Source organism: Streptomyces sp. NPDC005774 (genome assembly GCF_042871645.1).
Classification (GTDB): domain Bacteria; phylum Actinomycetota; class Actinomycetes; order Streptomycetales; family Streptomycetaceae; genus Streptomyces; species Streptomyces pratens.
Genome location: NZ_JBIAIV010000053.1, coordinates 1 through 47875, shown reverse-complemented (window position 1 = coordinate 47875; position 47875 = coordinate 1). Strand labels below are relative to the sequence as shown.

At 70.8% G+C, this 47875-nt stretch carries 40 protein-coding genes and 2 pseudogenes; 23 read left to right on the top strand and 19 right to left on the bottom strand.

Going from position 1 to position 47875, the window contains the following annotated elements; all coding sequences use genetic code 11:
- Window positions 1–122 (top strand): annotated as a pseudogene (locus ACFYQA_RS32670) (methylmalonyl Co-A mutase-associated GTPase MeaB); the annotation flags it as partial.
- Window positions 123–146: 24 nt separating this feature from the next.
- Here the strand turns inward: ACFYQA_RS32670 and ACFYQA_RS32665 are convergent.
- Window positions 147–908, bottom strand: coding sequence for a PepSY domain-containing protein (locus ACFYQA_RS32665; protein ID WP_388925754.1), 762 nt, complete (start codon window positions 906–908; stop codon window positions 147–149).
- A 116-nt stretch (window positions 909–1024) separates the two neighbouring features.
- On the opposite strand from ACFYQA_RS32665, the gene ACFYQA_RS32660 reads away from it, so the two are divergent.
- Entirely contained in the window at window positions 1025–1747 is a 723-nt protein-coding gene (locus tag ACFYQA_RS32660; RefSeq protein WP_388925751.1) for a response regulator transcription factor, read from the top strand.
- Entirely contained in the window at window positions 1744–3288 is a 1545-nt protein-coding gene (locus ACFYQA_RS32655; RefSeq protein WP_388925748.1) for a sensor histidine kinase, read from the top strand. The genes ACFYQA_RS32660 and ACFYQA_RS32655 overlap by 4 nt, the downstream gene beginning before the upstream one ends.
- A gap of 73 nt (window positions 3289–3361) precedes the next feature.
- Here ACFYQA_RS32655 and ACFYQA_RS32650 read toward each other — a convergent pair whose 3' ends face one another.
- The 4 genes from ACFYQA_RS32650 to ACFYQA_RS32635 form a co-directional block, all read right to left on the bottom strand.
- Window positions 3362–3838, bottom strand: coding sequence for a MarR family winged helix-turn-helix transcriptional regulator (locus tag ACFYQA_RS32650; RefSeq protein ID WP_388925745.1), 477 nt, complete (start codon window positions 3836–3838; stop codon window positions 3362–3364).
- A 101-nt stretch (window positions 3839–3939) separates the two neighbouring features.
- The gene (locus tag ACFYQA_RS32645; RefSeq protein ID WP_388925742.1) at window positions 3940–4752 is read right to left on the bottom strand and encodes an AIM24 family protein; all 813 of its coding nucleotides are present in this window, start codon (window positions 4750–4752) and stop codon (window positions 3940–3942) included.
- The gene (locus ACFYQA_RS32640) at window positions 4749–5399 is read right to left on the bottom strand and encodes an AIM24 family protein (RefSeq protein ID WP_388925739.1); all 651 of its coding nucleotides are present in this window, start codon (window positions 5397–5399) and stop codon (window positions 4749–4751) included. The genes ACFYQA_RS32645 and ACFYQA_RS32640 overlap by 4 nt, the downstream gene beginning before the upstream one ends.
- A gap of 1 nt (window position 5400) precedes the next feature.
- Window positions 5401–6033 (bottom strand): AIM24 family protein, encoded by a 633-nt coding sequence (locus ACFYQA_RS32635; RefSeq protein WP_388925769.1) that lies wholly within the window; start codon window positions 6031–6033, stop codon window positions 5401–5403.
- A 342-nt stretch (window positions 6034–6375) separates the two neighbouring features.
- On the opposite strand from ACFYQA_RS32635, the gene ACFYQA_RS32630 reads away from it, so the two are divergent.
- Together ACFYQA_RS32630 and ACFYQA_RS32625 are read left to right on the top strand one after the other, a co-directional pair.
- Window positions 6376–6720, top strand: a complete 345-nt coding sequence (locus ACFYQA_RS32630; protein ID WP_388925736.1) for a DUF3817 domain-containing protein — start codon at window positions 6376–6378, stop codon at window positions 6718–6720.
- Window positions 6717–7028, top strand: a complete 312-nt coding sequence (locus tag ACFYQA_RS32625; RefSeq protein ID WP_388925733.1) for an MTH1187 family thiamine-binding protein — start codon at window positions 6717–6719, stop codon at window positions 7026–7028. The genes ACFYQA_RS32630 and ACFYQA_RS32625 overlap by 4 nt, the downstream gene beginning before the upstream one ends.
- 69 nt (window positions 7029–7097) lie before the next feature.
- Here the strand turns inward: ACFYQA_RS32625 and ACFYQA_RS32620 are convergent, their stop codons facing one another.
- The 3 genes from ACFYQA_RS32620 to ACFYQA_RS32610 are packed head-to-tail and all read right to left on the bottom strand — an operon-like array spanning window position 7098 to window position 9195.
- Complete coding sequence (locus tag ACFYQA_RS32620; RefSeq protein ID WP_388925730.1) at window positions 7098–7757, bottom strand: TetR/AcrR family transcriptional regulator; 660 nt, start codon at window positions 7755–7757, stop codon at window positions 7098–7100.
- Window positions 7754–8434 carry a DUF4166 domain-containing protein gene (locus ACFYQA_RS32615; protein WP_388925727.1) on the bottom strand — a complete coding sequence of 227 codons (681 nt, stop codon included), beginning with the start codon at window positions 8432–8434 and terminating at the stop codon, window positions 7754–7756. The genes ACFYQA_RS32620 and ACFYQA_RS32615 overlap by 4 nt, the downstream gene beginning before the upstream one ends.
- Window positions 8431–9195 carry a hypothetical protein gene (locus ACFYQA_RS32610; protein WP_388925725.1) on the bottom strand — a complete coding sequence of 255 codons (765 nt, stop codon included), beginning with the start codon at window positions 9193–9195 and terminating at the stop codon, window positions 8431–8433. Before ACFYQA_RS32610 ends, ACFYQA_RS32615 begins: the two co-directional genes overlap by 4 nt.
- Window positions 9196–9357: 162 nt before the next feature.
- Between ACFYQA_RS32610 and ACFYQA_RS32605 the strand changes: the two genes are divergently transcribed.
- Entirely contained in the window at window positions 9358–9867 is a 510-nt protein-coding gene (locus ACFYQA_RS32605; RefSeq protein WP_388925722.1) for a MarR family winged helix-turn-helix transcriptional regulator, read from the top strand.
- 58 nt (window positions 9868–9925) lie between these two features.
- Here ACFYQA_RS32605 and ACFYQA_RS32600 read toward each other — a convergent pair whose 3' ends face one another.
- Window positions 9926–11098 carry a helix-turn-helix domain-containing protein gene (locus tag ACFYQA_RS32600; protein WP_388925719.1) on the bottom strand — a complete coding sequence of 391 codons (1173 nt, stop codon included), beginning with the start codon at window positions 11096–11098 and terminating at the stop codon, window positions 9926–9928.
- 753 nt (window positions 11099–11851) lie between these two features.
- Between ACFYQA_RS32600 and fxlM the strand changes: the two genes are divergently transcribed.
- The 8 genes from fxlM to ACFYQA_RS32560 all read left to right on the top strand — a co-directional run bounded on the left by fxlM (window position 11852) and on the right by ACFYQA_RS32560 (window position 21886).
- Window positions 11852–13087 (top strand): methyltransferase, FxLD system, encoded by a 1236-nt coding sequence (gene fxlM / locus ACFYQA_RS32595; RefSeq protein ID WP_388925716.1) that lies wholly within the window; start codon window positions 11852–11854, stop codon window positions 13085–13087.
- 52 nt (window positions 13088–13139) lie between these two features.
- Window positions 13140–13331 (top strand): FxLD family lanthipeptide, encoded by a 192-nt coding sequence (locus tag ACFYQA_RS32590; RefSeq protein ID WP_388925713.1) that lies wholly within the window; start codon window positions 13140–13142, stop codon window positions 13329–13331.
- Between the two features lie 92 nt (window positions 13332–13423).
- The gene (locus tag ACFYQA_RS32585; RefSeq protein ID WP_388925710.1) at window positions 13424–16495 is read left to right on the top strand and encodes a lantibiotic dehydratase; all 3072 of its coding nucleotides are present in this window, start codon (window positions 13424–13426) and stop codon (window positions 16493–16495) included.
- The gene (locus tag ACFYQA_RS32580; protein WP_388925708.1) at window positions 16492–17724 is read left to right on the top strand and encodes a lanthionine synthetase C family protein; all 1233 of its coding nucleotides are present in this window, start codon (window positions 16492–16494) and stop codon (window positions 17722–17724) included. The genes ACFYQA_RS32585 and ACFYQA_RS32580 overlap by 4 nt, the downstream gene beginning before the upstream one ends.
- The gene (locus ACFYQA_RS32575) at window positions 17706–18851 is read left to right on the top strand and encodes a thiopeptide-type bacteriocin biosynthesis protein (RefSeq protein ID WP_388925705.1); all 1146 of its coding nucleotides are present in this window, start codon (window positions 17706–17708) and stop codon (window positions 18849–18851) included. The genes ACFYQA_RS32580 and ACFYQA_RS32575 overlap by 19 nt, the downstream gene beginning before the upstream one ends.
- A gap of 191 nt (window positions 18852–19042) precedes the next feature.
- Window positions 19043–19516, top strand: coding sequence for a hypothetical protein (locus ACFYQA_RS32570; RefSeq protein ID WP_388925703.1), 474 nt, complete (start codon window positions 19043–19045; stop codon window positions 19514–19516).
- Between the two features lie 203 nt (window positions 19517–19719).
- Window positions 19720–20058 (top strand): DUF3817 domain-containing protein, encoded by a 339-nt coding sequence (locus ACFYQA_RS32565; RefSeq protein WP_388925700.1) that lies wholly within the window; start codon window positions 19720–19722, stop codon window positions 20056–20058.
- Window positions 20059–20185: 127 nt separating this feature from the next.
- The gene (locus ACFYQA_RS32560) at window positions 20186–21886 is read left to right on the top strand and encodes a methylmalonyl-CoA mutase (protein ID WP_388925697.1); all 1701 of its coding nucleotides are present in this window, start codon (window positions 20186–20188) and stop codon (window positions 21884–21886) included.
- Between the two features lie 75 nt (window positions 21887–21961).
- Here ACFYQA_RS32560 and ACFYQA_RS32555 read toward each other — a convergent pair whose 3' ends face one another.
- Window positions 21962–22597 carry a TetR/AcrR family transcriptional regulator gene (locus ACFYQA_RS32555; RefSeq protein WP_388925694.1) on the bottom strand — a complete coding sequence of 212 codons (636 nt, stop codon included), beginning with the start codon at window positions 22595–22597 and terminating at the stop codon, window positions 21962–21964.
- 327 nt (window positions 22598–22924) lie between these two features.
- On the opposite strand from ACFYQA_RS32555, the gene ACFYQA_RS32550 reads away from it, so the two are divergent.
- The 4 genes from ACFYQA_RS32550 to ACFYQA_RS32535 all read left to right on the top strand — a co-directional run bounded on the left by ACFYQA_RS32550 (window position 22925) and on the right by ACFYQA_RS32535 (window position 27364).
- A complete protein-coding gene (locus ACFYQA_RS32550) occupies window positions 22925–23911 on the top strand; it encodes a tetratricopeptide repeat protein (RefSeq protein WP_388925691.1) in 987 nt (328 codons plus the stop codon).
- Between the two features lie 646 nt (window positions 23912–24557).
- Window positions 24558–25199, top strand: coding sequence for a DUF6230 family protein (locus ACFYQA_RS32545; protein ID WP_388925688.1), 642 nt, complete (start codon window positions 24558–24560; stop codon window positions 25197–25199).
- Window positions 25200–25389: 190 nt separating this feature from the next.
- On the top strand, window positions 25390–25986 hold the full coding sequence (locus tag ACFYQA_RS32540) for a DUF6114 domain-containing protein (RefSeq protein WP_388925685.1): 597 nt from the start codon (window positions 25390–25392) through the stop codon (window positions 25984–25986).
- Window positions 25976–27364, top strand: coding sequence for a hypothetical protein (locus ACFYQA_RS32535; RefSeq protein ID WP_388925682.1), 1389 nt, complete (start codon window positions 25976–25978; stop codon window positions 27362–27364). The genes ACFYQA_RS32540 and ACFYQA_RS32535 overlap by 11 nt, the downstream gene beginning before the upstream one ends.
- A 120-nt stretch (window positions 27365–27484) precedes the next feature.
- Here ACFYQA_RS32535 and pyk read toward each other — a convergent pair whose 3' ends face one another.
- The 3 genes from pyk to pta form a co-directional block, all read right to left on the bottom strand.
- Complete coding sequence (pyk, locus tag ACFYQA_RS32530; protein WP_388925679.1) at window positions 27485–28912, bottom strand: pyruvate kinase; 1428 nt, start codon at window positions 28910–28912, stop codon at window positions 27485–27487.
- Between the two features lie 73 nt (window positions 28913–28985).
- Window positions 28986–30206 carry an acetate kinase gene (locus ACFYQA_RS32525; protein WP_388925766.1) on the bottom strand — a complete coding sequence of 407 codons (1221 nt, stop codon included), beginning with the start codon at window positions 30204–30206 and terminating at the stop codon, window positions 28986–28988.
- 92 nt (window positions 30207–30298) lie between these two features.
- Window positions 30299–32404, bottom strand: a complete 2106-nt coding sequence (pta, locus tag ACFYQA_RS32520; protein ID WP_388925676.1) for a phosphate acetyltransferase — start codon at window positions 32402–32404, stop codon at window positions 30299–30301.
- A 372-nt stretch (window positions 32405–32776) separates the two neighbouring features.
- On the opposite strand from pta, the gene ACFYQA_RS32515 reads away from it, so the two are divergent.
- Window positions 32777–33802 carry an ATP-dependent 6-phosphofructokinase gene (locus tag ACFYQA_RS32515; RefSeq protein WP_388925673.1) on the top strand — a complete coding sequence of 342 codons (1026 nt, stop codon included), beginning with the start codon at window positions 32777–32779 and terminating at the stop codon, window positions 33800–33802.
- Window positions 33803–34174: 372 nt separating this feature from the next.
- Here the strand turns inward: ACFYQA_RS32515 and ACFYQA_RS32510 are convergent, their stop codons facing one another.
- On the bottom strand, window positions 34175–34861 hold the full coding sequence (locus ACFYQA_RS32510) for a response regulator (protein ID WP_386402020.1): 687 nt from the start codon (window positions 34859–34861) through the stop codon (window positions 34175–34177).
- Entirely contained in the window at window positions 34858–36522 is a 1665-nt protein-coding gene (locus tag ACFYQA_RS32505; protein ID WP_388925763.1) for an ATP-binding protein, read from the bottom strand. The genes ACFYQA_RS32510 and ACFYQA_RS32505 overlap by 4 nt, the downstream gene beginning before the upstream one ends.
- A gap of 154 nt (window positions 36523–36676) precedes the next feature.
- Between ACFYQA_RS32505 and ACFYQA_RS32500 the strand changes: the two genes are divergently transcribed.
- The 4 genes from ACFYQA_RS32500 (at window position 36677) to ACFYQA_RS32485 (ending at window position 41477) form a co-directional block, all read left to right on the top strand.
- Window positions 36677–38065, top strand: a complete 1389-nt coding sequence (locus ACFYQA_RS32500; RefSeq protein ID WP_388925670.1) for a cation:dicarboxylate symporter family transporter — start codon at window positions 36677–36679, stop codon at window positions 38063–38065.
- A 185-nt stretch (window positions 38066–38250) separates the two neighbouring features.
- Window positions 38251–38679, top strand: a complete 429-nt coding sequence (locus ACFYQA_RS32495) for a MerR family transcriptional regulator (protein WP_388925667.1) — start codon at window positions 38251–38253, stop codon at window positions 38677–38679.
- A gap of 23 nt (window positions 38680–38702) precedes the next feature.
- Complete coding sequence (locus ACFYQA_RS32490; protein WP_388925760.1) at window positions 38703–39017, top strand: thioredoxin family protein; 315 nt, start codon at window positions 38703–38705, stop codon at window positions 39015–39017.
- Between the two features lie 138 nt (window positions 39018–39155).
- Window positions 39156–41477: a HelD family protein gene (locus tag ACFYQA_RS32485; protein ID WP_388925757.1), complete on the top strand. Its 2322-nt coding sequence runs from the start codon at window positions 39156–39158 to the stop codon at window positions 41475–41477.
- Window positions 41478–41519: 42 nt separating this feature from the next.
- Here ACFYQA_RS32485 and glgB read toward each other — a convergent pair whose 3' ends face one another.
- The 4 genes and pseudogenes from glgB to ACFYQA_RS32465 all read right to left on the bottom strand — a co-directional run.
- Complete coding sequence (glgB, locus tag ACFYQA_RS32480) at window positions 41520–44021, bottom strand: 1,4-alpha-glucan branching enzyme (protein ID WP_388925664.1); 2502 nt, start codon at window positions 44019–44021, stop codon at window positions 41520–41522.
- A gap of 36 nt (window positions 44022–44057) precedes the next feature.
- Entirely contained in the window at window positions 44058–45524 is a 1467-nt protein-coding gene (locus ACFYQA_RS32475; protein WP_388925661.1) for a maltokinase, read from the bottom strand.
- Between the two features lie 84 nt (window positions 45525–45608).
- Window positions 45609–47309, bottom strand: coding sequence for a maltose alpha-D-glucosyltransferase (gene treS / locus ACFYQA_RS32470; RefSeq protein ID WP_388925658.1), 1701 nt, complete (start codon window positions 47307–47309; stop codon window positions 45609–45611).
- Window positions 47306–47875 (bottom strand): annotated as a pseudogene (locus tag ACFYQA_RS32465) (hypothetical protein); the annotation flags it as partial. The gene treS and the pseudogene ACFYQA_RS32465, both read right to left, overlap by 4 nt.

The window sequence follows — 47875 nt, the reverse complement described above, 5'->3', positions numbered from 1 at the left end:
GCGGGGAGGGCGTCGACGAGGTCGTCGAAGCCCTGGAGAAGCACCACGCGTGGATGGAGGAGCACGGAGTCCTGGCGGAGCGCCGGCTGGCCCGCACCGCCCTCCCGGTTCACGTGGTCGCTTCGGAGATCCGCCCGGATCTCCGCTCAGCGGTCGTCGCGGTCGTCGTCACCGTCGTGGTCGTTCCGGTCATCGGCGTCGTCGTCACGCCCGTCGTCACCCCGGTCGTCGCGGTCGTCCGAGTCGTCGTCGTCCGCGGTGACCTTGCCGCTGTTCGGACCGACCAGCCACTCCCGGTCGTCCCCGCCGGCGGTGACCGTCTCGACCTCCCAGCCCTTGGTGTCGTCGTCGTCCAGGTCCACCGACGTCACGGTGCCCTTGGCGGCCGCCGCCTTCGCGGCCTCCTCGGCCGTCACCGACATGCCCTTCAGGGCGGCGCGCACCTTGGCGGCGTCGTCGTCATCGTCGTCCCGTTCCGAGCCCAGGACCTTACCGCTGCTCGGGTCGATCCACACGCTGTACCAGGTGTCGCCGCCGCCGAGGATGTCGACCTCCCAGGCCGCCTTGCCGCGGTGCTCGTCGTCATCGTCGTCGTCCATCTCGACGGAGACCGCGGTGCCCGACCGGTGCTTCAGCGCGGCGGAGACGGCCTCGGCGGCGGTCACGTCCGCGGAGAGCGCCCGAGCGTCGTCGTCGTCCAGGTCGTCCAGGTCGTCGCGGTCGTCGTCACCGTCGTCGCCACGCCGGTCGTCGCGGTCGCCGGCGCGGTCGTCGTCGTCCGATGCCCACGTGTCCACCTGGTTCGTGCTCGTCGGCTCGTCGTCCCCCGAGACCGCGATGGCCGTCGCGGTGCCTCCGCCGACCAGTGCCGCGGCGGTGACGACGGCGATCACGATGTTGCGCTTCATGTGGATTCCTCCCCAGTCGCTGCGTTTTCGACGTCCTCAATCTCGCTGATCAATGCTGAGAGGAACCTGAAATCGCCTGAAGTGATCTTCAGGTTGGCTCTGCGACCCTTGTGCGCATGCGCCCACCCGTCGCCCACCACCACCCTGCCGGAGGCGCTTCGCGCCACACCTTCCGACTTCTGATAGTCGAGGACGAAAAGCGGCTGGCCCTGTCACTCGCCAAGGGTCTGACCGCTGAGGGGTACGCCGTGGATGTCGTCCACGACGGCCGGGAGGGCCTGCACCGGGCCACCGAGGGCACTTACGACCTCGTGATCCTCGACATCATGCTGCCGGGCCTCAACGGCTACCGCGTCTGCGCCGCCCTGCGCGCCGCCGGACACGACGTGCCGATCCTGATGCTCACAGCCAAGGACGGCGAGTACGACGAGGCCGAGGGCCTGGACACCGGCGCCGACGACTACCTCACCAAGCCGTTCTCCTACGTAGTCCTCGTCGCCCGGGTCAAGGCGCTCCTGCGCCGCCGGGGGCAGGGCGCCGGGTCCTCGCCGGTGCATGTGCTCGGGGACCTGAGAATGGACACCGCCGCCCGCCGGGTCTTCCTGGCCGAGGACGAGGTGACGCTCACCGCCAAGGAGTTCTCCGTGCTCGAGCAGCTGGTGCTGCGGGCCGGCGAGGTGGTGTCCAAGCCGGAGATCCTGGAGCACGTCTGGGACTTCGCCTACGAGGGCGACCCGAACATCGTCGAGGTCTACGTCAGCGCCCTGCGCCGCAAGCTGCGCGCCGGGCTGATCCGGACGGTGCGCGGCGCCGGGTACCGGCTGGAGACGGCGCCGTGAACCGCCTGTTCGGCTCGGTCCGCTCCCGCGCGACGCTCGGCGCCACGCTCGTGGTCGTGGTGGCCCTCGTCGTCACGGGCGCCGCGGTCCTGCAGGCGCTGCGCTCCAACCTGACCGCCGAGGCGGCCACCGAGGCGGAGCACAAGGCGCGGTCGGTCGCCTCCGAGCTCGCCGAGCGGACCCCGTACGACGAGCTGTCGGGGCTGGACGGCGAGGCCGGGCCGGTGCAGATCGTCGACGAGGACGGGAACCTGGTCAAGGCCGCCGAGGGCTTGCAGTGGATCAACGGCACGGCCACCGACGAGGTGAGTCCCCGGCCGTCGCCCATGCCCTCCGCCTCGGCCTCACTCTCGCCCCCGGCCCGCGATGACGAAGACGACGAAGACGAAGAGGACGAAGACGAAGAGGACGAAGACGAGGACGAAACGGAGGGCCCCGACGGCTCGGACGAAGCGGAGGAGTCGCAGGACGCCGCTGACGCCGCCCCGTCCCTCGCCCCCGGCGAGACCAGCCGGCAGGCCACCTACGGCAGCGGCGCCGCGACGATCGGCGACGACACCGCCGACTACCGCTTCGCGGCCGTCGACGTGCGGACCCACGACCGGGGCCTGCTCACCGTCTACGCGGGCGCCCCGCTGGCCGCCGAGCACAGCGCCGTACGCACCGCGCTGACCGTGATGCTGATCGGCTTCCCGCTGCTGGCGGCGCTGGTCGCCGGGATGACCTGGGTGGTCACCGGGCGTGCCCTGCGCCCGGTCGCCGGCATCCGTGAGGAGATGGCCGCGATCACCGCGTCCGAGGACCTCACGCGCCGGGTTCCGGAACCGGGCACCCACGACGAGATCGCCCGGCTCGCCCGCACCACCAACGAGACGCTCGCCGCCCTGGAGACGTCCGTGGAGCGGCAGCGGCGGTTCGTCGCCGACGCCTCGCACGAACTGCGCAGCCCGATCGCCTCCCTGCGCACCCAGCTGGAGGTGGCCGCCGCCCACCCCGACCTCCTCGACCTGGACGGCGCCGTCCAGGACACCGTGCGGCTCCAGCACCTCGCCGCCGACCTGCTGCTGCTCGCCCGGCTGGACGCGGGGGAGCGGCCCGTGGACGCGCGGGTCGACCTGGCCGCGCTGGCCCGCGAGGAGGCGGCGGGACGGACGGGGGTGACCGTGGACGCGGAGTCGGCGGAATCGGCGGAGGTGGCCGGGTCGCGGGGGCAGCTGGGCCGGGTGCTCGGCAACCTGCTCGACAACGGACGCCGGCACGCCCGCGAGACGGTCTCGGTGAGCGTGCGGCGGGAGGGCGACAGGGTGGTGCTCGCGGTCGCCGATGACGGCGACGGGGTGGCCGAGGCCGACCGGGAGCGGATCTTCGAGCGGTTCGTCCGGCTGGACGCCGCCCGCAGCCGCGACGACGGCGGGGCCGGTCTGGGCCTCGCCATCGCGCGGGACGTCGCGGTACGGCACGGTGGGACGCTCACGGCCGGTGCGGCACCCTCGGGCGGAGCCCTGTTCGAACTCCGGCTGCCGCTTGCCCGAGGGACCTGACCTGACCCGGTGGAACACCACCACCGGGCCGGGTCACCGACTCGGACGGTCCCCGTTTCGGACGGTCCCCGGTTCAGAAACGCCCGCGCTGGTCGCGCAGATGCTCCGCGATGGGCTTCAGGGCCTTGTCCAGTTCGCCGAGGGTCTCGGGGGAGAGCAGGTCGATGAAGTGTCGGCGCACCGACGCCACGTGATGGGGCGAGACCTTCTGCATGGTCTCCATGCCGTGGTCGGTGAGGACGGCGAAGAGGCCGCGCCGGTCTGATTCGCAGTGCTCCCGCCGGACCAGGTCCGCGTTCTCCAAGCGGGTGACCTGGTGCGAGAGACGGCTCTTGGACTGGAGGGTGGCGGCGGCGAGATCGCTCATCCGCATCCGGCGGTCCTCCGCCTCGGAGAGGTTCACCAGAATCTCGTAGTCGTTCATTGTCAGGCCGAAGGGCTGCAGGTCCTTCTCGAGCTGGTACGTCAGCAGCCTGTTGACCTCCAGGTGGGTGCGCCAGGCGCACTGCTCCGCATTGGTCAGCCAGCGCGTGGCCGTCTCGGTCTCCATGAATGAAGTCTACCTAAGAAGTTGAAAGGCGAACTAGTGAGGGATTTTCTGTGACGGTAACGGCGTGCACGCGTTCGATGTCACACTCCGCAGACTACCGCTCACAGCCCGAAGCGACGCTGGAGGTCCCCCAGCTGTCCGGGAAGGCGCGGTGCCCCCGCGCCCTGCCCGTGCGCTCCGGTACCTCCGCCGCCGGGCACTCCCGCCTGCTGCGGAGTGGCCCCCGTGGCCTGCTCCGGCATCAGCGACTCGGACGACTGCAGCAGTACGGTGCCGGCTCCGACGAACTCGAACTGGTGCTCCTCGCCGGAGGCCCCGCCGAGGCCCGTCAGTGCACGTAGACCGCCCATCACGCCGGTCATGTACCCGTGGTCGTAGTGGTGGCACGGGGAGGGGCAGTCCGCCCACCCGACCAGCGCCTGCGGGTCCACCCGGAGCGGGGGTTCCATGAGCACCACGGGGCCGTTCGAGACGGCCACGAACTTTCCGGTTCCGATGAGTGTCAGGAAACCCGGCACGATCGACTGCTTCAGCGACAGGCTTGGCTGAAAAGCGAGCAGATTGCCCGAGCGAACGGTCAGATTGCCGTCCTCGAGGTCGTACGCATTCACATCGAACGCCCGGTCGGCGAGGAGCATCTTGCCCGAGCCCTCCGCCACGACCCAGTCACTGGCGTGCAGAGGCGAATGGAACGACGTACGGACAAGTCGGTCGAGCCGGCCGTGCCCGATGCCGTTGAACTCGATCGTGCCGTAGTAGGCGATCATCTTCCCCTTCTGCAGGAACCACTGGCTCCCGGCGAGTTCCACGCAGAAGGTGTAGGGATCGACATTGTCGTCGGACGGCAGCGTCGTCGGGTCGAAGACCGTGACGCCGGGCTGCGGGCCCGCGCCCGGGGTTCCGTAGGTGCTCAAAGCTTCTCCTCCGACGCCTGGACGAACACCGCGCCGCTGCCGCTGAGCTCCAGCTGGAACGCCTCGCCGGAGCCGCGCCCCACCATGTCCCGCCAGCCGAGCGCGGTGGACAACTTGTTGCGGACGTCGCCGTGATGGGCGACGTAGGCCTGCGGGTCGACGTGGATCGGGCGCTGCGGCGTGACCGGGATCTCGATCACGCCGCCGTGCGCCATGACCGCCACGGAGCCGTGACCCTTGAGCGTGGTGGTGAACAGGCCCTGCCCGGAGACCTGGCCCCGGACCATCCCCATCACCCCGCCCTGCGAGCCCAGGAACATCGTGCCCTGCTCCAGCGTGCCCTCGAACGCCAGCAGGCGGTCCGCCTCCACGTACAGGGTGTCCCCGGAGAGGTTGATCACCTGGATGTGGTGGCCGCCGTGCCCGAACAGGACCGTGCCGCTGCCCTCGACGGTCATCAGGGGCGTGTCCTCGCCCGCCACCCGCCGGCCGATCATCGACCGGAGCCCGCCCTGGCCGCCCATCGTGTTGGGGGTGAAGGCGACCTCGCCCCGGTAGGCGAGCATCGCACCGCGCTGGCTGAACAGCCGCTGACCGGGCACCAAGGTCGCCTCGACGACCTTCGAGTTGATCTCCTGGAAGGGCATGTCAGACGTCTCCCGCGATCGTGTTCCGCTCACTGGGCTGGACGTACACCAGCCCGTCGCCCTCGAACCGCATCTGGAAGGCCTCGCCGCCGCCCTCCCCGAGCAGCGTGCGGAACGTCACCCCGGACTGGAGGGACTGGCGAAGATTTCCCCGGTGGGCCACATAGGCGCCGGGGTCGACGGTCAGCGGGTACTGCGGAGCGACCCGCAGCAGTACCGCGGGCCCGTCCGACATGATCGCCGCCTGACCGTGTCCCTCGACGGTGGTCGTGAACAGCCCGTTGCCCTGGGAGGCGCCGCGCAGACCGGTGAAGCTGGTCCCCGTGCGCAGGCCGCCGTCGGTCGCCAGCAGGTTGCTCGACTCCACGTAGAGCGTGTCCCCCTGGAGTCCGACCAGATTGATCTCGGCGGCCCGGTCCGCGAACCAGCAGACCCCGCGCCCCTTCACCTCCATCACCGTCATCTGCTCACCGGTCAGCCGCCGGGTCACCATCCCCCGGATGCCGTCCCCGCCGCCCGTGAGCTTCTTGAACGCCATGTCACCGTCGTACGCGACCATCGAGCCGTTCTTCGCCTTCACGGCGTCCCCGGTCATCTCGACGGCGAGCACCTTGCTGCCCTGAAGTCGGAACATCGCCACGTGTGTGACGGTAACCGCAGCCCCGTCGCCGGAACAGGCCCTGTCGGGGGAGACACTCCCTGAAAATCCCCCTAGGGGCCGCGTCGACCGCGGCGACCGCGTCGACCGCGCCGACCGCGTCGCCGCCGGGGAGGGTCCCGGGCGTGCGGGCGTGCGTGCGAGCGGGTGGCCGACCGTGTCGCACACGGGCCCCCTCCGGTGATCGCGAACGCCGTTTGCCACAATGGGGGACGCTTGTGCGTGCGTTCACAAAGCGTCAGGCACAGGACAACGGATCGGGCCGCCGGGCCCGGTACGACTCGTAGACACCGCTGTCTCTCCCACCGAAGGTGATCCGTGGACCTCAAGACCGCCAGTGCCCTCCGCCGCCTCCGCCTGGTATCGGGCCCCGAGGCGATCTCGTTCCTGCTCCTCCTCGTCGCCTCGGTCCTGAAGCGGACCACGGAGTTCAACGCCGTCCCGGCGCTGGGCGCGATCCACGGGTTCCTCTTCGTCGTGTACGTGCTCTTCTGGGCCGACGCCTGGAACCGCGCCAAGTGGCCGCTGAAGACCGCCGTCTTCTACTTCCTGATGTCGGTCCTGCCCACCGGCGGCTTCTTCGCCGAGCGCCGGCTCAAGCGGGAGACCGAGGACGCGGTGATCGCGTCCCGCGCGGGCAAGGAAGGGGTCGTGAGCGCGTGATCGTCGCCTTTTCCGTGACGCCGCTCGGTGTCGGCGAGGACGTGGGGGAGTACGTCGCCGACGCCGTGCGGGTGGTCCGTGAGTCCGGGCTGCCGAACCGCACCGACGCCATGTTCACCTCGGTCGAGGGCGACTGGGACGAGGTGATGGACGTCGTGAAGCGCGCCGTGGCGGCGGTCGAGGCGCGCGCCCCGCGGGTGTCCCTGGTCCTCAAGGCGGACATCCGGCCCGGGATCGAGGACGGACTCGCCTCCAAGGTCGAGACCGTCGAGCGGTACCTGGGCCGGGGCGCGGACGAGAGCGCGTAGTACGGCGAGGGGCGCGGGGCGCCACTGGCACCCCGCGCCCCTCGCCGTGTCCCGTGCCTCCCCCGCCCCTCAGCCGCGCCCGGCCGTGCGGCGCAGGTGATGGCGTACCGCGCGGTGGGCGACCGGGCCGAGACCGTCCAGGGCGGCGATGAGCACCCCGAGCTGCTCCAGGGCGTCCAGCGCCGCTCCCGCCCCCGCCGGATCCACCCCCTCGTACAGTTCGAGGCCCACGAAGGACGCCGCCACCGCGCGGGCGAGCCCGCCGGCGTCGGTGAACTCACCGAACGGGGTGCCGGGCAGGACCCGTTCGAGGACCTTCTCGATCTCCACGATCCACAGGTCGAGCCCCGCCGACGTCGCCGCCCTCAGGCTGTCGTGGGTCTGGGCGCCGGCCAGCAGCTGCCCGAGCAGGGCCACCTGACCCGCGGCGCGCTCCTCGTCGTGCATCTCCCGCCCGAAGGCGAGGAGCTCCGTGAGGGAGCCGACCTCCGCGAGGCGGGTGCGGTAGCGGGCGACCCGCTGCTCGGCCCCGTGGCGACAGGCGGCGGAGAGCAGCTCGTCCACCGAGCCGAAATGGTAGAAGACCAGTGCCTGGTTGACCCCGGCCGTCGTCGCGATCGTCCGTGCCGAGGCCTTGGCGATGCCCTGTTCGGCGAGCGTGCGCAGGGCGCCCTCCAGCAGCTTCGTCCTGGTGCTGTCTGCGGTTCGGGTGCCGTCGGCGGGGCTCACGCGCGCGGCTCCTCACGGACCGGACGCAGACCGGGGCGCACCCCGCACGCGCGGATGTCGCTGTAGACGGCGGTGAAGGAACCCTCGTAGCCGAAGAGCGGCCCGAAGCGGCGGTTGGTGACGTCGACCCGGATCCGGAAGCGGCCGGCGCGTTCGTCGTAGGACTCGCGCACCTCGGCCCTCGCGCCGACGGTCTCGGGCACGCGCACGTCCACCGGGCCTTCCCGGAAGCGGTGCTCGCCCGAGCGGATCAGCAGGGAACCATCGGGTTCCGCGTGGAAGCGGAGCTCGGTGGCGAGGTGCTGGTGGGTGCCGAGGTAGTCGACGATGCGGTCGCCCCGGGGCCCGAGCACCATCTGGGCGTCGAAGCGGCGGGGGCGGCCGGGCAGCTGGAAGGTGCGCACGAAGGTCACCGTCTCACGGCCGAAGCCGTCGGAGTACGGCTCGTTCTCGATGGTGAAGGGGATGTGCCGGCCCTGCCGGGGGAGCAGGATGTTCCGGGTCGCGCCGAGCGCCAGGAACGGCTTCACGAAGGCGCCGCCGTGCCAGACGCGGTCCATCACGCCGTGGCCCGTACATGCCTCGCCACTCGTCAGGCCGACGGAGAAGCGGCGCCGCAGTTCGGGGTGGAGGCGATCGAAGCCGGCGCCCATCACGGTGCGGAAGATCGAGGTCATCGCGGAGTCTCCAGGGTGCGCAGCAGCCGGGGCGGGCGGACCGGGTCCGGTGGGGTGCGCAGACAGCGGCGGGCGGCCGGGGTGCGGGGCAGCGGCGGGGCGAGGAGCGCGGCGGCGATCGCCGCCACGAGGAGCAGCGGGGACAGGAAGGCTCCCGCGGGTCCGAGCAGGGCGACCGGCTTCAGGGCGAGGGCGGTGCCGGCGACGGCGGTCACCGCCGTCCGGAGCGCCAGTTCCGTCAGCCAGTTGCGGCGGGCGCGCTCGGGGGTGACACCGTGCTCCAGCCAGATCCGGAGCCGGTCGAAGGACCAGGCCGTCGCCCAGCCCATCAGGGGGCGCAGCACCAGCCGGTCCGCGAGCGCCCCGACGGCACCCCAGCGGGGTCGGTAGTCGTACCCGGTCAGGAAACGCACCCCGCCCCCGTCCCCCTCCCCGGTCCCGTCGGGGAGGTAGCGCCAGTAGCCGCTGCCGTCCGCGAGCAGGGAGAGCGGGTGCGGGCAGGAGAAGCGGAGCGCGGAGGTGCGGGTGCCGTCCGGGCGCTCCTTCTCACCGGCCGAGACGCCGGTGCCGGCGATGGTGAGGAACGGCAGCACTCGGGTGGCGTAGCGAAAGTGCCGCGGCTCGTCCTCACCCCCGGCACGCGGGAGATGACGGATCTCGGTGAAGCGCAGGTCCCAGCGCTGGTGCTCGGCCGGGTCCTGGGTGCGCGCCCACAGCTCGTCGAGCTCCGCGCGGACCCGCGTCTCTATGTACAGCCTCACGCCGACCCCCTGTCAACAGCGTGTTTGAGCGATCGCTCAAACTCTGCGATGGGGAGCGTACGTTGTTTTGAGCGATCGCTCAACGGGAGGGTGGCGCACCGGCTCCGATCGAAGGGCGAGACAGGGCTGACCAAGATATGACCGGCCGGTAGGGTCGGGGCCGTGCCGAAGCCGCTCAGTCTCTCGTTCGATCCCATCGCCCGCGCCGACGAACTCTGGAAGCAGCGCTGGGGGAGCGTGCCGTCCATGGCCGCGATCACCTCGGTCATGCGCGCCCACCAGATCCTGCTGGCCGAGGTCGACGCGGTCGTCAAGCCGTACGGGCTCACCTTCGCGCGCTACGAGGCGCTGGTGCTGCTGACCTTCTCGAAGGCCGGCGAGCTGCCGATGTCCAAGATCGGCGAGCGGCTCATGGTGCACCCCACGTCCGTGACGAACACCGTGGACCGGCTGGTGCGGTCGGGCCTGGTCGACAAGCGCCCCAACCCCAACGACGGCCGCGGCACCCTCGCGAGCATCACCGACAAGGGCCGCGAGGTCGTCGAGGCGGCCACCCGCGACCTGATGGCGATGGACTTCGGCCTCGGCGCCTATGACGCCGCGGGATGCACCGAACTGTTCGCGATGCTCCGGCCGCTGCGTCTCGCGGCGGGGGACTTCGAGGAGAGGTGAGGGGTGCCGCAGCGGGAGTGGCAGCGCTCAGCCACCGCCTCGGCGGCTACTGACCCTCCTACAAGGCGATCCCCGCCCGCCTCGCCAACACGGACACCTTCGGGTTGCTCCGCTTGTGCAGCGACACCAGCACCCGGCTCAGTTCCTGGAAGGTCGGGTGCACTTTCGCCATCTGAGGCGTCGCCTTCCACGCATCGGCGAGGGAGTCCACCGCCCCATCGCGGTCCCCGAGCGCCAGCTTCGACCGAGCCACGTTCATGTGCAGCGGTCCGATGCGCGTCGCGGGCAGCGTGGGGCTTTCCCGTAGGTACCTCTCCCCGGCTTCCAGAGCGTCCGCGTGCCTGTTCAGGTCCGCGTTGGTCGCCACCACATGCGTTGCGGTGTTCTCCGGTCCGAACTGCATGCCGTTGACGTCCACGTCGGTGTCGATGACCTCGGCCGCCTTCAGTGCCGCCGCGATGTGTCGTTGCGCGGTCTTCTTGTCCTTCAGCCGGCCGGCGAGCGTCATCCCCCGCAGATGCAGCAGCCCCAGCCCCAGGCTGCGGGCCCGGCCCGACATCGTCGACTCGGCCGCAACCACCGCCTGGTCGACCACGGCAAGACCGCCGGCGAAGTCTCCACCGTTGAGGAACGTGCCGGCCTCGTCCCGGGCCGCGACAGCGCGAGCCAACGCGTTCGCCCGCTCTGCTGCCTGCTGCTGCTTGACCACCGCCAATTCCGCCAGCGTCATCCAGCGGTGCCGCGCGGCAAGCCAGTAGATCGCGCTGTAAACGTCAGCCACACGCGCCCAGTGCTCCGGCAGGCCCGTCGCGTGCGCGTGACCCTGCACCCGACGCAGCAGACCGGGCAACCGCTGTGTCACCCCGGCCAGGTCGGCGTTGCTGCGGAGCTGGAAGAGCTCCGCCAGGCCCTGCTCCAGAAGTTCGGCGCGCACCGGCTCATCCGTGGGCAGACCGAAGCGCCGCATGGCACTCCGCAGTTCCTTCAGCCGGTCCTCCTCACCCGGGGCGACAGGGCTCTGGCCGAGCAACTCGTCAAGCGTGATCCCGAAAGCATTCGACAATGCCGCGCCCATGCTCTGCGTCAGCGGGCGCTCACCCCGCTCGATCTTGCCGAGCATGGACTTCGACATTCCTGATCTGGCGGCCAGGTGGTCTTGCAGCCAGCCGCGCTGCACGCGCAGAACTTTGACGTTGGCGCCCGGCCCAGGGGTGGTGCTCTCTGCGCTCATACGTGATGTCTTCCCGGTCGGATGCTCCTGCTTTTCATGCTCTCAGCCCACGACTACCCACGCGATGCTCTGTGTACTTTCTGTGCACCTTCGCTCATCCAGTGTGTCGTTGACTAGTTACAGACAGCGAACAACGGCACGTCCGCGAGCTGAGGACTGACATGATGACCGTGGCGGTGTACCGGGTGACTCCAGACGGCAAGAGAGTCGTGATCCGCGAGGAGCACGAGGTGACGCCGATCAAGACGATCCCGCTCACCGACGGCTGGCCGCCCTGCAGGTGCCCTCGGCACCGTCTCCGCGGCCTTGCCGACGCACCCCGATGAGCACTGCCGGACGCATGGCGTGTGACGCCTCCGACTCCGAGAACCGTCGGCTGTAGGACAGCCCCTGAGGCACCGGCACGTGCCGGCTGCACTGCCGGCGCCCGAACGTCACCGTGGCCTGGGTCGGTCCCGTCGTCTCCTCCGGGTTACAGGCCCCGCTCTATGGCTGCGCGACACGAATCGCCGAGCTGGACCACATGGTGTGGCAGTACTGCGCCGCGAGGGACCGTATCTGAACGCCAAGCTCCCGCCTTCTTGCACAACCGATCCGATGGCTCCCCAACGGAAGATCGCGGCAGGGAGGCGGGGCACCACCCCGCCCCGGCACCGGGGCGGGCAGCACAGTTGAGGCTCCTGGCAGGGAGGCCGCGCGGCTCACCACGCACCCCCCGGACCTACCCCCAACACGTACGACCGAAGGAAGTTCATGACTAAAACGACCGTCGAGCCCGACGAGGCGACCCGCCTGCGGAACCTCGTGGTGGACGAGCTGTGCGCGGACGGCACGATCTCTTCTCCGGAGATCGAAGCAGCGATGCGCAAGATCCCCCGCCACGAGTTCACCCCCGACACGCCGCTGAACAAGGCGTACGGAACATACGCCGCCGTGATCACCAAGACGGACGAGCACGGGGTGCAGCTCAGTTCCGTCTCCGCTCCGCAGATCCAGGCCATGATGCTGGACCAGGCCCAGGTGCGTTCCGGCATGAGGGTGCTGGAGATCGGCTCGGGCGGGCTGAACGCGGTCTACCTTGCCGAACTCGTCGGTGAGGGCGGCGAAGTCGTCACGGCGGACATCGACGCCGATGTCACCGAGCGCGCTCGGCGGCTCCTGGACGAGCACGGCTACGACAGGGTTCGCGTCGTCACCGCGGACGCGGCCGAACCGATCCTGGACCTCGGTGAGGTCGATGTCGTCATGGTGACCGCCGGAGCCTGGGACATCTCCCCGGCCTGGACCGCGCAGCTCAAGGACGGCGGCCGGCTCGTGGTGCCGCTGCGGATGCGGGGCCTGACCCGGTCGGTGGCCTTCACTCAGGTTACGGGCGAGCACGGCACCTACCTGGAGAGCGAGTCGGCGCGGATCTGCGGCTTTGTTCCCATGCAGGGCTCGACCGCCCACCGGGAAGAACTTCTGCTGGTCAACGGTACCCCGGAGATCGGACTGCGGTTCGACGACGGCCTGCCGGCCGACCCGCAACGGCTGGACAACGCCATCACGACACCACGCCACGAGCAGTGGACCGGCGTCACCATCGGCCTCCAAGAACTCCTTGACACCCTTCAGATGGCAATGGCGATCAGCCTGCCGGGCTTCTGCACGATGGCCGTCGACGACGACCTGGACACCGGCGTGGTCGCCCCCTCGAACAAGCGGTTCGCCCTTGCTGCCGTCGAGGACGACACCTTCGCCTACCTCGTCACCCGCCGCACCGAGGACAACAAGCACGTCGAGTACGGCGTACATGCCCTTGGCCCGAATGCGAAGCAGCTCGCCGACAAGACCGCTGACGTGCTCCGTGACTGGGAGACCAACCGGCGCGGCGGCCCCGGCCCGGTCATCCGTGTCCATCCGGCCGGCACCCCCGACGACCAGATCACGGCCGACCGGGTCATCGACAAGGCGCACAGCCGGATCTCGCTCTCCTGGCCCTCGGCGTAACGCCGGGAGCCAGGCCGTCCCGCACCACCCGAAGAAGAGAAAGGGCACCACCATGACGAGCGCCACCCTGACCCCGCCCGCCGCGTTGGCGGACATGGACGACGACTTCGCGCCCCTGGACGTGAAGGTCGTCGTCGCGGAGTACCCGCACGGCAAGCTCATGTGCACCACCGGCGACGGCTGCGGCACCACCTGCGCGACCGGCTCCTCCGCCTGCAACTCCTTCGTGGAGGACCCGGCCTGATCCAGGCCGTCTGTCTGGTGGGCCGGACGAAGCGCTGCGTCCGGCCCACCAGCACCTCTTTCCTCCCGCGCCCCGCCTGAAGGAAGGGCCTCATGGCTTCCCGAGCAGTCGCCGATTACCAGTGGCAAGGCGCCGCGATGCTGCGCGCCACCACCAGCCACGGACCGGCAGACGTACCCCGCACCCTCGACCTCGACGACGTGGCCTGCACCCGTGCTTGGCTGAACCGCGTCTGGCAGCGCGAAGACTTCCGCAGCGCGCTGGAGCCGGCCACCCCCGCGCTTTCCCACGCCATCGAGACCGTCGTCCGCGGCCGGCAGACCGAGCCCCGGCATGTTCGCCGCACCGCGCTGTCGACGGTCTGCTACCTCCTGCGGTGGCAGCACCGGCCGACTCCGCTCGGCCTGTTCGCCGGTACCGCCCCCGTGTCCGTCGGGCCGCGGGCCGGCGTGCGATGGCGCGGCAAGCACCACGCGACGATCCGGCCGGACGCCGAATGGGTCACCGACATGGTCCTGCGCCTCCAGCGCAGCCCAGCGTTACTGATGCGGTTACCGCTCCTAGCCAACAACGCCGCATATCCGCGCGGTGACCGGCTTGTGGCGCCGGGCCCGCCCTCCGACGGCCATGCCCTCTTCCTGGCGCCGGTCGAGGTATCAGTCCGCAACACCCGGCCGGTGGCCGCCGCGATGGATGCGACCCGAGAACCCATCTCCTACGGCGACCTCCACGCCCACCTGCGCGACAACTTCCCGCAGGCCACCACGGAGAGGATCGACGCTCTCCTCATGGGCCTGGTCGAGCAGCAGTTCCTCATCAGCAGCCTGTGGGCGCCCGCGACCACCGTGGATGCCTTTCAACACCTGTGCCGCGAACTGGACCGGTGCCAGGCGGACAGCATCCCGGAGGTGCGGGATCTGGTCCACGCGCTGTACACGGTGCGCGAGGACGTGTCCTCCCCTCAGCCGACGCTTTCCGGCACCACCAACATGAACACGGTCACCGCGCGGATGCGCGCCCTCACCACCGTCACCCCGACACCGCTGCTCATCGACACCGCCCTCGACTGCGAAGTACAGCTCCCGCAGGCCGTGATCGCGGAAGTGCAAGCAGCCGTTTCGGCCCTGTACCGGGCCACGCCGCAGCCCTATGGCTACCGGCACTGGCAGGACTACCACCGCCGGTTCCGGGCCCGATACGGCGTCAGCGCCCTGGTGCCGGTGATGGACCTGGTCTCCGACAGCGGCCTGGGCCTGCCTGCCGGGTACGTCGGCTCCGAGCGCGGCGCCGCCCCGAAGCCGCTCACCGACCGCGACGAACTGCTGCTTGCCCTGGTGCAGGAAGTCCTCATGGACGGCCGCGAGGAACTCCGGCTGACGGACGCGACAGTCAATGCCCTGGAGAAGGCCGCCGGAAGTGACGAGCGCCTGTTCGTGCCCCGGGTGGAGGCCGCCTTCGAAGTCCACTCCCGCACCACCACGGCTCTGGCACGAGGCTCCTTCGACGTGCTGCTGACCGCGGCGCCGCGGCCGGGCAGCAGCATGGCCGGCCGGTTCGCCCATGTCTTGCCGCCCGAACAACAGGACGCCCTCGCCGCCACCTACCAAGGCGCCCCGGGCGTCCTCCCCGCACAGTTGGTGTTTCCGCCGCGGCGCCGCCGAAATGAGAACGTCACCCGTACACAGCGGTTGCTGCCGAACGTCATCGAGCTGTCAGGCCATCGCGAGGCGGACGAGACGACGATCCAACTCGCCGACATCGCCGTCACCGCGGACTCACGCAGCTTTCACCTGGTGCGGCTCACCACCGGCCAACGCATCGACGTGCGGGTCCTGCACGCTCTGGAGGGCGGGACCCAAACCCCGCCGCTGGCCCGCTTTCTCGCCGAGGTGGCCAACGCGCGGTCCGCCGCCTACAAGCCGTTCGACTTCGGCGCCGGATCGCGGCTCCCGTACCTGCCACGGGTGCGCTACCGCCGCACCATCCTCACCCAGGCCCGGTGGCTGCTGATGGCCGACGACCTGCCCGGCCGCAAAGCCCTCACTGAGCAGTGGGAACACGCCTTCGGTGTCTGGCGGGACCGGCTCCGGGTACCGATGCAGGTCGCCATGATCGAGCACGACCAGCGCCTTCCCCTCGACCTGTCCCACCCGGTCCACCGCCGGGTGCTGCGCGCACGCCTCGACAACACCCGGCGCCTGGAGCTGCGCGAAGTCCCGGACGGCGACGCCCACGGCTGGATCGGGCGAACGCACGAGATCTGGCTCTCCCTCGGCCGGTCCCAGCCTGAGACCGCCGGCAAGCCCCGGCTACGAGCCGCCGCACCGGCCGCCGACGGGCGTCGTCTTCCCGGTGCCGGCGATGTCCTCCACGCGCAGCTCCACGCCCACCCACACCGCTACGACGAGATCCTGAGCCGGCACCTGCCCCGCCTTTTTGCCGCATTGGGAGAGATCTTGCCGACCTGGTGGTTCACCCGGCACCGGGAGATGGCCCGCCCGGACGCCGACCAGCACCTCGACCTCACGCTGCAGCTGCCGCCGGGCGCGTACGGGACCGCGGCTCATCACATCGGTACCTGGGCGGACAGTCTGCACGGGCTCGGCCTGGCGTCCGGGCTCGTCCTGGCTCCCTACCAGCCGCAGACCGGGCGCTTCGGTGGTCCAGCGGCCATGGACGCCGCGCACCAGGTTTTCGCGGCGGACTCGGCCGCTGCCCTCGCACAGATCCGGCTCGCCGAGCGCACCGACGCCTTCGCCCCACAGGCCCTCGCCGCAGCCAGCGTCCTGAACCTGATCACCCACCTCGCACCCAGCGTGACCGAGGCCGAGGAGTGGCTGGTGGACAATCTCCCCCAGGGCACCGGGCGGCTGGACCGGGATCTGCGTAACCAGGTGCTCGAACTCTCCGCAGCCGAAGGCGCCTCCGGGGTGTTCGCCACTCTTCCCGGCGGCTCCTCGGTCACCGAATCATGGCAGGCCCGTGCTGCTGTCCTTGACACTTACCGAGAGGCCCTGGCCGGGGAGCGCGCCCCGCTCACCGTCGCCCGGACCCTGCTGCACCAGCATCATGTCCGGGCGCTGGGCGTCAGCCCGAGCGCCGAGGCGGCCACGCTGCGGCTCGTACGCATGGGGGCCCTTGAGCACCGGATGGCGAGCCGATGACCGCGCGGGCCGTCACTGCCCCGGCGATCCTGGAGCAGTGCACCGCCCATCTGGCAGAACCCGCTCAGCCACTCCCGGACGAGCCCTGGGAGGTGCAGTCCCTCGCCGACGGCGCCGCCGGGATCGGCCTGCTGCACGTCGAGATGGCCAGCCGATACGGCGGCTCCTGGAGGCCCGCCCACCGGTGGATCACTGCCGCAGCCTCCGGTCACATCAGCGCGGCCGACACTACCGGGCTGTTCCTCGGCGCCCCGGCTGTCGGCTTCCTCCTCACCACCGTTCCGCCGCCCTTCCAGCACCTGTACGACCCGGCGCGCAAGACCCTCCACCAGCACATCACCGAGCTCACCCACCGCCGTGTCGACACCGCGCTCACCCGCATAAGCAGCCGCAACCTGCCCACGTTCGCCGAGTACGACCTCCTCTACGGCCTCACCGGAATCGGTGCCTACCTCCTGCGCACCGCACCCGAAGGGACCGCTCTGGAACGGGTCCTGCGGTACCTCGTTGCTCTGACCCGCCCGCTGGCCTCCGGCGGTCGCGGCCTGCCCGGCTGGTGGGTCCGCCACGACCCCGCCCGCGGTGAATCCCCCCGCTTCCCTGGCGGACACGGCAACTTCGGTGCCGCGCACGGCATCACCGGCCCGCTCCTCCTCCTGACCCAGACCCTGCGCCGCGGCATCACCGTCAGCGGCCACCGAGAAGCCGTGTGGACCATCTGTGAGCACCTCGACACCTGGTGCCGGCACGGCCCCGGCGGCCCCTGGTGGCCCGAGCACATCTCGCGCCGCGACCTCGACCGCGGACGCCCCCACCACGACGCACCCGCCCGGCCGAGCTGGTGCTATGGAACGGCGGGCATCGCACGGGCCGGGCAACTCGCCGGGCTCGCCCTGCGGGCCCTCGACGTCCAGGCGTTCTACGAGGATGCCTTGTACCGGGCTTTGACCGACCCCGAACAGTGTGCCCGGGTCACCGACGCCGGCCTCTGCCATGGATGGGCGGGCATCTACCAGACGGCCGTCCGCGCTGCCGCCGATGCCCTCGACCCCCGCCTTCAGGCCCTGCCGGATCGCCTCGGCGACATCCTCGCCGCGCAGGCCCGGCCCGGTGGCCTTCCGGCGGCCGGGCTGATCAACGGTGACGCAGGCACCGCACTCGCCCTCACCACCTACGCCTCTCAGCAGGCCCCGACCACCGGATGGGACGCATGTCTCCTGATCGACTGACCCGGACGAAGCCGAGCCCGATCCAGTGCGCGGTCCGTGCTGTCCTCACCGGCCAGCCGGTCGCCGAGGCCGCACGCCGGTATCGGATCGACGCCGCGATCCTGTCCGACGCCATGGCCGTCTACGACCAGGCCGGCCGAGAAGCCCTGGACCTCCACGCCTCCACCACCGACTGGTGGCAGGCATACCTGCACTTCACCGACTGGGCGAACGCTGACACGACCTTCACCACGCATGTCCTGCCTGTGCTGCGCGAGGCAGAGAGCACCGGCGCCGTCGACGGCTGGTGGTACACCAGAAAGCACCCCTGCTGGCGCCTGCGGCTCCGCCGACGCCCTGAGATCCGGGCTGAGACGACCGTCGGCAGCGGCTTCGACCGCCTTGTCGCAGAGGGGCACCTTCAAAGGTGGTGGCCGGGCATCTACGAGCCGGAAACCGCGGCTTTCGGGGGTGCGGCCGTCATGCCGGCTGTGCACGCCCTGTTCATCACCGACAGCCGCGAGGCGCAGCAGTTGAAGCACCGTCGAGACCTGGCCGTGGGGCCTCGGGAGCTGTCCGTCCTCCTCTGCACGATCATGATGCGCGCCGCCGGACTTGAGTGGTACGAGCAGGCGGATGTCTGGCACCGCGTGATCACGGACGAACATCGATCGGCCCTCGGCGATGTCCCGGAAGACCGTCTGAACGCCCGCGCCCAGGAAATCCTGCCCCTGCTCCGAGCCGACACCGACATCCTGCTGCGTGCGGGCGGATCGTTGGAGCCCGTCGCCAGGTGGGCCGCCGCCTTCCGGAGCGCGGGTGAGGAACTCGGCTGCGCGGTCGGAGCGGGCACGCTCGACCGAGGGCTGAGGCAGGTGCTCGGCTACCACGTGATCTTCCACTGGAACCGGCTAGGTCTGTCCATGCGGGGACAGAGCGTTCTGGCGTGGGCCGCGAAGGCGGCGATTCTGCACAGAAGCACGGGTGACGAATCGCCTGTAACGCCCGGCGCGGTGATTCCGTCCCTGGAGCGAAAGAAGCCGTTGAAGGTTGGCCACGATCTGCGAGACGACGGCCCGACCGGTACTCGGAGCGGTGAAGTCACATATGCGGCTGATCCAGAGCATCACCGGCACGGTGACCGGTGACGGCGGCCGGAACCGACTCGCGGCAGTCGGCGGCGAGGCCGAGAGCCTCGCCGGGTGGTTGACGTACAAGTCCGGGCACATCGTGGAACGGGCCCGCGCCGTGCGCCGTACCCTCACGACCGACGCGCCGCTCAAGGTGGTGCGCGACTTCGACGAACGCCTGCACGGCGTCTATCTCCAGGAGGACGGGCATGCGGGTGGGAATCACCGGTCACCGCGGACTCGGCGCGGACGTGGAGCGGCGCGTGCGGGAGATGCTCGACGAGGCGGTGAGCGCCTACGACGACGCCGATCTGGTCGGCGTTTCGTGCATCGCGGACGGCCCCGACGCGTGGTTCGCCGAAGCCGTGGTGAAGCACGGCGGCCGTCTTGAGGTGGTCATTCCAGCGGCTGGGTACCGAGATGCTCTCCCGGAGTGGCACCATGCCACCTATGACGCCCTGCTGGGGCAGGCATCCGACGTCCACGAGACCGGCATGGACGAGTCGACGTCCGAGGCGCACATGGCGGGCTCGGAGGTCCTCGTGGGTCTGTCCGACGAACTCCTCGCGGTGTGGGACGGCAAGCCCGCCCGGGGCTTCGGCGGTACCGCGGACGTGGTCTCGTACGCGGAGCGGAGCGGCACCCCGGTACGGGTCCTGTGGCCGGAGGGCGCCACCCGCTGATCACCGCCGCAATGCGATGGCCTGCACTTCCCGAGGAGTAAGCCGCCGAGCCGCCGACGATCTCGGAAACAGTGCCGGGGAAGTGTGCCGGCGTTCGCTCCCCTCGGCCCGCTGCCTCGGGCAGCGGGGCTTCGAGGAGAAGTGACCGACGGCACCGGGGGTCGGGCCGGGACCCGCCGGAACGGACCGTTACGCTCGGCTCCATGAAACGAAGCGTGCTGACCCGCTACCGGGTCATGGCCTACGTCACCGGTGTCCTGCTGGTTCTGCTGACCTTCGGCATGATCGGCAAGTACCTGCTCGGCATGGGCGGCGCGGCCGACTTCACACAGGTGGTCAGCATCGCCCACGGGTGGCTGTACGTCCTGTACCTGATCTTCGCCTTCGACCTCGGCTCCAAGCTGAAGTGGCCGGTCAAGAAGCAGATCTGGGTGCTGCTGGCCGGAACCGTCCCGACGGCCGCGTTCTTCGTCGAGCGCAGGATCTCCCGCGAGCTGGGGTCGGCATTCGCCGCCGAGACGCCCGCGACCGCCAAGGCGTAACCACCGGGCGTCGGCGTCACCGCGGGGCCTCACGGCCCCGCGCCGTCGCCGGACCCACCGCCGTACGGAGCAACGTGCGGCGGTGGGCCATCGACATTTACTAGGACGTCCAAGTAAATTCGAGGGTATGGACGCTGACGCCATCGAGGAGGGCCGCCGTCGCTGGCAGGCCCGGTACGACGCCGCGCGCAAGCGCGACGCAGACTTCACCACGCTCTCCGGCGACCCCGTGGAGCCGGTGTACGGGCCACGGCCCGGTGACGCCTATGAGGGGTTCGAGCGGATCGGCTGGCCGGGGGAGTACCCCTTCACCCGCGGCCTGTATCCGACCGGCTACCGGGGGCGTACCTGGACGATCCGGCAGTTCGCCGGGTTCGGGAACGCCGAGCAGACCAACGAGCGCTACAAGATGATCCTCCGTAACGGCGGCGGCGGACTGTCCGTCGCCTTCGACATGCCCACGCTCATGGGACACGACTCCGACGACCCCCGCTCCTTGGGCGAGGTCGGACACTGCGGGGTGGCCATCGACTCGGCCGCCGACATGGAGGTCCTGTTCAAGGACATCCCGCTCGGGGACGTGACGACCTCGATGACGATCAGCGGGCCGGCCGTGCCCGTCTTCTGCATGTACCTCGTCGCCGCCGAGCGCCAGGGCGTGGACCCCGCCGTGCTCAACGGCACGCTGCAGACGGACATCTTCAAGGAGTACATCGCCCAGAAGGAGTGGCTCTTCACGCCCGAGCCGCATCTGCGCCTCATCGGCGACCTGATGGAGCACTGCGCGGCCGGCATCCCCGCCTACAAGCCGCTCTCCGTCTCCGGCTACCACATCCGCGAGGCCGGATCGACGGCCGCCCAGGAGTTGGCGTACACGCTCGCGGACGGCTTCGGGTACGTGGAACTGGGGCTCAGCCGCGGACTCGACGTGGACGTGTTCGCCCCCGGTCTGTCCTTCTTCTTCGACGCACACCTCGACTTCTTCGAAGAGATCGCCAAGTTCCGCGCCGCGCGCCGCATCTGGGCCCGCTGGATGCGGGACGTGTACGGCGCGCAGAGCGAGAAGGCGCAGTGGCTGCGGTTCCACACCCAGACCGCGGGCGTCTCGCTGACCGCCCAGCAGCCGTACAACAACGTCGTGCGCACCGCCGTCGAGGCGCTCGCCGCCGTCCTCGGCGGGACCAACTCCCTGCACACCAACGCCCTGGACGAGACGCTCGCGCTGCCCAGCGAGCAGGCCGCCGAGATCGCCCTGCGCACCCAGCAGGTGCTCATGGAGGAGACCGGCGTCGCCAACGTGGCCGACCCGCTCGGCGGTTCCTGGTTCGTCGAACAGCTGACGGACCGGATCGAGGCGGACGCGGAGAGGATCTTCGAGCAGATCAAGGAACGCGGCCTGCGCGCCCACCCCGACGGGCGGCACCCGATCGGCCCCATCACCTCCGGCATCCTGCGCGGCATCGAGGACGGCTGGTTCACCGGCGAGATCGCCGAGGCGGCGTTCCGCTACCAGCAGTCCCTGGAGAAGGGCGACAAGAACGTCGTCGGCGTCAACGTCCACACCGGCTCGGTCACCGGCGACCTGGAGATCCTGCGGGTCAGCCACGAGGTGGAACGCGAGCAGGTACGCACCCTCGGCGAGCGCAAGGCCGCCCGCGACGACGCGGCGGTCCGCACGGCCCTGGCCGGCATGCTCGACGCGGCCCGCTCCGGCGCCAACATGATCGAGCCGATGCTGGACGCCGTACGCGCCGAGGCCACCCTGGGCGAGATCTGCGACGCGCTGCGGGACGAGTGGGGGGTGTACACGGAGCCCGCGGGCTTCTGACCGAACGGACGGATGGCCGGACGGACGGATGACCGGACGGCGCACGGACCCGACCCGGCAGCGGGGCGTCTCCCGCTACGGGCCGGTGCCGGCCGCGACGAGGCCCGACAGCAGGACCCGGGTGAAGCCGCGCACCCACTCCTCGTCCACCGGCTGCCCGCTGACCAGCGTGCGGTGCACCACCGCGCCGGCCACCATGTCGAAGATCAGGCCCACGGTGCGGGCCGTCTCGTCCGGGTCCGGTTCGGGCGGCAGCTCGCCCCGCTCCTGGGCGCGCGCCCGGCCGGTGAGGACCAGGCGCTTCTGCCGCTCGACGATCGATACGCGGATGCGCTCGCGCAGCGCCTCGTCGAGGGTGGACTCCGCGATCACCGCCATCAGCCCGCTTCTGGCCTCCGGACGGGAGAGCAGCGCCGCGAACTGCAGGACCACGCACTCGACGTCCGCGGCGAGACTGCCACGGTCGGGGAGTTCGAGTTCGTCGAAGAGCTCGGCGACCGCGTCCACGACCAGTTCGTTCTTGCCCGCCCAGCGCCGGTAGAGGGTCGTCTTGGCGACCCCCGCGCGGCTCGCGACGTCGCCCAGGGTGAGCTTGGACCACCCCAGTTCGACCAGTGCCTCCCGGGTCGCGGCCAGGATCGCGGCGTCGGCGGCGGCACTGCGCGGGCGTCCGGGGCGGCCGGGAAGGCCGGCGGTCGTGCGGCTCTGCATCGCACGACCATAACCGCTCCCCTGTGCGCGCCCCCGGGACCGTGTGCCCATGCGTTCCCGTGTGCCCATGCGTTCCCGTGTGCCCGCGCCCGCCCTGGCGCCCGTGAGGGAGATCACCGGGGCGGGCTGCCCCGTACTCCCTGTCCCGTATTACGCTACGGCTCGTAGCGAAAGCGTGGGGTCGCTCGGCGGCCGACGCGCTCGAGCGACGACCACCGGCGTGGGGTGGGGACCCGGCGCCCGGCAGTACGGCGACCAACAACGCCCGGACATCCGGGTTTTCGGGTGCTTTTCACAGACGCGTGGGGTACGGGGGAGGATAGACGCATGCAGCCACGGAACATGTCCATGAGCGGAGTCGTCGACCTCGCCGCGGTGAAGGCGGCCCAAGAGGCCAAGACGAAGGCGGAGCAGACCCGCGCGGAAGCGGTCCGGCAGGGTGGCGGGGGCGCCGTCTCCCCGGCCGACCTCGTCATCGACGTCGACGAGGCCGGCTTCGAGAGTGAGATCCTGCAGCGGTCCGCCGAGGTCCCGGTCGTCATCGACTTCTGGGCCGAGTGGTGCGAGCCCTGCAAGCAGCTGAGCCCTGTCCTGGAGCGGCTCGCCGTCGAGTACAACGGGCGCTTCCTCCTCGCCAAGATCGACGTCGACGCCAACCAGATGCTGATGCAGCAGTTCGGGATCCAGGGGATCCCGGCGGTGTTCGCGGTGGTGGCCGGACAGGCGCTGCCGCTCTTCCAGGGGGCCGCGGGCGAGGCGCAGATCCGCCAGACCCTGGACCAGCTGGTGCAGGTCGCCGAGGAGCGTTTCGGCCTGACCGGACTCACCGTCGACCCCGACGCCGTGCCCGGGGGCGGGGGTGGCGGTGCCGCCTCGGAGGCCGAGGAGCCCGTCGGTCCGTACGACGCCCTGCTGGAGGCCGCGGTGCGGGCACTGGACGCCGGTGACCTGGGCGGTGCGATCCAGGCCTACAGGAACGTGCTCACCGACGACCCGGGCAACCCGGAGGCCCAGCTGGGTCTCGCCCAGGCCGAGCTGCTCCAGCGGGTGCAGGGCCTGGACCCGCAGCAGGTGCGTGCGGACGCCGCCGGCAACCCCAAGGACATCGGGGCGCAGATCACCGCCGCCGACCTGGACCTGGTGGGCGGTCATGTCGAGGACGCCTTCGGCCGGCTCATCGAGACGGTGGGGCGTACGGCGGGCGACGACCGCGATGCCGTACGGGTACGGCTGCTGGAACTGTTCGAGGTGGTCGGTGCCGAGGACCCGCGGGTCGTCGCGGCGCGCAGGTCGCTGGCGCGCGCTCTGTTCTGAGCGGGGCGGGCACCTGGTTTCCGGTCCCCGAAGGGTGGTTTCCGGACGAGCGATGCCCGAGTGAAGGAATGGCCGACGGAGGCCGGTGCGGCCGCGTTTTGCCAAAACTTGGCGATCGCGGCCGCTATTACTGCGAGTAAGTCAACCGCGTTGATCTGTCGGATTCTGTCCATCGATCAACTGTTTTGTGGGCCCCCTCCGGGATACCCAGGGTCGCTGTCCGGTACCGGGGGGTCGCCCCTCGGTCGTCCGGTCGTTACTGGCAAGTAATGAACCCCCTTGTGCGGGCGACGAGAATGCACCACGATCGGCGACGCTCGGTCCATTGCCCGTACCCCGACATCCGGTCGGGACGCGGGTGCTCCTGGGTCCCCACCGAGCAGAACCGGCGGCAGTGGAGCCGGTTCTTGGACAGGGGGGTCTTCGCCCGCCCGGCGAAGCCTGTCCAGCAGGTTGTGCGTGATGTGTGTCAGGCGCGACCAGTGGTTGTCGCTCGGGGGTGATCGCCGGTGATTCGGGCGCTTCGCGCGCTGCCGAGCGCGGCGCTCTCCTTCCCGAGGACGTAGTGCTTCTCCCATCCCTGCCCGGCAGTACGCCGACTGGCGACGCGTCAGAGCAGGAGATGTACGTCCGAGAAGGAGGAAATATGGAGTCCCAGGTGCGTGGCGGGACCAGATGGAAGCGGTTCGCCGTGGTCATGGTGCCCAGCGTGGTCGCCACGGCCGCGGTGGGCATCGGCCTGGCGCAGGGCGCCCTCGCGGCGTCGTTCAGCGTCTCCGGCCAGGATTTCAAGGTGACGGCCCAGCATCTTGAGGGATGGGGCTTCGCCCAGTACGGCGGTATCGACACCGGTTACTCGTCGACCGCGGGTGACGAGAAGACCCAGCACCCGGTGGCGATCTCGTCGTTCGACCGTGCCGAGATCACCAAGATGTGTCAGTCCGTCAAGACGAAGATTCCCGGCATAGGGACGATCTACCTTCGTCTGGACGCGGGTCCGAACGAGAAGAACAAGGTCGAGGCCAAGAACCTCTACATCGACGTCGCTCAGCTCGAGGCCGATGCGACCTTCACCAACATCGACATCGGTGTTGCGGTCAAGGACAAGACCCGCGGGCCCGCGGTGAAGCAGGGCGAGAACGTACTGCCGGGTGGCTTCGCCCAGCAGGCGGAGAAGGTCGACCTCTACGGGGTCAAGCAGACCGCGTGGGCGACCACGGCCGGGACGTTCAAGCTCAGCGGCCTGAAGATGCGTCTGGGCGCGGACCCCAAGATGGAGTGCTACTGACGGTCTCCGCTCCGGAGACGTCCTCGGCCGGCTGAGCGGCCGAGCAGGGGCGGGGAGGCTTTGCTTCTCCGCCCCGCACACCCAGCCCGGTGCTTCGTACCCGGGCGTTTGCACAGACTCAGACTTTCCGGCTTCTCCACCCCCAGGCCGAGCCGGTATGTAACTTCACCGGACCAGGGAGCTGTATTCCATGAGTGCCGAGACTCCGGTCCAGAGCGCCGGGACTTTCACCCGGCTGCGTCTGCGATTCCGTGACTGGCGGGGCCACCGGCCGTTCTGGGCGGGCCTGCTCACCCTGCTCGGCGGGGTGCCCATCGCCTACTTGCCCTACGCCACGCTGAAGCTGGGCCATATGTCGATCGCCATGGCGACGACCGCCGGCGCGGGCTCTCTGATCATCGGTGTCCTGTTGATCACGCTGGGTCTGACCATGTGGTTCCAGCAGGCCACCCGGATCTTCGCCGGTGTGGCGGCGATCCTTCTGGCCCTGGTGTCCCTCGTGGTCTCCAACATAGGTGGCTTCGTCTTCGGCTACCTGCTCGCGATGGTCGGCGGTGCGCTGTCCCTGGCCTGGGTGCCGGACAAGCCGCAGAGCGAGGCGGGCGGGCGCTGGAGTTTCTTCGGCGGACCGTCCGGCAACGGTGCTCGCAAGGACGTCCCCCGGGGCACACCCGAGGGCACCGCGGGCGAGGCGGGACAACCACACCCTCCGTACGAGGCCGGCGACCTCGGGGAGGCGGACGACGCCCGGATCGAGGACCGTGACAGGGGACACCGTGTCGGCTGACGAGATGCGTGACCGGAGCGCTGCCGCGGCCCTGGCCCCGGTGAGGAGAGGGCCGCGCCACGCGGCCCCCCGGAAGCCGCTGTTCACCAGGTTCCACATGCCGGCCGGGAAGGCGATCGCCCTCGCGGCGATGCCGACCGCGGTCCTGATGGGCATGGGGTTCACGCCGACACTGGCCCAGGCCGACGAGCAGCCGAAGTCCAGGAGCCTGACCGCCGACGAGTACAAGGACTGCCTGGCGGCCCTGGAGGACTTCGAGGACGGCGCGACCGCCTCGGCCGGCCCGTCCGCGTCGGCGAGTGACACGGCCTCCCCGGACGAGGAGGCCCCCGCCACGGAGCCCAGCCCCTCGGCCTCCGCCGGCGACGACACGGCCGAGGACTCCGGCACGGACTCCGGCACGGACGCGGGCACGGACGCGGGCAAGGGCACGGACAAGAGCTCGTCCTCTTCGTCGGATTCAGGTTCCGACGACAAGGACGGCGGGAACGAGGCCGCGCCCGCCGACTCCGAGGCCTCCGACGAGCAGACCGAGGAGCCCGAGCCGTCGCCCTCGGAGACCGAGCGCAATGCCCTGGAGGAGTTCGGCGACGCCGTCAAGGACTTCTTCACCCCGAAGGACAAGAAGACCGACGAGGCGGCCGCGAGCCCCATCCCGTCGGCCTCCGCGTCCGCCGCGGGCAGCACCGCCGAGGGCGAGGCGGACACGGCCGAGGAAACCGCCGGGAAGGCCGGCGAGAAGAGCACCGAAGCCGCCGAAGCCGCCGAGGACGCCGCCGACACCGCGGACGAGGCAGCCGAGGAGGCGGAGGAACCCGCTGCGGAGGCCGACCGGGCCACCGCGACCCCGGAGGCCACCGCCTCGCCGAGCCCGAGCCCTTCCGTGAGCGCCACGACCGACGTCGAAGACTGCCCGGTCGCCACCGACGCCGAGGGCGGGGTCGACAACGAGATCCTGCTGCCCGAGGACCCGTGGTTCCTGAACGCCAGCTCGCTGCTGCTGACGGGCGCCGACTACCAGGGCATCGTCGAGGTGCGCACCGCGAGCGGCAAGATCAAGAAGGTCCTGAAGTACGTCGTCTCCCACGGCACCGACATCGGCGACCTGCACCAGACGGTCGAGGACAAGATGTCCGGCAGGATCCACCATGTGCAGGCGGCCAAGGGATCGACGTCCACCATCCGCGACGGCGAGACCGTGATGTACACGGAGAGCATCTCCGGCAAGCTGCTCGGCCTGATCCAGGTCACCTTCGACCCGGAGAACCCGCCGCCGCTCAACATCCCCCTGATCTACTTCACGGATGTGACGGTCCAGCAGGCCGGCCAGTTCGGCGGAACGTTGCACATCCCCGGGCTGCGCCAGTACATCGACTGAGTACCGGCCGGGGCATCCGGCCGAGCACCCGCCGCAGCCCTTCCGGGAGTCGCGGAAAACACCGAGGGCGCCCCTGTTCTCCCAGGGGCGCCCTCGGCGTCCGTGCACGCGCGGTCCGGGTCAGCTGGTGGGGCCGCCCATGTGGTGGACGCGGACCATGTTGGTGGTGCCGGGGACGCCGGGCGGGGAGCCGGCGGTGATCACCACGACGTCGCCCTCGTCGAAGCGGTGCAGGCGGACCAGTTCCTGCTGGACCAGGTCGACCATCTCGTCGGTGCTGTTCACGAACGGCACGACGTGCGGCTCCACGCCCCAGCTGAGCGTGAGCTGGTTGCGGGTGGATTCGTCGGTGGTGAACGCCAGGATCGGCTGGCTCGCGCGGTAGCGGGACAGCCGGCGGGCGGTGTCGCCGGACTGGGTGAAGGCCACCAGGCCCTTGCCGCCGAGGAAGTCGGCGATCTCGGCGGCGGCACGGGCCACCGAACCGCCCTGCGTACGGGGCTTCTTGCCGGGCACCAGCGGCTGCAGGCCCTTGGACAGCAGCTCCTGCTCGGCCGCCTGGACGATCTTCGACATCGTCCGCACGGTCTCGTTCGGGTACGCGCCCACGCTCGACTCGGCCGACAGCATGACCGCGTCCGCGCCGTCCAGGATCGCGTTGGCCACGTCGGAGGCCTCGGCGCGGGTCGGACGGGAGTTGGTGATCATCGACTCCATCATCTGGGTCGCGACGATCACCGGCTTCGCGTTGCGCCGGCAGAGGTCGATCAGGCGCTTCTGCACCATCGGGACCTTCTCGAGCGGATACTCGACGGCGAGGTCACCGCGGGCGACCATCACACCGTCGAACGCCATCACGACGTCCTCCATGTTCTCCACCGCCTGCGGCTTCTCCACCTTGGCGATGACGGGCACCCGGCGGCCCTCCTCGTCCATCACGCGGTGGACGTCGGCGACGTCCTTGGCGTCCCGGACGAAGGACAGGGCGACCATGTCGCAGCCCATGCGCAGCGCGAACCGCAGGTCCTCGATGTCCTTCTCGGACAGCGCGGGCACGTTCACGGCCGTGCCGGGCAGGTTGATGCCCTTGTGGTCGGAGATGACGCCGCCCTCGATGACGATCGTCCTGACCCGGCTGCCCTCGACGTCCAGTACCTTCAGCTCGACGTTGCCGTCGTTGATCAGTACCTGGTCGCCGCGGGAGACGTCACCGGGCAGACCCTTGTAGGTCGTCCCGCAGATCGTCCGGTCGCCCGGGACGTCCTCGGTGGTGATGGTGAACTCGTCACCGCGCACCAGCTCGACGGGACCCTCGGCGAAGGTCTCCAGACGGATCTTCGGGCCCTGGAGGTCGGCGAGGACCCCGATGGCCCTGCCCGTCTCCTTGGCGGCGGCACGGACCCTGTCGTACCTGCCCTGGTGCTCGGCGTGCGAGCCGTGGCTGAAGTTGAAGCGGGCCACGTTCATGCCGGATTCGATCAGGGCGACGAGCTGCTCGTGGGAGTCGACCGCGGGGCCGAGAGTACAGACAATTTTGGAACGGCGCATGGGGCGATCCTATCGGTTTGTTTCGCTCCGGAATATTCCGTCCGGCGGAAGGTACACATGAGAAAGTGGCTGCTCAATTGGGCTTTCCGACCAATGCGTAGGTCTGTGTGGCGATCTCCATTTCCTCGTCCGTCGGGACCACGGCGACCGCGATGCGCGCACCCTCGGGCGAGACCAGTCGCGGGCCGGTGCCGCGCGCGCCGTTGCGCTTGGCGTCGACCTCCAGGCCCAGCCCTTCCAGGCCCGCCACGGCCGCTTCCCGCACCGCTGCGGCGTTCTCGCCGACCCCGGCGGTGAACGCCACCGCGTCCACCCGGCCGAGAACGGCGTAATAGGCGCCGATGTACTTCTTCAGACGGTGAATGTAGATGTCGAACGCGAGCTTCGCCTCTTCGTCGCCCGCGTCGACCCGGCGGCGGATCTCGCGCATGTCGTTGTCACCGCACAGGCCGACCAGACCGCTCTTCTTGTTGAGAAGAGTGTCGATCTCGTCGATGGACATTCCGCCGACGCGCGTCAAATGGAAGATGACGGCCGGGTCCACGTCTCCCGACCGGGTACCCATCACGAGCCCTTCCAAGGGCGTCAGCCCCATCGAGGTGTCCACGCACCTCCCGCCCCGCACCGCCGAGGCCGACGCCCCGTTGCCCAGGTGCAGCACGATGACGTTCACGTCCTCGGGCGCCTTCCCGAGCAGCCGGGCCGTCCGGCGGGACACGTACGCGTGTGAGGTGCCGTGGAAGCCGTAGCGGCGGATCCGGTGCTCGTCGGCGGTGTGCACGTCGATCGCGTAGCGGGCGGCCGACTCCGGCATCGTGGTGTGGAAGGAGGTGTCGAAGACGGCGACCTGCGGCAGGTCCGGGCGCAGCGCCATCGCGGTGCGGATGCCCGTCAGGTTGGCCGGGTTGTGCAGCGGGGCGACCGGGATGAGCCGCTCGATCTCGGCGAGGACCGCTTCGTCGATGACGGTCGGCTCGGTGAAGTGCATCCCGCCGTGCACCACCCGGTGCCCGATCGCGGCCAGCTCGGGGGAGTCGAGCCCCAGCCCGTCGGCGGCCAGCTCCTCGGCCATCGCCTTCAGGGCGGCCTCGTGGTCCGCGACCGGCCCGGTGTGCTCCCTGGGGGCCCCGCCCGACGCCGACGGCGTGTGCCGGACCAGCGAGGCCCGCTCGCCGATCCGCTCGACCAGGCCGGACGCGAGCCGGCTGCCGTGGCTCATGTCCAGCAGCTGGTACTTCACCGACGAGGAACCGGAGTTGAGGACGAGGACTCGAGAAGGAGGGGCCGAGCGCAGCTCGTCGGGTAGGGCGGTGGTGGGTGACGGGTGGGCAGGAGGGGCCGAGCGCAGCTCGTCGGGCAGGGCGGTGGTGGGCGACGGGTGGGGGCTCACTGGGGGACTGCCTTCTCGTTCGGGGCCGGGGCGGCGGGGGGCTGGGCCTGGATGGCCGTGATGGCGACGGTGTTCACGATGTCCTGGACGAGAGCGCCCCGGGACAGGTCGTTGACCGGCTTGCGCAGACCCTGGAGCACCGGCCCGACCGCGACCGCGCCGGCCGAGCGCTGCACGGCCTTGTAGGTGTTGTTGCCGGTGTTCAGGTCGGGGAAGATCAGCACGGTCGCCTGCCCGGCGACCTCGGAGTCCGGCAGTTTGGTCGCCGCGACCGACGGCTCCACGGCCGCGTCGTACTGGATCGGCCCCTCGACCCTGAGGTCCGGGCGGCGCGCGCGGACCAGCTCGGTCGCCTCGCGCACCTTGTCGACGTCGGCGCCGGAGCCGGACGTGCCCGTCGAGTACGACAGCATCGCGATCCGCGGCTCCACCCCGAACCGCGCGGCCGTGACCGCCGACTGCACGGCGATGTCGGCGAGCTGCTCGGCGTCCGGGTCGGGGTTGACCGCGCAGTCGCCGTAGACCAGGACCCGGTCGGCCAGGCACATGAAGAACACCGAGGAGACGATGGAGGCCTCGTCGCGGGTCTTGATGATCTCGAAGGCCGGCCGGATGGTCGCGGCCGTGGAGTGCACCGAGCCGGACACCATCCCGTCGGCCAGCCCCTCCTGCACCATCAGCGTGCCGAAGTAGTTCACGTCCGAGACGACGTCGTAGGCCAGTTCGACGCTGACGCCCCGGTGCGCGCGCAGAGCGGCGTACTTCTCGGCGAAGGCGTCCCGCAGCTCGGATTCGGCCGGGTCGATCAGCTGGGTGTCGCCGAGGTCGATACCGAGGTCGGCGGCCTTCTTGCGGATGCGGTCGGCCGGCCCGAGCAGGGTGAGGTCGCACACGCCCCGGCGTATCAGCACCTCGGCCGCGCGCAGCACCCGCTCCTCGTCGCCCTCGGGCAGGACGACCCGCCTGAGGTCGGAACGGGCCTGTTCGAGCAGCTTGTGCTCGAACATCATCGGCGTCACCCGGTCGCTGCTGGGCGCGGAGACCCGCCGGGTGAGTTCGGCGGTGTCGGCGTACCGCTCGAAGAGGCCGAGCGCGGTCTCCGCCTTGCGCGGGGTGGCCGCGTTCAGCTTCCCCTCCAGGGAGAACAGCTGCTCGGCGGTGGGGAAGCTGTTGCCGGGCACCGACAGCACGGGGGTGCCGGGGGCGAGCCGGGCGGCGAGGGTGAGGATGCGCTCGCCGGGCACCTCGTCCAGGGTGAGCAGCACGCCGGCTATCGGCGGGGTGCCGGCGCTGTGCGCGGCCAGGACGCCGACGACCAGGTCTGCGCGGTCGCCCGGGGTGACGACCAGGCAGCCGGGGGTCAGGGCGGCGAGGAGGTTGGGCAGCATGGCGCCGCCGAAGACGAAGTCCAGGGCGTCGCGGGCCAGTCCGGAGTCGTCGCCGAGCACCACTTTCGCGCCGAGGGTGTGGGCGATCTGGGCCACCGTGGGGGCGGCGAGCGCGGGTTCGTCGGGGACGACGTAGCAGGGCACGGGCAGCCGGGAGGCGAGCCGCTCGGCGATGTCGTCGCGGTCCTCGCGGGCGACCCGGTTGACCACCATGGCGAGCACGTCGCAGCCCAGGGTGTGGTAGGCGCGGTAGGCGTTGCGGGTCTCGTCGCGCACCGACTCGGAGGTCTGCCTGCGGCCGCCCACGACCGGGATCACCGAGGCGCCGAACTCGTTGGCCAGGCGGGCGTTCAGGGACAGCTCGTCCGGGAACTGGGTGTCGGCGTAGTCGGTGCCGAGGACGAGGACGACGTCGTACTCGCGGGCGACCAGGTGGAACCGGTCGACCAGTGTCGACACCAGTTCGTCGGGGCCGCGTTCGGCCTGGAGGGCGGACGCCTCCTGGTAGTCCATGCCGTAGACGGTCGCCGGGTCCTGGGTGAGCCGGTAACGGGCGCGCAGCAGCTCGAAGAGGCGGTCCGGGCCGTCGTGCACCAGGGGACGGAAGACGCCCACCCGGTCGACCTGCCGGGTCAGGAGTTCCATCACTCCCAGTTCGACGACCTGGCGGCCGTCGCCACGGTCGATACCGGTGACGTACACACTGCGGGTCACGCGTGCTCCGTTTCGTCGGGGTCTCGCGGTGCTTTCGGCCCTGCGGGCCGGTGCCCTCCCGGCACCGGCCGACACCCGCCCGCCGGGTGGGCGGATCCTCCTCGACAGTACCGCCGCCGCTGGTGGGGGTGCCCGTCCGAGGGGCCGGGGGCAAGGCCGGCACACGGCAGGAACGGGGCGGCCGGGACGTGCCCCAAAGGGCCGGGGAGGGGTGTGGACCCGAGCCGGGGACGGAGGCCGGGACGGCGGAAGGGCGGGGAGAGACGGGGGATCCGGGACCCGGCGGAGGGACGGGGCCGCAGTGCGTCGGGCGGCATGGAACAATCGGAGACGGCTCACCGGTATACCCAGCGACCAGGAGACGACTGCACGATGCGTATCGGAGTTCTCACCGCAGGCGGCGACTGCCCCGGCCTGAACGCAGTGATCCGGTCGGTCGTGCACCGAGCGGTCGACAATTACGGCGACGAGGTCATCGGCTTCGAGGACGGCTACGCGGGCCTGCTCGACGGCCGCTACCGCCCCCTCGATCTCGACGCGGTCAGCGGCATCCTGGCCCGCGGCGGCACCATACTCGGCTCCTCCCGGCTGGAGCGCGACCGGCTCCGCGAGGCCTGCGAGAACGCCTCGGACATGATCCGCGACTTCGGTATCGACGCGCTCATCCCGATCGGCGGTGAGGGCACGCTCACCGCGGCGCACATGCTGTCGGAGGCCGGCCTGCCGGTGGTCGGCGTGCCGAAGACGATCGACAACGACATCTCCTCCACCGACCGCACCTTCGGCTTCGACACCGCCGTCGGCGTCGCCACCGAGGCGATGGACCGGCTGAAGACCACTGCCGAGTCCCATCAGCGGGTCATGGTCGTCGAGGTCATGGGCCGGCACGCGGGCTGGATCGCCCTGGAGTCCGGCATGGCCGCCGGCGCCCACGGCATCTGCCTTCCCGAACGGGCCTTCGACCCGGCTCGGTTGGTGAAGATGATCGAGAAACGTTTTGCCCGCGGCAAGAAGTTCGCGGTGATCTGCGTCGCCGAGGGCGCCCACCCCGCCGACGGCACCATGGACTACGGCAAGGGCGAGATCGACAAGTTCGGCCACGAACGCTTCCAGGGCATCGGCACGGCACTGGCCCACGAGCTGGAGCGGCGCCTCGGCAAGGAGGCCAGGCCGGTCATCCTCGGCCACATCCAGCGCGGCGGCACGCCGACCGCGTACGACAGGGTGCTCGCCACACGCTTCGGGTGGCACGCGGTGGAGGCCGCGCACCAGGAGCGGTTCGGCCGGATGACCGCGCTGCGCGGGACCGACATCGTGATGGTCCCGCTCGCGGAGGCTGTCACCGAACTGAAGACGGTCCCGAAGGACCGCATGGACGAGGCCGAGTCGGTCTACTGACGGACGGCCCCGCCGGGCCTGTTCGACCCGGGGCCGGGCGGGCCGGTGGACCATGCCGGAGACGCGGGGCCGGCACACCCGCCCCCAAGCTCTTCGAGCAGGGGGCGGGTGTCCCGGCGGCGTTGTCGTAGGTTGCCGACTCCCCTCTCCCTCGACTGCGCTCGAGGGAGGGGGAGAGACCTCCATCGGGGCGACACCCTCCTCCGCTTCGCGGCTGGACGCACCGGTCCTCGCCCGCCCCGGCCGGACAGATGCCTCCGGCCACCTCCGACGTGACCCGCCGGGCAGGCCCCGGGCGCGGTAGGGCCGTGCCCGCGGCGTCGCCCCCGGCGCCGCGGCTCCGCGCGTCCTGGCCGGCCCCGGCGTACGGCCCTACGGCCCCGTCACCCACCGGTACTGAAGCTCGGGCCGTCCCACGGTTCCGTACTGGGGGCGCCGGACCGCGCGGCCCGCGTCGACCAGGTGCTCCAGGTAGCGGCGGGCGGTGATGCGGGAGATGCCCACCGCCTCCGCCACCCCGCTGGCCGTCAGGCCCTCGGCGGCACCGCGCAGCGCCAGGGTCACCCGTTCCAGCGTCGGCGCGCTCAGGCCCTTGGGCAGGGCGGCCGGTCCGGGGGCGCGCAAGGCGGCCAGCGCGCGGTCCACCTCGGCCTGGCCGCTGGCCTCGCCCACGGCCGCCCGGAACTCGGCGTACCGCACCAGACGGTCCCGCAGCGTCGCGAAGGTGAACGGTTTCAGCACATACTGGACGACCCCCAGTGACACGCCCTCGCGCACCACCGTGAGGTCCCGTGCCGAGGTCACCGCGACGACGTCCGCGTGATGACCCGCGGTCCGCAGCGAGCGGGCCAGCTGCAACCCATGCACATCGGGCAGGTGCAGGTCGAGAAGGAGCAGGTCGACGGGGGTGCGCTCCAGCACCCGGCGGGCCTCGGCGCCCGTGGCGGCCTTGCCGACGGCGACGAACCCCGGCACCCGGCCGACGTACATCACATGGGCGTCGGCGGCGACGGGATCGTCCTCCACCACCAGGACCCGGATGGGCGGCCCGCCGGTCATGCCGTGCCTCCCGTGCCCGAGTCCGCCATCGCGTCGTTCGCGGTCGCACGGTTCCCGGTGGCGGCCCGCAGTGGAAGGCGTACCTCGAAGCAGGCGCCGCCGCCCTCCTCCGACGTCACCGTCAGCGTGCCGCCGTGCCGGTCCACCGCCTGCCGTACCAGCGCCAGGCCCAGCCCGCGCCCGCCCGGCCCCGACGGCTTGGTCGTGAAGCCCCGCTGGAAGACCGCCTCGGCGTGATCCGGATCCACCCCCGGACCGGTGTCGGACACCCGCAGGATCAGCTCCGCGTCGGTGTCGGTGAGGGCGGTGACCGTCACCCGGGGGCCGGTGCCGCCCAGTGCCGCGTCCACCGCGTTGTCGATCAGGTTGCCCAGGACGGTGACCAGATCCCGGGTGGGCAGGGTGTCCGGCAGCAGCCCGTCGTCCAGCCGGCTGTCCGGCGTGACCACCAGCTCCACGCCCCGCTCGTTGGCCTGGGCGGTCTTGCCCAGCAGCAGAGCCGCCAGCACCGGTTCGCCGACCGCCGCCACCACCTGGTCGGTGAGCGCCTGGGCCAGTTCCAGCTCGGCGGTCGCGAAGTCCACCGCCTCCTCGGACCGGCCCAGCTCGATCAGCGAGACGACGGTGTGCAGCCGGTTCGCCGCCTCGTGCGCCTGCGAACGCAGCGCCTGCGTGAAACCCCGCTCCGAGTCCAGCTCGCCCGTCAGCGACTGGAGCTCGGTCACATCGCGCAGGGTCACCACCGAACCGCGCCGCTCACCGCCCGACACCGGCGAGGTGTTCACCACCACCACCCGGTCCGCGGTCAGATGCACCTCGTCGACCCGCGGCCGGGAGGCGAGCAGCGCGCCCGTCAGGGGTACCGGAAGGCCGAGGTCCGTGACCGACCTGCCCACCACGTCCTCCTTCGGCCCCACACCCAGCAGCTCCCGGCCGCCGTCGTTGATCAACGCCACCCTGTACTGCCCGTCCAGCATCAGGAGTCCTTCGCGCACGGCGTGCAGCGCGGCCTGATGGTAGTCGTGCATATGGCTGAGTTCTCTCGCGTTCATCCCGTGGGTGTGCCGGCGCAGCCGCGCGTTGATCACGTACGTGCCGATCGCGCCGAGCCCGAGCGCACCGCCCGCGACCGCGAGCAGAGCCGTCAGCTGGGCCTCCGCGCGCTGGCTGATCTCGTCGACCCGGATCCCCGCGCTGACCAGGCCGACGATCCGGTCGCCGTCCCGGACCGGGGTGACCGCGCGGACGGACGGGCCGAGGGTGCCGGTGTAGGTCTCGGTGAACGTCCGGCCCTCGAGGGCGGGCGCGGTGTGACCGCGGAAGGGCAGGCCGAGCTGGTCCGGATCGGGGTGGGTCCAGCGGATGCCCCGCGGATTCATGATGGTGACGAAGTCGACGTCGGTGTCGCGCACCACCGCCAGCGCGTACGGCTGGAGCGTCGCCGAGGGATCGGCGGTACGGATCGACTCACGCACCGAGGGGGAATCCGCCACCGAGAGGGCCACGGCTTGTGCCTGGAGGCTCGCCGCCTCCTCGGCCTGGTCGCGGTCGCCGACATAGGTGAACAGCGCGTATCCCACCACGAGGACCGCTATCAGCACCGCCTGCATGGCGAAGAGCTGGGCCGCGAGGCTGCGGGGTCTGGGGAGGGCGAAGCGCATCAGGTCAGTGTGCATCCACCCGAGCGTGAACTAAATGAACGGAAGGGTGACCGCGCTCACAAGGCAGGACATAGTCACGGCTGTCCCCACCCCCAGCACATCCCCCGGACGTGAGCCGCACGCCGGTGATGCCGACGTCGTCAAGGAGGCCGCCGTGACCAGCACAGCCGATACGGCACCTGCCGCTCCCAAAGTGAAGCGGGACCGCACGCACTATCTCTACATCGCGGTGATCATCGCGGTCGCCCTCGGTATCACCGTGGGCCTGGTGGCCCCCGACTTCGCGGTCGAGCTGAAGCCGATCGGCACCGGGTTCGTGAGCCTGATCAAGATGATGATCTCGCCGATCATCTTCTGCACGATCGTGCTGGGCATCGGTTCCGTCCGCAAGGCCGCCAAGGTCGGTGCCGTCGGCGGTATCGCCCTCGGCTACTTCATGGTGATGTCGCTGGTCGCACTCGGTATCGGCCTGGTCGTCGGCAACATCCTGGACCCGGGGACGGGTCTCGCGGTCACCGACGCGGTCAAGGAGACCGGTCAGGCCCAGGTCAACGCGGAGGCCAAGGACACCACCGAGTTCCTCCTCGGCATCATCCCGACCACGATCGTCTCCGCCTTCACCCAGGGCGAGGTCCTGCAGACCCTGCTGGTCGCGCTGCTGTGCGGCTTCGCGCTGCAGGCCATGGGCAAGGCCGGTCAGCCGGTCCTGCGCGGGATCGAGCACATCCAGCGGCTGGTCTTCCGAGTCCTCGCCATGATCATGTGGGCCGCGCCGGTCGGCGCGTTCGGTGCCATGGCCGCGGTCACCGGCTCCGCAGGCGTGGACGCGCTGAAGAGCCTCGCGGTGCTGATGCTCGGCTTCTACATCACCTGTGCGCTGTTCATCTTCGTGATGCTCGGCGCGCTGCTGCGGTTCGTCGCGGGTCTGAACATCTGGTCCCTGCTCAAGTACCTGGGCCGGGAGTTCCTGCTGATCCTGTCCACGTCCTCGTCCGAGTCGGCGCTGCCGCGGCTCATCGCCAAGATGGAGCACCTGGGCGTCAGCAAGCCGGTGGTCGGCATCACCGTCCCGACCGGCTACTCCTTCAACCTCGACGGCACCATGATCTACATGACCATGGCCTCGCTGTTCATCGCCGACGCGCTGGGCACGCCGATGGCGATCGGCGAGCAGATCACGCTGCTGCTCTTCCTGCTGGTCGCCTCCAAGGGCGCCGCCGGTGTCTCCGGTGCGGGCCTGGCGACGCTGGCCGGCGGTCTGCAGTCGCACAAGCCGGCCCTGGTGGACGGCATCGGCCTCATCGTCGGCATCGACCGCCTGATGAGCGAGGCCCGCGCCCTCACCAACTTCGCGGGCAACGCGGTCGCCACGGTGCTGATCGGCACCTGGACCAAGGAGATCGACCGGGAGCGGGTCGACCAGGTCCTCTCCGGCGCCCTGCCCTTCGACGAGACCACCCTGCTGGACGACCACGACGGCGGCGGCCCCGCCGACCGTGCCGAGGTCCCCGAAGCGGGCGAGAAGGAACTCGCCAAGGCCTGACACGCCGGCGTCCCCTACCGCACCGGCGCTGCCCCCCAGCGCCTTCCCCGCCGCCGAGCGGCCGGACTCCTTCCCCCGGGAGTCCGGCCGCTCGGCCCTTTTCACCGCCCCCGCGCCCCACCCCGCTCGATCCCGCCCCGTCCGGTCTTGCCCTGACGCCGACGTCAAGGCGTACGTTCCCCGGTATGCGAATCGGCGAGCTGGCCGCACGCGCCGGGACCACCACGCGGACGCTGCGGTACTACGAGTCACGGGGACTGCTGCCCGCGCGGCGTACGGGCAACAACCACCGGACGTACGACGAGAACGACCTGAAGCTGCTGCGGCAGATCCGGACGCTCCAGGACTTCGGGTTCGAGCTGGAGGAGACCCGGCCGTTCGTGGAGTGCCTGCGGGCCGGGCACCCCGAGGGCGACTCGTGCCCCGCCTCGCTCGCGGTCTACCGGCGCAAGCTGGACGAACTCGACGCGCTCATCGGCGAGCTGCGGACCGTACGGGCGGTCGTCGGGGAGCAGCTGGAGCGGGCGGAGAGGGCGCGCGACGAACTGGCGGCCGACGCTGCGGTTCCGGGGGGTCCGGAACCGGTGTGCGAACTGGGAAGGCGGCAAGGGTGAGCAGGGCGAAGGGTGTGACCGAGGTGACCGAGGTGACGGACGCGGACTTCGCGACGGAGGTGATCGGGGCCGAACTGCCGGTGCTGGTGGAGTTCACCGCCGACTGGTGTCCGCCGTGCCGGCAGATGGCACCGGTGCTGAGCGCGCTCGCCGCCGAACAGGGCGGGCGGCTGAAGGTCGTGCAGCTGAACGTGGACGCCAACCCGGCCACCACCAACGCGTACAAGGTGCTGTCGATGCCGACGTTCATGGTGTTCCGGGATGGGGAACCGCTGCGGTCGATGGTGGGCACCAGGCCCAAGCGGCGGCTGCTGGAGGAACTGGGCGAAGTGATCTGAGCCGATACCGGCGCGGGCGGTCGGCGCCGTACAAAAGAAACCCCCGGGTAATTGCGCCCGGGGGTTTCTTCTGCGTATATTCTTTGACTCGCGACTTCAAGAGAATTGGGTCGCAAAGAAGTTCAGTGAGCACAGTATATCCGGGCGGGAGCCGAATTGTCAAACAGCGAATATCCGGACCGTGAATTCCGACAGGAACAGGAATTCATCGACGGACTGTACGCACGCGTGGACGCCCTGCGCGGTGACACCGAGGTGTCCCTCACGGACGCGCTCGGGCAGGGCAACACGCCCATGCAGGCCAGGCTGGAGCGGGACATCCTCGTCGCCGAGCGGTCCGGGCTGCTCGCGGCGCTGGACGCGGTGGACGGTTCGCTGTGCTTCGGCCGGATCGACCTCTCCTCGGGCCACACCCATCACATCGGCCGGATCGGCCTGCGCGCCGACGACGCTGAGCGCACCCCCGTCCTCATCGACTGGCGCGCCGACGTCGCCCGCCCCTTCTACCTGGCCACCGGCCACACCCCGATGGGACTGAGGCGCCGCCGGCACATCACCTCCGAGGGGCGCACGGTCACCGCCCTGCACGACGAGATCCTCGACATCGGCGACGAGACCCGTACCGGCCACGAGGACCCGACCGGCGACGCCGTGCTGCTCGCCGCGCTCAACTCCGCGCGCACCGGCCGCATGGGCGACATCGTCCGCACCATCCAGGCCGACCAGGACCGCATCATCCGCGCCCCGCACCGCGGCGTACTGGTGGTCGAGGGCGGCCCCGGCACCGGCAAGACCGCCGTGGCCCTGCACCGCGCCGCCTACCTCCTCTACGAGCACCGCGAGCTGCTGGCCCGCCGCGCCGTCCTGATCGTCGGCCCCAACCCGGCGTTCCTCGGCTACATCGGCGAGGTGCTGCCCAGCCTCGGCGAGACCGGGGTGCTGCTCGCGACCGTCGGCGAGCTGTTCCCCGGAGTGAGGACCACCCGGGCGGACACCCCCGAGGCCGCCACCGTGAAGGGCCGGGCCGCCATGGCGGACGTCCTCGCCGAGGCCGTCCGCGGCCGGCAGGCGCTGCCCGACCCGGTGATCACCATCGAGCACGACCGCGAGATCCTCATGCTGGACGACGGCCTGGTGCGGGTCGCCCGCGAACGCACCCGCGCCGCCAAGCTGCCGCACAACGCGTCCCGCGAGTACTTCGAGGGCCACATCCTCAACGCGCTCACCGACATGGTCGCCGAACGCATCGGTACCGACCCGTACGACGGCAGCAATCTGCTCGACCCCAGCGACATCACCCAGATCCGCGACGAGCTCGCCGAGAACCCCGAGGTGTGGTCCGCCATCGACCGGTTGTGGCCCCGGATCACCCCGCGGCGGCTGATCGCCGACTTCCTCGCCGCTCCCGAGGAGTTCCTGCCGGCCGAGGACGCCGCCGCAGTACGGCGCCCGGTGACCCGGCACTGGACCGTCGCCGACGTGCCACTGCTCGACGAGGCCGCCGAACTCCTCGGCGAGGACGACCGGTGGGTGCGCGAGCGGGCCGACCGGGAGCGGCGGACGCAGATCGCGTACGCCCAGGGCGTCCTGGACGTGTCGTACGCGTCGCGGACCTTCGAGTTCGAGGACAAGGAGGAGGGCGACCCCGAATCCTCCGAGGTGCTGTCCGCGCACGACATCATCGACGCGGAACGCTTCGCCGAGCGGCACGAGGAGGATGACCACCGCAGCGCCGCCGAACGGGCCGCCGCCGACCGCACCTGGGCGTTCGGCCACATCATCGTCGACGAGGCACAGGAACTGTCGCCGATGGCCTGGAGGCTGCTGATGCGGCGCAGTCCGACCCGCTCGATGACCCTGGTCGGCGACCCGGCGCAGACCTCGGAGGCGGGCGGGGTCGGCTCCTGGGAGGACATCCTCGCCCCGTACGTCGAGGACCGCTGGGAGCACACCCGGCTCGGCGTCAACTACCGCACCCCGGCCGAGATCATGGACGTCGCGGCGGCCGTGGTCCGTGCCGAGCATCCCGGCTTCGAGCCGCCCGGATCGGTCCGCTCCACCGGCGTACGCCCCTGGGCCCGCGCCACCGACGACCTGCCCGGCGCCGTCGCCGAGGCCGTCGCCGAAATCACCGCCGGGTCCCCGGGGCCCCAGGACGCGCCCGGACCGGACGGCACCCCGCCTGGCCGGCTCGCCGTCATCGCCCCGCGCGACCTGCACCGCGCCCTGGCCGCCCGGCTGGACGGGGTCACGGCGGGCGCCGAACCGGACCTGACGCAGGGGGTCGTACTGCTCGACCCGCGGCAGGCCAAGGGCCTGGAGTTCGACTCCGTCCTGGTGGTCGAACCGGGGCGCTACGGCACCAGCGACCTGTACGTGGCGCTGACCCGGGCCACCCAGCGGCTCGGCGTCCTGCACACCGCACCGCTGCCGAAGCCGCTGGCCGACACCCTGACGTAGCGCCTGCCCGCCCTCCGCCCTGCCCGCCCGCACGCCCGCCGGTCAGGCAGGGCGCAGCCAGACCGTCGCCAGGGGCGGCAGGGTCAGCCGGATGCTCGCCGGGAACCCGTGCCGCCCCTGCGGCTCCGGCTTGACCGGGTCGGGCCCGCCCACGTCGCCGCCGCCGTAGCGGGCCGCGTCGGTGTTCAGGACCTCGTGCCAGGCGGGCACGTCGTCCGGGACACCGATCAGGTAGTCGTGCCGGACCACGGGGGCGAAGTGGGACACCGCGAGCAGCGGGGTGCCGTCCCGGTCGTACCGCAGGAACGCGAGCACGTTGTCCTCGGCCGCGTCCCCGGCCACCCACCGGAAACCGGAGGGCTCGGTGTCCAGCCGCCACAGCGCGGGGGTGTGCCGGTACACGGTGTTGAGGTCGCGCACCAGGTCGCGCACGCCGCGGTGGTCGGCCTCCGCGCCGTAGGCCGGGTCCAGCAGCCACCAGTCCGGGCCGTGCTGCTCGGACCACTCGGCGCCCTGCGCGAACTCCTGTCCCATGAAAAGCAGTTGCTTGCCGGGGTGGGCCCACATGAAACCGAGGTAGGCGCGCAGCCCGGCCCGCTGCTGCCACCAGTCGCCGGGCATCTTCGACACCAGCGACCGCTTGCCGTGCACGACCTCGTCGTGGGAGATCGGCAGCACGTAGTTCTCGCTGTACGCGTACACCATCGAGAACGTCATCTCGTGGTGGTGGTACGCGCGGTGGACCGGCTCGTGGCCCATGTACCGCAGCGAGTCGTGCATCCAGCCCATGTTCCACTTCAGCCCGAAGCCGAGCCCGCCGAAACCGCTCGGGCCCTCGTGGTGGGTGGCCCGGGTGACGCCGTCCCAGGCCGTGGACTCCTCCGCGACCGTCACCACGCCGGGCACCCTGCGGTACACGGTCGCGTTCATCTCCTGCAGGAACGCCACCGCGTCCAGGTTCTCCCGGCCACCGCGCTCGTTCGGCGTCCACTGGCCCGGCTCGCGCGAGTAGTCGAGGTACAGCATCGAGGCGACGGCGTCCACGCGCAGCCCGTCGATGTGGAACTCCTCGCACCAGTACAGGGCGTTGGCCACCAGGAAGTTGCGCACCTCGCGCCGCCCGAAGTCGAACTCCAGGGTCCCCCAGTCGGGGTGGGCGGCCCGCAGCGGATCCGCGTGCTCGTACAGCGGCCGGCCGTCGAACTCGGCCAGCGCCCACTCGTCCCGCGGGAAGTGCGCCGGCACCCAGTCCATCAGCACCCCGATCCCGGCCCGGTGCAGGGCGTCCACCAGGTACTTGAAGTCGTCCGGGGTGCCGAGGCGGGCCGTGGGCGCGTAGAAACCGGTCACCTGGTAGCCCCAGGACGGGCCGTAGGGATGCTCCGCGACCGGCATCAACTCGACGTGCGTGAAGCCGAGATCTTTGACGTACGAGGGAAGCTGATCCGCCAGTTGGCGGTACGTCAGCCCTGGTCGCCACGACGGCAGGTGCACCTCGTACACCGAGAACGGCGCCTCGTGCGCGGGCACTTCGGTGCGGCGTGCCAGCCACTCGGCGTCCCCCCACGCGTACCGCGAGGACGTGACGACGGACGAGGTGGCCGGCGGGACCTCCGTGCGCCGGGCCATCGGGTCGGCGCGCAGGGTTCTCGAACCGTCGGGCCGGGTGATGTCGAACTTGTACAGCTCGCCCTCCCCGACCCCCGGCACGAACAGCTCCCACACCCCGCAGGAGCCCAGCGACCGCATGGGGTACCCGGTGGCGTCCCAGAAGTTGAAGCCGCCCGCCACCCGCACCCCGCGCGCGTTCGGCGCCCACACCGCGAACCGGGTGCCGGTCACCCCCTGGTGGGTCATGGGGTGCGCGCCGAGCGCCGTCCACAGTTCCTCGTGCCGTCCCTCACCGATCAGATGCAGATCCAGCTCGCCGAGCGTGGGCAGCAGCCGGTACGCGTCCTCGACCTCCCGCACCGACCCCTCGTACGTCACGAGCAGCCGGTACGCCGGGACCTCCCGCAGCGGCAGCAGCGCCGAGAAGAACCCGCCCCCATCGTCGTGCAGCTCGACGGTGAGGCCCCCGGAGACCGCGGTGACGGCCAGGGCGTACGGCTTGAACGCCCGGAAGACGACCCCGCCGGGCACCGGGTGCGCGCCCAGCACCGCGTGCGGATCGTGGTGCGTGCCGTCCAGCAGCCGCTCCCGGTCGGCGGGGCCGAGAGCGGGGGAGAGCGCGAGCTCGGCCTCCGGCGGGGCGAGCCGCCCGGCCTCCGGGGGAGCCCCGGAGGCCCGCACCCGCACGGCCCCGGCCTTCTTCGCCCTGCCCTGCTTCGAAGCGCCCTGCTTCGAAGCCTTCTTCTTCGCCACGCCCTTCTGCACGACGGCCTTCTTCGCGGCACCCTTCTTCGTGGCGCCCTTCTCGGGTATCGCCTCGGCCGCCTCGGCTGCCGCGGGTTTCTTCTTCCGCGCGGCCGTCGGCGGCTCGGCGGGCCGCTGCTCGGCCGGCTGCTCCGGATGCGAACCGCTGGACTCGGGGCGGGGGGTCACGGACGGAGCCTCCTGAGGGAAGGTCGGGTGGTCGGGTCAGGTCAGGTCGGGTCCGGCGAGTCTGCGCACCGCCGCCAACGGGACCGGAAGCCACTGGGGCCGGTGCCGGGCCTCGTACAGCACCTCGTAGACGGCCTTGTCCGTCTCGTACGCGCGCAGCATCACGGGATCGGTGCGCGGATCCGTGCCCGCGGCCTCCGCGTAGCCGGAGCAGTACGCCGCCCGGCAGTGCTCGGCCCAGTCCGGCTGCGGCGGGTCCGCGGAGCGGGCCGCGTAGTCGAAGGACCGCAGCATGGCGGCCACGTCCCGGACCACGGGCTGCGGCATCCGCCGCTCGGCGAGCGGCCGGGCCGGTTCGCCCTCGAAGTCGATCAGCGACCAATCTCCCCCACTGCCGAAAGCGTGGGAGGGGCCCCCGGCCGGGGACCGCAGGCACTGGCCGAGATGCAGATCGCCGTGCACCCGCTGGGCGGTCCAGGTCTGCCCCTCGGCGGCCAGGTCGCCCAGGGCGGTGTACGCCGAGCCGAGACCGGTCGCATACGGCCGCAGCGCGGGCACCGCCCGGACGGCCGCCGCCAGCCGCTCGGTCATGCCGGCGACCATGGTCCGCAGCCGGCTGTGGCCCAGGGTGACCGTGGGCAGCGCACGGGCCAGCGCGATGTGCACCTCGGCGGTGGCCCGCCCCAGCGCCCGCGCCTCGGCGACGAAGTCCTCGCCCTTGGCCAGCTCCCGCAGCGCCAGCTCCCACCCGTCCGTCGCGCCCTGCACGAACGGCTGGAGTACGCCCAGCACATGGGTCTCCCCGGGGTCGGCCGGGACCGGGTCCGCGACCAGCCAGGCCGTGGGCGGTGGCACTCGTGGGCAGCCCTCGCGGGCCAGCGCCAGCGGCAGCTCCAGATCGGGGTTGATCCCGGGCACGATCCGGCGCAGCAGCTTCAGGATGAACGCATCTCCGTAGACGACGGACGAGTTCGACTGCTCGACCGTCATCAGGCGCGGCACCAGACCGGGCCGGATCTCCTGCCCCGGGTCCCGTTCGAAGCGCAGCCCGCCGATCCGGGCCCGGGTGCGCAGGGCCTCCAGGAGTAGTTCGGCGGGCCGGGCGTCGTGCAGGGCCTCGTAGACCGTCCGTCCGGCCAGCGGGCCCTCGCTCACGTGCCCGATCAGCGCGGGCGCCAGCCGGGGCGGCAGCGCCTCGCGCACGCCTATGAGGAGCTGGTAGCAGTCGCCGGGGTGGGCGGCGCCGCCACCATGGGCGGACGAGCCGGATGAGCCGGATGAGCCGGACGGGTCGGGCTGGAGGGCACGGACGAGCAGGTGGTACAGGCCCAGCCTGGCACCGGGCGGCAGCAGCTCGGTGGCCGCGACCAGGGTGAACCCGGTGACCGGGCGTCCCTTGCCCGCGAACCAGCGCTGCCGCGGCAGCCACTCCCTGAGCAGTGGATCCAGTGAGGCGAGGAGGCCGGGCGGGGGTGCGATGGTACGTATGACGGCTTCCGGCATGGAGTCGCGTCCTTTCCCCGGGTCGTCGGGGTGTTACTGATGCGTGCCCCGGGCGGGGCAGGAGAAACCGCCCCGCCCCGGGTTCTACGCGGCGTCCCTGCGGAGCCTGAACCAGTAGAAGCCGTGGCCCCCCAGGGTCAGCAGATACGGCAGTTCGCCGATGGCCGGGAAACGCACCCCGCCGAACAGTTCGACCGGGTGGCGTCCGTCGAAGGCGCTCAGGTCGAGCTCGGTGGGCTGCGCGAAGCGGGAGAAGTTGCTGACGCAGAGCACCAGGTCGTCCTCGTACTCCCGCAGGAAGGCGAGAACGGCGGGGTTCGTCGACGGCAGTTCGGTGTAGGTGCCCAGGCCGAAGGCGTGGTTCTGCTTGCGGATCTCGATCATCCGGCGGGTCCAGTGCAGCAGCGACGACGGCGACGCCATGGACGCCTCGACGTTGGTGACCTGGTAGCCATGGACCGGATCCATGATCGTGGGAAGGAACAGCCGCCCCGGGTCCGAGGACGAGAAGCCGGCGTTGCGGTCGGGGGTCCACTGCATGGGCGTGCGCACCGCGTCGCGGTCGCCGAGCCAGATGTTGTCGCCCATGCCGATCTCGTCGCCGTAGTAGAGGATCGGCGAGCCGGGCAGTGACAGCAGCAGGGCGTTGAAGAGCTCGATCTGGTTGCGGTCGTTGTCCAGCAGCGGGGCCAGGCGCCGGCGGATGCCGATGTTGGCGCGCATCCGCGGGTCCTTGGCGTACTCGGCCCACATGTAGTCGCGTTCCTCGTCGGTGACCATCTCCAGGGTCAGCTCGTCGTGGTTGCGCAGGAAGATCCCCCACTGGCATCCCGAGGGAATGGCCGGGGTCTTGGCCAGGATCTCGGAGACGGGGTAGCGGGACTCGCGCCGCACGGCCATGAAGATGCGGGGCATCACCGGGAAGTGGAACGCCATGTGGCACTCGTCGCCGCCGGCGGCGTAGTCGCCGAAGTAGTCGACGACGTCCTCCGGCCACTGGTTCGCCTCGGCGAGGACCACCGTGTCCGGGTACTGTGCGTCGATCTCCTTGCGGACCCGCTTCAGGAAGGTGTGCGTGGCCGGCAGGTTCTCGCAGTTGGTGTCCTCCTCCTGGTAGAGGTACGGCACGGCGTCCAGCCGGAAACCGTCGATGCCGAGGTCCAGCCAGAACTTCAGCGCGGAGATCACCTCCTCCTGCACGGCCGGGTTCTCGTAGTTCAGGTCCGGCTGGTGCGAGAAGAAGCGGTGCCAGTAGTACTGCCCGCGGACCTGGTCGTACGTCCAGTTGGACGCCTCGGTGTCGACGAAGATGATCCGCGCGTCCTGGTACTGCTTGTCGTCGTCCGCCCAGACGTAGTAGTCCCCGTAGGGGCCGTCGGGGTTCCGGCGGGACTCCTGGAACCACGGGTGCTGGTCGCTGGTGTGGTTCATGACGAAGTCGATGATCACGCGCATGCCCCGCTGGTGGGCGGCGTCCACGAACTCCACGAAGTCGGCGAGGTCACCGAACTCGGGCAGCACCGCGGTGTAGTCGGCGACATCGTAACCGCCGTCGCGCAGTGGTGACTTGAAGAACGGAGGCAGCCAGAGGCAGTCGACGCCGAGCCACTGCAGATAGTCGAGCTTGGCGGTCAGCCCCTTCAGGTCGCCGATGCCGTCGCCGTTGCTGTCCTGGAAGGAACGGACGAGGACCTCGTAGAAGACGGCACGCTTGAACCAGTCAGGGTCGCGGTCCTGCGCCGGTGTGTCCTCGAAGGTGTCCGGTACGGGCTCGTTGACGATCATGATGCGGGTGACCCTCCGATCTGCGGGGTGGACGGTCGGGACGGTCGCGCAGCCGTGCCGTGCGGGCCGGGGGACACGGTTCCGGAGGCAGAGGCAGAGGCAGAGGCAGAGGCAGAGGCAGAGGCAGGGACCGAGGCCGTGCGGTCACGGTCGTGGTCGTGGTCATGGCCGTCTTCGGCCCTCCGGCCGACGACGAGCACATGCGCGCCGCCCGGTCCCAGGCGCACGTAGTTGGCCCTGCCCCAGTGGTAGGTCTCGCCGGTGAGTTCGTCGCGTACCGGTACCGACTCGTGCCATTTCAGGCCGAGTTGCGGCATGTCCAACGAGACCGTGGCCTCCTGGGTGTGGTGGGGGTCGAGGTTGGCGACCACCAGCACCGTGTTCGAACCCTCCCTCTTCGAGTAGGCGATGACCGGTTCCTGGTCCGCCTGGTGGAAGCGGAGATTCCGCAGCCGGCGCAGGGCCGGATTCTCCCGGCGGATGGTGTTGAGGCGGGTGATGAGGGGGGTGATGGTGCGGCCGTGGTGTTCGGCGCCGGCCCAGTCGCGGGGGGTGAGCTGGTATTT

Excerpts from the sequence above, each read along its gene's own strand:
- ACFYQA_RS32545 (WP_388925688.1), top strand. The coding sequence starts at position 24,558 with ATGGAGTCCCAGGTGCGTGGCGGGACCAGATGGAAGCGGTTCGCCGTG.
- ACFYQA_RS32575 (WP_388925705.1), top strand. The coding sequence starts at position 17,706 with ATGTCTCCTGATCGACTGACCCGGACGAAGCCGAGCCCGATCCAGTGC.
- ACFYQA_RS32560 (WP_388925697.1), top strand. The coding sequence starts at position 20,186 with ATGGACGCTGACGCCATCGAGGAGGGCCGCCGTCGCTGGCAGGCCCGG.
- ACFYQA_RS32540 (WP_388925685.1), top strand. The coding sequence starts at position 25,390 with ATGAGTGCCGAGACTCCGGTCCAGAGCGCCGGGACTTTCACCCGGCTG.
- ACFYQA_RS32550 (WP_388925691.1), top strand. The coding sequence starts at position 22,925 with ATGCAGCCACGGAACATGTCCATGAGCGGAGTCGTCGACCTCGCCGCG.
- ACFYQA_RS32580 (WP_388925708.1), top strand. The coding sequence starts at position 16,492 with ATGACCGCGCGGGCCGTCACTGCCCCGGCGATCCTGGAGCAGTGCACC.
- ACFYQA_RS32640 (WP_388925739.1), bottom strand. The coding sequence starts at position 5,399 with ATGCCCTTCCAGGAGATCAACTCGAAGGTCGTCGAGGCGACCTTGGTG.
- ACFYQA_RS32665 (WP_388925754.1), bottom strand. The coding sequence starts at position 908 with ATGAAGCGCAACATCGTGATCGCCGTCGTCACCGCCGCGGCACTGGTC.
- ACFYQA_RS32510 (WP_386402020.1), bottom strand. The coding sequence starts at position 34,861 with ATGACCGGCGGGCCGCCCATCCGGGTCCTGGTGGTGGAGGACGATCCC.
- ACFYQA_RS32590 (WP_388925713.1), top strand. The coding sequence starts at position 13,140 with ATGACGAGCGCCACCCTGACCCCGCCCGCCGCGTTGGCGGACATGGAC.
- fxlM (WP_388925716.1), top strand. The coding sequence starts at position 11,852 with ATGACTAAAACGACCGTCGAGCCCGACGAGGCGACCCGCCTGCGGAAC.
- ACFYQA_RS32585 (WP_388925710.1), top strand. The coding sequence starts at position 13,424 with ATGGCTTCCCGAGCAGTCGCCGATTACCAGTGGCAAGGCGCCGCGATG.
- pyk (WP_388925679.1), bottom strand. The coding sequence starts at position 28,912 with ATGCGCCGTTCCAAAATTGTCTGTACTCTCGGCCCCGCGGTCGACTCC.
- ACFYQA_RS32555 (WP_388925694.1), bottom strand. The coding sequence starts at position 22,597 with ATGCAGAGCCGCACGACCGCCGGCCTTCCCGGCCGCCCCGGACGCCCG.
- ACFYQA_RS32635 (WP_388925769.1), bottom strand. The coding sequence starts at position 6,033 with ATGTTCCGACTTCAGGGCAGCAAGGTGCTCGCCGTCGAGATGACCGGG.
- ACFYQA_RS32565 (WP_388925700.1), top strand. The coding sequence starts at position 19,720 with ATGAAACGAAGCGTGCTGACCCGCTACCGGGTCATGGCCTACGTCACC.
- ACFYQA_RS32615 (WP_388925727.1), bottom strand. The coding sequence starts at position 8,434 with ATGACCTCGATCTTCCGCACCGTGATGGGCGCCGGCTTCGATCGCCTC.
- ACFYQA_RS32660 (WP_388925751.1), top strand. The coding sequence starts at position 1,025 with ATGCGCCCACCCGTCGCCCACCACCACCCTGCCGGAGGCGCTTCGCGC.
- ACFYQA_RS32505 (WP_388925763.1), bottom strand. The coding sequence starts at position 36,522 with ATGCGCTTCGCCCTCCCCAGACCCCGCAGCCTCGCGGCCCAGCTCTTC.
- ACFYQA_RS32570 (WP_388925703.1), top strand. The coding sequence starts at position 19,043 with ATGCGGGTGGGAATCACCGGTCACCGCGGACTCGGCGCGGACGTGGAG.
- ACFYQA_RS32515 (WP_388925673.1), top strand. The coding sequence starts at position 32,777 with ATGCGTATCGGAGTTCTCACCGCAGGCGGCGACTGCCCCGGCCTGAAC.
- treS (WP_388925658.1), bottom strand. The coding sequence starts at position 47,309 with ATGATCGTCAACGAGCCCGTACCGGACACCTTCGAGGACACACCGGCG.
- ACFYQA_RS32475 (WP_388925661.1), bottom strand. The coding sequence starts at position 45,524 with ATGCCGGAAGCCGTCATACGTACCATCGCACCCCCGCCCGGCCTCCTC.
- ACFYQA_RS32600 (WP_388925719.1), bottom strand. The coding sequence starts at position 11,098 with ATGAGCGCAGAGAGCACCACCCCTGGGCCGGGCGCCAACGTCAAAGTT.
- ACFYQA_RS32495 (WP_388925667.1), top strand. The coding sequence starts at position 38,251 with ATGCGAATCGGCGAGCTGGCCGCACGCGCCGGGACCACCACGCGGACG.
- ACFYQA_RS32650 (WP_388925745.1), bottom strand. The coding sequence starts at position 3,838 with ATGGAGACCGAGACGGCCACGCGCTGGCTGACCAATGCGGAGCAGTGC.